The organism is Variovorax frigidus (genome assembly GCF_051216515.1).
Taxonomy (GTDB): Bacteria; Pseudomonadota; Gammaproteobacteria; order Burkholderiales; family Burkholderiaceae_C; genus Variovorax.
Genome location: NZ_JBPJZF010000002.1, coordinates 679,931 through 735,758 on the forward strand (window position 1 = coordinate 679,931; position 55,828 = coordinate 735,758).

General features: G+C 68.9%; 54 protein-coding genes (2 of these 54 cut by a window edge). 17 read left to right on the forward strand and 37 right to left on the reverse strand.

What is annotated here, in order from left to right; all coding sequences use genetic code 11:
- Positions 1-179, forward strand: the 3' end of a protein-coding gene (locus tag ACSFBC_RS08415) for a VWA domain-containing protein (RefSeq protein WP_435509847.1). It extends 862 nt beyond the left edge of the window; only the last 179 of its 1,041 coding nucleotides appear in the window; the start codon falls outside the window, past its left edge; it ends in the stop codon at positions 177-179.
- Between the two features lie 52 nt (positions 180-231).
- On the opposite strand, the gene ACSFBC_RS08420 is transcribed toward ACSFBC_RS08415, so the two are convergent.
- Entirely contained in the window at positions 232-966 is a 735-nt protein-coding gene (locus ACSFBC_RS08420) for a response regulator transcription factor (RefSeq protein WP_435509848.1), read from the reverse strand.
- Positions 967-1,077: 111 nt separating this feature from the next.
- Between ACSFBC_RS08420 and ACSFBC_RS08425 the strand changes: the two genes are divergently transcribed.
- The 5 genes from ACSFBC_RS08425 to mtgA are packed head-to-tail and all read left to right on the forward strand — an operon-like array spanning position 1,078 to position 6,274.
- Entirely contained in the window at positions 1,078-1,674 is a 597-nt protein-coding gene (locus tag ACSFBC_RS08425) for a YqiA/YcfP family alpha/beta fold hydrolase (protein ID WP_435509849.1), read from the forward strand.
- Positions 1,675-1,721: 47 nt separating this feature from the next.
- Positions 1,722-3,779 (forward strand): ribonuclease catalytic domain-containing protein, encoded by a 2,058-nt coding sequence (locus tag ACSFBC_RS08430; protein WP_435509850.1) that lies wholly within the window; start codon positions 1,722-1,724, stop codon positions 3,777-3,779.
- Between the two features lie 23 nt (positions 3,780-3,802).
- Positions 3,803-4,663, forward strand: coding sequence for an energy transducer TonB (locus tag ACSFBC_RS08435; RefSeq protein WP_435509851.1), 861 nt, complete (start codon positions 3,803-3,805; stop codon positions 4,661-4,663).
- Positions 4,664-4,667: 4 nt separating this feature from the next.
- Complete coding sequence (gene aroE / locus ACSFBC_RS08440; protein ID WP_435509852.1) at positions 4,668-5,507, forward strand: shikimate dehydrogenase; 840 nt, start codon at positions 4,668-4,670, stop codon at positions 5,505-5,507.
- A 5-nt stretch (positions 5,508-5,512) separates the two neighbouring features.
- Entirely contained in the window at positions 5,513-6,274 is a 762-nt protein-coding gene (gene mtgA / locus ACSFBC_RS08445; RefSeq protein ID WP_435509853.1) for a monofunctional biosynthetic peptidoglycan transglycosylase, read from the forward strand.
- 7 nt (positions 6,275-6,281) lie between these two features.
- On the opposite strand, the gene ACSFBC_RS08450 is transcribed toward mtgA, so the two are convergent.
- The gene (locus tag ACSFBC_RS08450; RefSeq protein ID WP_435509854.1) at positions 6,282-6,794 is read right to left on the reverse strand and encodes a GNAT family N-acetyltransferase; all 513 of its coding nucleotides are present in this window, start codon (positions 6,792-6,794) and stop codon (positions 6,282-6,284) included.
- On the reverse strand, positions 6,791-7,225 hold the full coding sequence (locus ACSFBC_RS08455) for a ribosomal maturation YjgA family protein (RefSeq protein ID WP_435509855.1): 435 nt from the start codon (positions 7,223-7,225) through the stop codon (positions 6,791-6,793). The genes ACSFBC_RS08450 and ACSFBC_RS08455 overlap by 4 nt, the downstream gene beginning before the upstream one ends.
- Between ACSFBC_RS08455 and ACSFBC_RS08460 the strand changes: the two genes are divergently transcribed.
- The 3 genes from ACSFBC_RS08460 (at position 7,224) to ruvC (ending at position 9,587) form a co-directional block, all read left to right on the forward strand.
- Positions 7,224-7,871, forward strand: a complete 648-nt coding sequence (locus ACSFBC_RS08460; protein ID WP_435509856.1) for a lysophospholipid acyltransferase family protein — start codon at positions 7,224-7,226, stop codon at positions 7,869-7,871. The genes ACSFBC_RS08455 and ACSFBC_RS08460 overlap by 2 nt on opposite strands.
- Positions 7,868-8,920: a phosphatidate cytidylyltransferase gene (locus ACSFBC_RS08465; RefSeq protein ID WP_435509857.1), complete on the forward strand. Its 1,053-nt coding sequence runs from the start codon at positions 7,868-7,870 to the stop codon at positions 8,918-8,920. The genes ACSFBC_RS08460 and ACSFBC_RS08465 overlap by 4 nt, the downstream gene beginning before the upstream one ends.
- A gap of 118 nt (positions 8,921-9,038) precedes the next feature.
- A complete protein-coding gene (gene ruvC, locus ACSFBC_RS08470; protein ID WP_435509858.1) occupies positions 9,039-9,587 on the forward strand; it encodes a crossover junction endodeoxyribonuclease RuvC in 549 nt (182 codons plus the stop codon).
- Between the two features lie 178 nt (positions 9,588-9,765).
- Here the strand turns inward: ruvC and ACSFBC_RS08475 are convergent, their stop codons facing one another.
- The 29 genes from ACSFBC_RS08475 to ACSFBC_RS08615 all read right to left on the reverse strand — a co-directional run bounded on the left by ACSFBC_RS08475 (position 9,766) and on the right by ACSFBC_RS08615 (position 43,025).
- A complete protein-coding gene (locus ACSFBC_RS08475) occupies positions 9,766-9,942 on the reverse strand; it encodes a hypothetical protein (protein ID WP_435509859.1) in 177 nt (58 codons plus the stop codon).
- 20 nt (positions 9,943-9,962) lie between these two features.
- A complete protein-coding gene (gene lpxC / locus ACSFBC_RS08480) occupies positions 9,963-10,886 on the reverse strand; it encodes a UDP-3-O-acyl-N-acetylglucosamine deacetylase (RefSeq protein WP_183024638.1) in 924 nt (307 codons plus the stop codon).
- A 187-nt stretch (positions 10,887-11,073) separates the two neighbouring features.
- Entirely contained in the window at positions 11,074-12,282 is a 1,209-nt protein-coding gene (gene ftsZ, locus ACSFBC_RS08485) for a cell division protein FtsZ (RefSeq protein ID WP_435509860.1), read from the reverse strand.
- A 297-nt stretch (positions 12,283-12,579) separates the two neighbouring features.
- Positions 12,580-13,809, reverse strand: a complete 1,230-nt coding sequence (gene ftsA, locus ACSFBC_RS08490) for a cell division protein FtsA (RefSeq protein ID WP_183024640.1) — start codon at positions 13,807-13,809, stop codon at positions 12,580-12,582.
- 20 nt (positions 13,810-13,829) lie between these two features.
- Positions 13,830-14,612 carry a cell division protein FtsQ/DivIB gene (locus tag ACSFBC_RS08495; protein ID WP_435509861.1) on the reverse strand — a complete coding sequence of 261 codons (783 nt, stop codon included), beginning with the start codon at positions 14,610-14,612 and terminating at the stop codon, positions 13,830-13,832.
- 4 nt (positions 14,613-14,616) lie between these two features.
- A complete protein-coding gene (locus ACSFBC_RS08500; RefSeq protein WP_435509862.1) occupies positions 14,617-15,600 on the reverse strand; it encodes a D-alanine--D-alanine ligase in 984 nt (327 codons plus the stop codon).
- Positions 15,597-17,054, reverse strand: coding sequence for a UDP-N-acetylmuramate--L-alanine ligase (murC, locus tag ACSFBC_RS08505; protein WP_435509863.1), 1,458 nt, complete (start codon positions 17,052-17,054; stop codon positions 15,597-15,599). The genes ACSFBC_RS08500 and murC overlap by 4 nt, the downstream gene beginning before the upstream one ends.
- Complete coding sequence (gene murG, locus ACSFBC_RS08510) at positions 17,051-18,250, reverse strand: undecaprenyldiphospho-muramoylpentapeptide beta-N-acetylglucosaminyltransferase (protein WP_435509864.1); 1,200 nt, start codon at positions 18,248-18,250, stop codon at positions 17,051-17,053. Before murG ends, murC begins: the two co-directional genes overlap by 4 nt.
- On the reverse strand, positions 18,213-19,511 hold the full coding sequence (ftsW, locus tag ACSFBC_RS08515) for a putative lipid II flippase FtsW (protein ID WP_435509865.1): 1,299 nt from the start codon (positions 19,509-19,511) through the stop codon (positions 18,213-18,215). Before ftsW ends, murG begins: the two co-directional genes overlap by 38 nt.
- Positions 19,508-21,571 (reverse strand): UDP-N-acetylmuramoyl-L-alanine--D-glutamate ligase, encoded by a 2,064-nt coding sequence (gene murD, locus ACSFBC_RS08520; protein WP_435509866.1) that lies wholly within the window; start codon positions 21,569-21,571, stop codon positions 19,508-19,510. Before murD ends, ftsW begins: the two co-directional genes overlap by 4 nt.
- A gap of 7 nt (positions 21,572-21,578) precedes the next feature.
- Positions 21,579-22,757 (reverse strand): phospho-N-acetylmuramoyl-pentapeptide-transferase, encoded by a 1,179-nt coding sequence (gene mraY / locus ACSFBC_RS08525; RefSeq protein WP_435509867.1) that lies wholly within the window; start codon positions 22,755-22,757, stop codon positions 21,579-21,581.
- Between the two features lie 15 nt (positions 22,758-22,772).
- Positions 22,773-24,236, reverse strand: a complete 1,464-nt coding sequence (locus ACSFBC_RS08530; RefSeq protein WP_435509868.1) for a UDP-N-acetylmuramoyl-tripeptide--D-alanyl-D-alanine ligase — start codon at positions 24,234-24,236, stop codon at positions 22,773-22,775.
- Positions 24,233-25,735: a UDP-N-acetylmuramoyl-L-alanyl-D-glutamate--2,6-diaminopimelate ligase gene (locus tag ACSFBC_RS08535; protein ID WP_435509869.1), complete on the reverse strand. Its 1,503-nt coding sequence runs from the start codon at positions 25,733-25,735 to the stop codon at positions 24,233-24,235. Before ACSFBC_RS08535 ends, ACSFBC_RS08530 begins: the two co-directional genes overlap by 4 nt.
- Positions 25,735-27,489 (reverse strand): peptidoglycan D,D-transpeptidase FtsI family protein, encoded by a 1,755-nt coding sequence (locus ACSFBC_RS08540; protein WP_435509870.1) that lies wholly within the window; start codon positions 27,487-27,489, stop codon positions 25,735-25,737. The genes ACSFBC_RS08535 and ACSFBC_RS08540 overlap by 1 nt, the downstream gene beginning before the upstream one ends.
- A complete protein-coding gene (gene ftsL, locus ACSFBC_RS08545) occupies positions 27,489-27,824 on the reverse strand; it encodes a cell division protein FtsL (protein ID WP_435509871.1) in 336 nt (111 codons plus the stop codon). Before ftsL ends, ACSFBC_RS08540 begins: the two co-directional genes overlap by 1 nt.
- A 1-nt stretch (position 27,825) precedes the next feature.
- The gene (gene rsmH / locus ACSFBC_RS08550) at positions 27,826-28,749 is read right to left on the reverse strand and encodes a 16S rRNA (cytosine(1402)-N(4))-methyltransferase RsmH (RefSeq protein ID WP_435509872.1); all 924 of its coding nucleotides are present in this window, start codon (positions 28,747-28,749) and stop codon (positions 27,826-27,828) included.
- 14 nt (positions 28,750-28,763) lie between these two features.
- A complete protein-coding gene (mraZ, locus tag ACSFBC_RS08555) occupies positions 28,764-29,195 on the reverse strand; it encodes a division/cell wall cluster transcriptional repressor MraZ (protein WP_183024721.1) in 432 nt (143 codons plus the stop codon).
- A gap of 261 nt (positions 29,196-29,456) precedes the next feature.
- Positions 29,457-30,782 (reverse strand): ATP-dependent protease ATPase subunit HslU, encoded by a 1,326-nt coding sequence (gene hslU / locus ACSFBC_RS08560; RefSeq protein WP_435509873.1) that lies wholly within the window; start codon positions 30,780-30,782, stop codon positions 29,457-29,459.
- Position 30,783: 1 nt separating this feature from the next.
- Positions 30,784-31,329, reverse strand: coding sequence for an ATP-dependent protease subunit HslV (hslV, locus tag ACSFBC_RS08565; protein ID WP_435509874.1), 546 nt, complete (start codon positions 31,327-31,329; stop codon positions 30,784-30,786).
- Positions 31,330-31,376: 47 nt separating this feature from the next.
- The gene (locus tag ACSFBC_RS08570; protein ID WP_435510053.1) at positions 31,377-31,949 is read right to left on the reverse strand and encodes a DUF3841 domain-containing protein; all 573 of its coding nucleotides are present in this window, start codon (positions 31,947-31,949) and stop codon (positions 31,377-31,379) included.
- Positions 31,950-31,961: 12 nt separating this feature from the next.
- A complete protein-coding gene (locus ACSFBC_RS08575; RefSeq protein WP_435509875.1) occupies positions 31,962-33,545 on the reverse strand; it encodes an STAS domain-containing protein in 1,584 nt (527 codons plus the stop codon).
- A gap of 113 nt (positions 33,546-33,658) precedes the next feature.
- Positions 33,659-34,333, reverse strand: a complete 675-nt coding sequence (gene dksA / locus ACSFBC_RS08580) for an RNA polymerase-binding protein DksA (RefSeq protein WP_435509876.1) — start codon at positions 34,331-34,333, stop codon at positions 33,659-33,661.
- Between the two features lie 905 nt (positions 34,334-35,238).
- Positions 35,239-36,291 carry a CobW family GTP-binding protein gene (locus ACSFBC_RS08585; RefSeq protein WP_435509877.1) on the reverse strand — a complete coding sequence of 351 codons (1,053 nt, stop codon included), beginning with the start codon at positions 36,289-36,291 and terminating at the stop codon, positions 35,239-35,241.
- Between the two features lie 91 nt (positions 36,292-36,382).
- Positions 36,383-37,585 carry a class I SAM-dependent rRNA methyltransferase gene (locus ACSFBC_RS08590; RefSeq protein ID WP_435509878.1) on the reverse strand — a complete coding sequence of 401 codons (1,203 nt, stop codon included), beginning with the start codon at positions 37,583-37,585 and terminating at the stop codon, positions 36,383-36,385.
- Positions 37,582-38,589 carry a tyrosine recombinase XerC gene (locus ACSFBC_RS08595; protein WP_435509879.1) on the reverse strand — a complete coding sequence of 336 codons (1,008 nt, stop codon included), beginning with the start codon at positions 38,587-38,589 and terminating at the stop codon, positions 37,582-37,584. The genes ACSFBC_RS08590 and ACSFBC_RS08595 overlap by 4 nt, the downstream gene beginning before the upstream one ends.
- Positions 38,590-38,627: 38 nt before the next feature.
- Complete coding sequence (locus tag ACSFBC_RS08600) at positions 38,628-39,320, reverse strand: DUF484 family protein (RefSeq protein ID WP_435509880.1); 693 nt, start codon at positions 39,318-39,320, stop codon at positions 38,628-38,630.
- A 137-nt stretch (positions 39,321-39,457) separates the two neighbouring features.
- Positions 39,458-40,330 (reverse strand): diaminopimelate epimerase, encoded by an 873-nt coding sequence (gene dapF / locus ACSFBC_RS08605; protein ID WP_435509881.1) that lies wholly within the window; start codon positions 40,328-40,330, stop codon positions 39,458-39,460.
- Between the two features lie 34 nt (positions 40,331-40,364).
- Positions 40,365-41,255, reverse strand: a complete 891-nt coding sequence (locus tag ACSFBC_RS08610) for a LysR substrate-binding domain-containing protein (RefSeq protein ID WP_435509882.1) — start codon at positions 41,253-41,255, stop codon at positions 40,365-40,367.
- A 135-nt stretch (positions 41,256-41,390) separates the two neighbouring features.
- On the reverse strand, positions 41,391-43,025 hold the full coding sequence (locus ACSFBC_RS08615) for an ATP-binding protein (protein WP_435509883.1): 1,635 nt from the start codon (positions 43,023-43,025) through the stop codon (positions 41,391-41,393).
- 266 nt (positions 43,026-43,291) lie between these two features.
- Here ACSFBC_RS08615 and ACSFBC_RS08620 point away from each other — a divergent pair, with 266 nt between their 5' ends.
- The 6 genes from ACSFBC_RS08620 to ACSFBC_RS08645 all read left to right on the forward strand — a co-directional run bounded on the left by ACSFBC_RS08620 (position 43,292) and on the right by ACSFBC_RS08645 (position 49,524).
- Complete coding sequence (locus ACSFBC_RS08620) at positions 43,292-44,536, forward strand: MFS transporter (RefSeq protein ID WP_435509884.1); 1,245 nt, start codon at positions 43,292-43,294, stop codon at positions 44,534-44,536.
- 33 nt (positions 44,537-44,569) lie between these two features.
- Positions 44,570-45,385: a 2,5-didehydrogluconate reductase DkgB gene (gene dkgB, locus ACSFBC_RS08625; protein WP_435509885.1), complete on the forward strand. Its 816-nt coding sequence runs from the start codon at positions 44,570-44,572 to the stop codon at positions 45,383-45,385.
- A 175-nt stretch (positions 45,386-45,560) separates the two neighbouring features.
- Positions 45,561-46,730: an MFS transporter gene (locus ACSFBC_RS08630; RefSeq protein WP_435509886.1), complete on the forward strand. Its 1,170-nt coding sequence runs from the start codon at positions 45,561-45,563 to the stop codon at positions 46,728-46,730.
- A gap of 113 nt (positions 46,731-46,843) precedes the next feature.
- On the forward strand, positions 46,844-47,752 hold the full coding sequence (locus ACSFBC_RS08635; RefSeq protein ID WP_435509887.1) for a helix-turn-helix domain-containing protein: 909 nt from the start codon (positions 46,844-46,846) through the stop codon (positions 47,750-47,752).
- Positions 47,753-47,967: 215 nt separating this feature from the next.
- Positions 47,968-48,933 (forward strand): AraC family transcriptional regulator, encoded by a 966-nt coding sequence (locus tag ACSFBC_RS08640; RefSeq protein ID WP_435509888.1) that lies wholly within the window; start codon positions 47,968-47,970, stop codon positions 48,931-48,933.
- A gap of 162 nt (positions 48,934-49,095) precedes the next feature.
- Positions 49,096-49,524: a cyclophilin-like fold protein gene (locus tag ACSFBC_RS08645; RefSeq protein WP_435509889.1), complete on the forward strand. Its 429-nt coding sequence runs from the start codon at positions 49,096-49,098 to the stop codon at positions 49,522-49,524.
- Here the strand turns inward: ACSFBC_RS08645 and ACSFBC_RS08650 are convergent.
- Positions 49,466-50,368, reverse strand: a complete 903-nt coding sequence (locus ACSFBC_RS08650; protein WP_435509890.1) for a LysR family transcriptional regulator — start codon at positions 50,366-50,368, stop codon at positions 49,466-49,468. The genes ACSFBC_RS08645 and ACSFBC_RS08650 overlap by 59 nt on opposite strands.
- Positions 50,369-50,562: 194 nt before the next feature.
- Between ACSFBC_RS08650 and ACSFBC_RS08655 the strand changes: the two genes are divergently transcribed.
- On the forward strand, positions 50,563-51,282 hold the full coding sequence (locus tag ACSFBC_RS08655) for a pirin family protein (RefSeq protein ID WP_435509891.1): 720 nt from the start codon (positions 50,563-50,565) through the stop codon (positions 51,280-51,282).
- Positions 51,283-51,312: 30 nt separating this feature from the next.
- Entirely contained in the window at positions 51,313-51,633 is a 321-nt protein-coding gene (locus tag ACSFBC_RS08660; RefSeq protein ID WP_435509892.1) for a GNAT family N-acetyltransferase, read from the forward strand.
- 1 nt (position 51,634) lies between these two features.
- On the opposite strand, the gene ACSFBC_RS08665 is transcribed toward ACSFBC_RS08660, so the two are convergent.
- The 4 genes from ACSFBC_RS08665 to ACSFBC_RS08680 form a co-directional block, all read right to left on the reverse strand.
- Entirely contained in the window at positions 51,635-53,257 is a 1,623-nt protein-coding gene (locus ACSFBC_RS08665; RefSeq protein WP_435509893.1) for an MFS transporter, read from the reverse strand.
- On the reverse strand, positions 53,247-53,645 hold the full coding sequence (locus ACSFBC_RS08670) for a DoxX family protein (protein ID WP_435509894.1): 399 nt from the start codon (positions 53,643-53,645) through the stop codon (positions 53,247-53,249). The genes ACSFBC_RS08665 and ACSFBC_RS08670 overlap by 11 nt, the downstream gene beginning before the upstream one ends.
- On the reverse strand, positions 53,645-55,534 hold the full coding sequence (locus tag ACSFBC_RS08675) for an amidohydrolase (protein ID WP_435510054.1): 1,890 nt from the start codon (positions 55,532-55,534) through the stop codon (positions 53,645-53,647). The genes ACSFBC_RS08670 and ACSFBC_RS08675 overlap by 1 nt, the downstream gene beginning before the upstream one ends.
- 116 nt (positions 55,535-55,650) lie before the next feature.
- Positions 55,651-55,828, reverse strand: partial view of a XapX domain-containing protein gene (locus ACSFBC_RS08680; RefSeq protein WP_435509895.1) — the 3' portion only. Its footprint extends 107 nt past the window's final position; 178 of the gene's 285 nt are visible here — the last part of the coding sequence; its start codon lies beyond the right edge, outside the window; it ends in the stop codon at positions 55,651-55,653.

Below are 55,828 nucleotides of genomic sequence, written 5' to 3' on the forward strand. Positions count from 1 at the left end.
GCGAGTACTTTTATGCGGGCACCGCGGCCGACCTGAAGAAGGTCTACAACACGCTGAGCTCGCGCCTCACGGTGGAGAAGAAGGAAACCGAGATCTCCGCGCTGTTCGCGCTGGGTGCGGCGCTGCTGGCCTTCCTGTCGGCCGGGTTGTCGCTGTTCTGGTTCAACCGGATCCTGTAGCGGTCAGGACGCGGGTGCGGAACCCGGAAGCGCCAACCCGTTTCTCAACCGCTCAGCCCGGATGGCGCAGCAGGCCCAGCCGCGTCGCTTCGAACACCGCCTCGTTCTTGGAGTGCACGGCCAGCTTCCCGTAGAGACTCTTGATGTGGGTCTGCACGGTGTGCACGCTCAGGGATTTGAGCCGCGCGATCTCGGCGTAGGAAAAACCCCGCGCGATCAGCGTCAGCACCTCCTGCTCGCGTCCCGACAGCAGCGTGGGCGGCGTGGGCGTGACCGGAGCCGGCGGCGCAGCGCGCACGGCGGCGGCACCGCTGGCTTCGGACTTCAGGCTGCGGTACTTGGCCAGCACGCGGCGCGCAATCATGGGTGAGATCGGCGAGGCGCCGGCCTTCATCTCCAGGACGGTCTGCGCGATGTCTTCGGGCGGGGCATCCTTGTGCAGGTAGCCGAGGGCACCGGCCTCGATGCTGGCCAGCACGCTGTCTTCGTCACCGAACACGGAAATGACCAGCGGCTCGCATCGGGGAAAGCGCGCGACCGCGGCCCGGATCACTTCCAGCCCGCTGCCGTCGGGCAGGCCCAGGTCCGACAGCAGCACATCGGGGGCTTCGGGCGTCGCCGCCAGCCAGGCCAGCGCCTCGCGCACCGTGCCCACCCCGTCCAGCCAGCGCAGCCGCGGACAGGCGCGCACGCTGCGCTCGAAGAAGGCGCGCGTGCTCTCGTCATCCTCTACCACCAGAACACCGAACGGGCGCCCGGCGTCCGGCGCATGGACCTCGGTTTGCATAGTCGTCGAGCATAAGCCGCGAAAGCGACGGAATCCTCGGAGCCTTCTTTCTTGCAGAATCGATGGCCCTACTCCGCGGGCCCGTCGCGACCGTCGACAGCCCCCACTCGCATGCCACAGCGTCCTGTCACCCACCTCCTCTACCTGCACGGTTTCCGCTCCTCGCCGCAGTCCATGAAGGCACGGCTGGTGGCAGAGCGCGTGCAGCAACGCCACCCCGACGTCCAGTGGTGGTGCCCGCAGCTGCCGCCGTCGCCGCGCGAGGCCATGGACGAGGTGATGCGGGGCATAGCCGACTGGCCCCGCGAATCGATGGCGGTCATCGGCTCGTCGCTCGGCGGCTTCTATGCGACCTGCGTGGCGACCACGACGCGCTGCCGTGCGGTGCTGCTGAACCCGGCCGTCGACCCAGCGCGCGACCTGGCCCGGTACATCGGCGAGCAGACGGCCTGGCACGACCCACAGCAGCATTTCTTCTTCCGCGCCGAATTCATCGACGAACTGCGGGCGCTCGAGGTGGGCGCGCTGCCGCACCCGGAACGGGTGTTCGCCATCCTCGCCAAGGGCGATGAGGTGCTCGATTGGCGCGAGATGTCCGCCCGCTACCCGGGCAGCCGGATCCGGCTGCTCGAGGGCTGCGACCATGCGCTGTCGGACTTCGCCACGAAGCACCTCGACGACGTGATGCACTTCGTCCACCCCTGCTGATCCCGGCCCCGGCGCCGGCGCCGGGGCCGCGTGGGACAATCTCGCCCATGTTTGTATTGTTCGAAGAAGCCGGAAAGTACCTCGGCGGCCGCGTTTTGTCGGAGGCCGAAGCGTCGGCGCAGGTCGAGCTCGACACCGGCAAGCGGCTCAAGGTCAAGAGCGCCCACATCGTGCTGCGTTTCGAGAAACCGGCCCCGGCCGAGCTGATCGTCGAGGCACGCGCGCTGGCCGCCACCATGGACCTGGATCTGGCGTGGGAGTTCGCGGCCGAGGGCGAGTTCGGCTTTGCCGACCTTGCGGCCGAGTACTTCCAGTCCAACCCGACCCAGGCCCAGCAGGCCGCTGCGCTGTTCGCGTTGTTCGAGGCGCCCCACTACTTCCGGCGCGCCGGCAAAGGCCGCTTCAAGAAGGCGCCGGCCGAGATCGTCCAGCAGGCGCTGGCCGCGATCGAGAAGAAGAAGCAGGTGCTGGCCCAGATCGCCGAATGGGCGACGCAGCTGGTCGCCGGCGAATGCCCGGCGCCGGTGCGCGAGCAGCTCTACAAGATCCTGTTCAAACCCGACAAGAACGCGCCCGAATACAAGGCAGTGGTCGAGGCCTCGCGCACCGCGCAGCGCGCCCCGCTCGAACTGCTCGAGCGCGCGGGCGCCATCGATTCCGCCTACCAGTTCCACTGGAAGCGCTTCCTGTTCGAGAACTTCCCCAAGGGCACGGCCTTCCCCGCGCTCGCGGCGCCGCCGATCGCCGACGACCTGCCGCTGGCCGAAGGCGTGCAGGCCTTCTCGATCGACGATTCGCAGACCACCGAGATCGACGATGCGCTGTCGGTGCAGGGCCTGGGCACGGGCACCGTCACGGTCGGCGTGCACATCGCGGCGCCCGGCCTGGCCTTTGCGCCGGGCAGTGCGCTCGACCAGGTGGCGCGTGCGCGCATGTCCACGGTCTACATGCCGGGCCACAAGATCACGATGCTGCCCGACGCGGTGGTGCAGACCTACACGCTGCTCGATGGCGGCGACCGCCCGGCCGTGTCGCTCTATGCGCGCTACGACGAGGCCACGCTCGAACTGCAGGGCACCGAGACGAAGATCGAGCGCGTGCCGATCGTCGCCAACCTGCGCCACGACCAGCTCGACAGCGTGATCACCCAGGCCTGGCTCGAAGACGCCTCGGTGCCCGGCACCGACGCGCCCGCCATCGTCACGACGCTGCGCGATCCGCTGATGTTCCTGTTCCGCCTGGCCAAGACGCTGAAAGCGCAGCGCGAGGTGGTGCGCGGCAAGCCGGAGAACTTCAACCGGCCCGACTACAACTTCCGGCTTGTCGGAAACGAGGGTGAGCCCGAGGGCAGCGAGCAGGTGCAGATCAGCACCCGCCAGCGCGGCGCGCCGCTCGACCTGATCGTCTCCGAGGCCATGATCCTGGCCAACAGCAGCTGGGGCGGCTGGCTGGGCGAGCTGGGCGTGCCCGGCCTCTACCGCAGCCAGGCGAGTCTCGCGCCCGGCATCAAGGTGCGCATGGGCACGCGCGCACTGCCCCACGCCGGCCTGGGCGTGAAGAGCTACGCCTGGAGCACCTCGCCGCTGCGCCGCTACACCGATCTGGTGAACCAGTGGCAGATCATCGCCGCGGCGCGTCACGGCAAGACCGCCGCGCTGGCCGCGCCCTTCAAGCCCAAGGATGCCGACCTGTTCTCCATCCTCTCGGGTTTCGATGCTGCCTACAGTACCTACAACGCCTACCAGGGCGGCATGGAACGCTTCTGGACGCTCAAGTACCTGGCGCAGCAGGGCATCACCGAGCTCACCGCCACGGTGATCAAGGACCTGCCCAACGGCGCGCTGGTGCGGGCCGACACGCTGCCGCTGGTGTTCCCGGTGGCCGGGCAGCAGGAACGCGGCGCGCACCTGCGCGTGAAGCTGGGCGAGATCGACGAGATCGCGCTCGACGTGCACGGCACCGTGCTCGAACGCCTCGATGCGCCGGTCGATGACGCCGCGCTGGACGAAGGCGCAGGCGACGACGACGAGGAAGTGGCCGGACCGATCGCCATCGCGGTCGACCTGAGCGACAGCGAGGCCGGCACGGACACCACGCCCGCCTGAGCCGCGCCGCCGACGCAAGCCCGATGAACCTGAAAGACCTGAGCACCCTGCAGATCGCGCTGGGCCTGTCGGTTCTGGCCCACGCCGCGCTGCTCACGGTGCGCTTCATCGATCCCGAGGCCGTGAACCGCGTGTTCCGCGACACGCCGCTCGAGGTGATCCTGGTCAACGCCGCCACGCAGGAGCGGCCCGACAAGGCCATGGCCATCGCCCAGAAATCGATGGCCGGTGGCGGCGACCTCGAACGCGGTCGCGCCACCAGCCCCCTGCCCCCCTCGACCTTCACCGCCGTCGGCGATGCGACGGAAGATGCCGAACGCAAGGTCGAGGCGATGCAGGCGCAGCAGCAACTGCTGCTGGCGCAGATCAAGCAGCAGCTCGCGGCCATGCCCGCGCTCGACCCGCGCCAGACGGGCCAGCCGAACGACGCCGCGGCGCAGGAAGAGAAACGCCGGCAACTGCTCAACCTGCTGGCGGAAATCGAGCGCCGCGTGAACGAGGAGAACGCGCGCCCCAAGAAGCGCTACATCAGCCCCTCGACGCGCGAAGAAGCCTACGCGGTGTACGTCGACGCGCTGCGCCGTCGCATCGAGTCGCGCGGTACCGAGAACTTTCCCGAGGTCGCCGGCCGCAAGCTCTACGGCGAACTCACGATGCTGGTCACCGTCAACTTCGACGGCGGCGTGCTCGGCACCGAGATCGTCCAGACCTCGGGCAACCTCGCGCTCGACCGCCGGGCCCAGGCCATCGTGCGCAGCATCGGCAGCTTCGGCCGCTTCAGCGACGCGATGCGGCGCCAGGCCGACCAGATCGTGCTGCCCTCGCGCTTCCGCTTCACCCGCGACGAGACGCTGGAAACACAGCTGTCCGCGCGCCAACCCTGAGACCATGGACCTCTACTGCGTCATGGGCAACCCGGTCGCGCACAGCCGCTCGCCGTGGATTCACGCCCGCTTTGCCGAACTCACCGGCCAGTCCCTGGCCTACGGCCGCCGCCAGATCGAGATCGACGGCTTCGCCCAAGGCATCGCGGCCTTCCGCGCCGACCCCGAAGGCACGGCCCGCGGCTGCAACGTGACCGTGCCCTTCAAGTTCGATGCCGGCGCGGTGGCACAGCATGTGAGCCCGCGCGCGGCGCTGGCCCAGGCCGTCAACACGCTGAGCTTTCGCGACGACGGCGTGCACGGCGACAACACCGACGGCGTCGGCCTGGTGAACGACATCCAGCGCAACGCGGGTGTCGCGATCGCGGGCCGCGAGGTGCTGCTGATCGGCGCCGGCGGCGCGGCGGCCGGCGTGATCGGGCCGCTGCTGGACGCGGGCGCCCGCCGCGTCGTGCTGGCCAACCGCACGCTGGCCAAGGCCGTGGCGCTGGTGCAGCGGCATGCGGCGCTCGCACTGTCGCACGGCGCGGCGATCGAAGCGCACGAACTGCTCACGGTGCCGGGCGACTTCGACATCGTGGTCAACGCAACCGCGTCGAGCCTCTCGGGCGATGCGGTGCCGGTCGCGGCCGGCGTGCTGCGCCCGGGTGCGCTGGCCGTCGACATGATGTACGGACCGGCGGCCGCGGGCTTCATGGCCTGGGCCCGCGCCCACGGCGCCGTGCCGCGCGACGGGCTGGGCATGCTGGTCGAGCAGGCGGCCGAATCCTTCGCGATCTGGCGCGGTGTGCGGCCGCCATCGGCCCAGGTGCTGACCGAGCTGCGCGCGCAGCTCGAGGGCTGAGCGGCGTGCGCGCAGTCCTGCGCCTGATCGCCTGCCTCGCGGCCGCGGGCCTGGCGCTGCAGCTCTTCTTCATCGGCCGCATCGCGCTGATGGCGGCCATCGACCCGCAATCGACCACCTTTCAGCGCTCCGAGGCCTGGCGCATCGCGAGCGCGGGCCGCGACAACGCCGCCAAGGGCGAATCGCGCGCCTGGCAGCAGGAGTGGGTGCCCTACGAACGCATCGCCGACACGCTCAAGCGCGCGGTGATCGCCAGCGAGGATGCCGATTTCATCTCGCACGACGGCGTCGAATGGGAAGCCATCGAACGCGCGCGCCAGCGCAATGCCAAGGCCGAGGAGATCGCGGCCCGCCGTGCCGCACAGGCCCGCGCGCGCGGCAGGGAGCCCGCGGCGCCGAAGATCCGCGGGGGTTCGACCATCACGCAACAGCTGGCCAAGAACCTGCTGCTGTCCGGCGAGCGCACGCTGCTGCGCAAGGGCCAGGAGCTGATGCTCGCGACCACGCTGGAATTTCTGCTGAGCAAGCGCCGCATCCTCGAGATCTACCTCAACAACGTCGAATGGGGCGAAGGCGTGTTCGGCGCCGAGGCCGCCGCGCAGCACTACTTCAAGAAGCCGGCCGCGCGCCTGAGCGCCAACGAAGCGGCGCGGCTCGCGGTGATGCTGCCCAGCCCCAAGTTCTTCGAGCGCCGGCCGGGCTCGCCTTACGTGAGCGGCCGGGCTGCGACCATCATGGCCCGCATGCCCGCGGCCGAGCTGCCCTGAGCCTGCGTCAGCCGCGTTCGAACACGATGCGCGAGACGGCCGTGCGGCCCGAGCCGTGCGGCCGGCGCGCCGGCTCGGCGAAGGTGTCGATGACGGTGAAGCCGGCCTTGCGCATCATGCCGGCAGAGGCTGCGTTCTCTTCATGGCGATCGATGTAGACCTCGCGCAGGCCCTGCGCCTCGAGGGCACTCAGCGCCGCCTCGAGCAAGGCCGCGCCGATGCCGCGGCCCACGCCCTCGCGGTGCACCGCGGCCTCGCAGACGTAGCCGTGCACCGCGTCGCGCCGGTCCTCGGACTGGTAGCGCGCGAAGTGCGTGCTGCGGCAGAAGGTGACCACACCCAGCACCGCATCGCCCTCGCGCGCCACCACGGCACCGACCTCGCCGGTCGCGATCTGCGCCAGGTGGGCCGCCACTTCGTCGGGCGGCAGCCAATTCCAGACGTTGGGGCCGTGCGTGAGGATCAGGTCGGTCAGCGCGGGAATGTCGGCGGCCTTCGCCGCATCGATCTGCCAGGTCATCGGTTCTTTCCTTTGGAGAGGGCCACGTCGGTCCACCACACCGCCGCACCGCCGATCGCATAGGCCAGCACGTCGAGCCCGTCGGGCGTGCTGCCCAGCAGGATGCGCAGCACCGGGTTCGGAATCTGCCAGTGCCAGAGCTTAGCGAGGTATTGCCCGAGCTCCAGCAGGCAGCCGCTGCCGAAGGCCGCCAGCGCCAGCTGCCAGGGCCGCGCGGCCACCACGGTCTTGAACACGAAGTAGAGCCACGCGACGGCCAGCACGTCGCCGAAGAAGCTGCGCAGCCAGCCGGCGCGCGCGCCCACGGTGGCCAGCAGCGCGAGCAGGATGAACAGGATCACCGCTGCGAGGCCCGCGCGCGAATCGAGGCGCCAGGCGAAGGCGGGCCGGTCGATGGAATGCAATGTCATGCCCCGTATCATCGCCTCCATGTTTGCTGCGAAGTTGCTGGGGTGGGTCTTGCTGGGCGTGGTGCGCCTGCTCACGGGCGCGCAGGCGCGCTGGTGGGGCTGTCCGCCCAAGGCCGAGCAGCGCATCTACTTCGCCAACCACCAGAGCCACCTCGACCTGGTGATGATCTGGGCCGCATTGCCCGAAGAGCTGCGCAGCATCACGCGGCCGATCGCGGCACGCGACTACTGGGCCAACACGCCAATGAAGCGCTGGATCACCACCGAAGTGTTCAACGCGATCTACGTGGAGCGCGGCGGCACACCGCCGCCGGCCGAGGAAGGCGCCCCCGCACCCGACCCGATGGCACCGCTGCTGCCCCTGATCGAGGCGCTCCAGAGCGGCGACTCGATCATCATCTTTCCCGAAGGCACGCGCGGCCACACCGGCGAGCCGCAGAAGTTCAAGTCGGGCCTGTTCACGCTGGCCCAGATGTTCCCCGAGGTGGTGCTGGTGCCGGCCTGGATCGACAACGTGCAGCGCGTGATGCCCAAGGGCGAGATCGTGCCGGTGCCGATCCTGTGTTCGGTGACCTTCGGCGCGCCGATCGCGCTGGGCGCCGATGAAGAGCGCCGGACCTTCCTGGACCGCGCGCGCGAAGCGGTGGTCGCACTGCGCAACGTATGAACGCCTTTCTCCGCAATCTCACGCCCACCCAGCAGGTGGCCGCACTCTTCGTGATCGTGTTCGGCCTGCTGACCGTGATCAGCATCGTGACCCTGCTGGTCGGCTTCCGCGAACGGCGCAACGCCGCGCACGGCGAGGCCTGGCTGCGCGAGTTCAACGACTTCCGCGCGCTGCTGCGCACCACCTGGTTCATGGTGGTCGTGTTCTGGATCGGTTGGGCGCTCGGGCCGAGCGTGGCGACCGTGCTGTTCGCGATCATTTCCTTCTTCGCGCTGCGCGAGTTCATCACGCTCTCGCCCACGCGCCGCGGCGACCACCGCAGCCTGATCCTGGCCTTCTTCGTGGTGCTGCCGATCCAGTTCGTGCTGGTGGGCACCGCGCGCTTCGACCTGTTCACGGTGTTCATCCCGGTCTACGTCTTCATCGCCATCCCGGTCGTGAGCGCACTGGCCAACGACCCGAGCCACTTCCTCGAACGCAACGCCAAGCTGCAGTGGGGCATCACGGTCTGCGTCTACGGCATGAGCCATGTGCCGGCGCTGTTGCTGCTGAGCTTTCCGGGTTACGAAGGCAAGAGCGCCTTCCTGGTCTTCTTCCTGGTGTTCGTGGTGCAGACCTGCATGGTGGTGCAGCACCTGATCGCGCGCCAGTTCGCCCCGCTCCCGGCCGATGCGCCGCACCCCGCCGGACTGCGCGGCCGTCTCCAGCGCCTGCTGGGCCGCGCGCCCTTCGCGCCCAACGTGAGCCGCAGCTTCAATTGGGCCAGCTGGGGCGTGGGCATGGCGATCGCCAGCGTGGTGGGTGCGCTGATGTCCTTCATCACGCCCTTCAAGTTCGGCCAGGCACTGGCCATGGCGCTGATCGCCTGCGTCGCGGGTTCGATGGGCCACCTGGTGATGAAGGCGCTCAAGCGTGACCGCGGCATCCCCAACTGGGGCCCGAAGGGCGTGGGCGTGACCGGTGCCAACGGCCTGCTCGACCGGGTCGATGCGTTGTGCTTCGCGGCGCCGATCTTCTTTCACTCCGTACGCTGGTACTTCGGCGTCTAGATGGCTCACCCCCAGTCTCTGCGCACTGCGTGTCGCTTCGCCACCCCCCTTCCGGGGGCAGCACCAGCGGCCCGGCAGAGCCGGTTCCGCGGTGCTTCTGGAACGGGAGCGCGCTGAGATGCGTATTCTTGGCATCGACCCCGGCCTGCAGACCACCGGCTTCGGCGTGGTGGATGCCGATGGCCATGCCCTGCGCTACGTGGCCAGCGGCACCATCAGCACCAAGCATCTGGGCAGCGGCAACCTGCCCGCGCGCCTCAAGGTGCTGTTCGACGGCATCGCCGAAATCGTGGCGCGCTACCAACCGGATGCGTCGGCGGTCGAGATCATCTTCGTCAACGTGAACCCGCAGTCGACCTTGCTGCTGGGGCAGGCACGCGGCGCCTGCATCACGTCCCTGGTCAACAGCAAGCTCACGGTGGCCGAGTACACCGCGCTGCAGATGAAGAAAGCGGTGGCGGGCCACGGTCAGGCCGCCAAGGCGCAGGTGCAGGAGATGGTGAAGCGACTGCTTGACCTGCCAGGTCTGCCCGGCGCGGATGCGGCCGATGCGCTGGGCATCGCGATCACCCATGCACAAGTGGGGCGTTCGATGGCGCGGCTGGCTGAAGCGACGTCGCTGTCGGCCACCCATGCGGGCACCTATCGGAAGGGCCGATCGCGCTAGGGCCTGTTAACGCTATTTCCGGGGATCGCGATGGTTGAGCCAGGGGCTGGATGCAAGGCGCACGCGCGCAGCAAGGCTTTGGCCTTGCAAGCGTGGGCAACGCCGCAGACGGCCCCTGGCTCAGCCAACCCTTCGGGAAGGCCTGCCTTCGCGACCCCGGAAATAGCGTTAACAAGCCCTAGGCAACGCGCTCTGCGATCAGCACGGCGAAGAAGCCGAAGGCCGCGAGCATCGTCCACTTGAGCACGATCCAGCCGAAGCGGCGGTACCTCATCTGCCCCGTGCCCGCGTAGAACGCGAAGGACACGCCGGCAATCAGCAGCAGCAGGAGGATGGCCCAGCGGAACAGCAGCATCGGGTGTTCGAGCTGGCGCCTTACCAGGCGCGCGCGACTTCGGCGAAGCCGGCCGGCGCGCGCTTCTCGTCGTCGAAGGTGACGATCTCGAAGGCGTCGGGATGCGCGAGCAGTTCGCGCAGCAACTGGTTGTTCATCGCGTGGCCCGAACGGAAGGCGCTGTAGGCGGCCAGCAGCGGACGGCCGACCACGTAGAGGTCGCCCATCGCGTCGAGGATCTTGTGCTTCACGAACTCGTCGTCGTAGCGCAGCCCGCCGACGTTCAGCACCTTGGTGTCGTCCATCACGATCGCGTTGTCGAGCCCGCCGCCCAGCGCCAGGCCCTTGCTGCGCATGTACTCGACTTCCTTGGTGAAGCCGAAAGTCCGCGCGCGCGCAATGTCGCGGCTGTAGGAACCCAGACCCAGGTCGAATTCGACCCGTTGGCCGGTCGAATCGACCACGCGGTGGTCGAAGTCGATCTCGAAGCTCAGCTTGAAGCCGTGGTACGGCTCCAGCCGTGCCCACTTGGCGTTGGCGCCCTCGCCTTCGCGCACTTCCACCGGCTTCAGCAGCTTGATGAAGCGCCGCGGCGCGTTCTGCAGCGCGATGCCCGCGCTTTGCAGCAGGAACACGAAAGAGGAAGCGGAGCCGTCGAGGATCGGCACCTCGTCGGCCGTGATGTCGATGAGCAGGTTGTCGATGCCCAGGCCGGCGCAGGCCGACATCAGGTGCTCGATGGTCTGCACCTTGGCGCCGCCGTTGGAGACGGTCGACGCGAGGCGCGTGTCGGTGACGGCCTCGGCCGTCATCGGAATGGAAACAGGTTCGGGCAGGTCGACGCGGCGGAACACGATGCCCGTGTCTGGCGCCGAAGGCCGCAGCGTGAGCTCGACCCGCTGCCCGCTGTGCAGCCCCACGCCGACGGCGCGGGTGATGGACTTGAGGGTTCGTTGTTGCAGCACGGACGTGATTTTAAGAGCGCGCCGTTCCCCGCGGGCCACGCTCCAGACTATCTTGCCCATAGCCAACGGGATTGATGGGATGGGAAGCGTCGCGAGCGGCCCGAGCTCACGCCGAGCAGCGCAGCCGTACTCAGGTACGGCGAGCAGCACAGGTGCGAGATCGGGTCGCGCAGCAGCTTCACACCCATCAATCAGCCTGCCTGCGCAGGAACGCCGGGATCTCGAAATCGTCCATGCCGCCCGAGGACAGCGCGTCGACCTTGGCCGCGGCCATCGTGCGGTTGGTGCGCCACACGCTGGGCACCGCCATGCCTTCGTAGTTGGGCTGGCCGTGCGCGCCGGCGTGGCCCATGCCACCCATGGTCGGCACGTTGAACGGGATGTTGTCGGTGCCGGTACGGATGACTTCCAGCAACGGCGCCTGGCGGCGTGCATCGACCCGCGACAGACCGGTGGCGACCACCGTCACGCGCATCTCGTCGCCCAGGTTCTCGTCGTAGGCGGCGCCGTAGATCACATGCGCGTCGGGCGAGGCGTAGGCGCGGATGGTGTTCATCGCCAGCTTCGATTCCGACAGCTTCAGCGAGCCCTTCGAGGCCGTCACCAGCACCAGCACGCCCTTGGCGCCCGACAGGTCGATGCCTTCGAGCAGCGGGCAGGCCACGGCCTGTTCGGCGGCGATGCGCGCACGGTCTGGGCCGCTGGCCGCAGCCGTGCCCATCATGGCCTTGCCGGGTTCGCCCATCACGGTGCGCACGTCTTCGAAGTCGACGTTCACGCCGCCGTACTCGTTGATGATTTCCGAGATGCCGCCCACGGCGTTCTTCAGCACGTCGTTGGCGTGCGCGAAGGCTTCGGCCTGCGTCACGTCCTCGCCCAGCACTTCGAGCAGCTTCTCGTTCAGGATCACGATCAGCGAGTCGACGTTGGCTTCGAGCTCGGCCAGGCCGCTGTCGGCATTGGTCATGCGCTTGCCGCCTTCCCAGTCGAAGGGCTTGGTCACCACGCCGACGGTCAGGATGCCCATCTCCTTGGCGATGCGCGCGATCACGGGGGCCGCGCCGGTGCCGGTGCCGCCGCCCATGCCAGCGGTGATGAACAGCATGTGCGCGCCGTCGATGGCCGCGCGGATTTCGTCCACCGCCAACTCGGCCGCTTCACGGCCCTTGTCCGGCTTGCCGCCTGCGCCCAGGCCGTTGTTGCCCAGCTGGATCAGCTTGGGCGCGTTGCTGCGCGACAGCGCCTGGGCATCGGTGTTCGCGCAGGAGAACTGCACGCCCTGCACGCCGCGCTCGATCATGTGCGCGACCGCGTTGCCGCCGCCGCCGCCGACGCCGATCACCTTGATCTGCGTGCCTTGGTTGAACTCTTCCATTTCGATCATTTCGATGGGCATTTGGAACTCCTAATTTCTTGCTGCTGCAGTTGCTGTTGTTTCAATGGATTTTTTTCTTGTCGATCACCGGATGCATGTCATGAGGGCGGCCCGGTGCGTCGCCATCGCTCATTGAAATGACGAGGGGGACTTCCGCGCGCCAGCCAAAGGGGGTAGTGGGTCATTCCACTGCACTCCTCGATGCAAGACGCACCACAGGCGGGGAACACCGCAGAACCGGCTTTGCCGGGCTGCTGGTGTTGCCCCCTGGAAGGGGGGTGGCGAAGCGACACGCCGTGCGCGAAGACTGGGGGTGCATCAGAAATTTCCTACGATGAAGTCCTTGAAGCGGCCGAAGGCCGTCTTCACGGAACCGTTTTTCTGGGCCACCTTGTAGCCGCGCATGCGGGCAAAGCGGGCTTCCTCGAGCAGACCCATCACGGTCGCGGCACGGGGCTGCGCCACCATGTCGGACAGTGCGCTCGCGTATTTCGGAATGCCGCGCCGCACTGGCTTGAGGAAGATGTCCTCACCCAGTTCGACCATGCCCGGCATCACTGCGCTGCCGCCGGTCAGCACGATGCCCGACGACAGCACTTCTTCGTAACCGGATTCGCGGATGACCTGCTGCACCAGCGAGAAGATCTCCTCGATGCGCGGCTCGATCACGCCAGCCAGCGCCTGCTTGCTCAGCATGCGCGGGCCGCGGTCGCCCAGGCCCGGCACTTCGACCTGCGTGTCGGGGTCGGCCAGCAGCTGCTTGGCATAGCCGTTCTCGACCTTGATGTCCTCGGCGTCCTTGGTCGGCGTGCGCAGCGCCATCGCGATGTCGCTGGTGATCAGGTCGCCCGCGATCGGGATCACCGCGGTGTGGCGGATCGCGCCGTTGGTGAAGATCGCCACGTCGGTGGTGCCGGCGCCGATGTCGACCAGGCACACGCCCAGTTCGCGCTCGTCCTCGGTCAGCACCGCCTGGCTCGAGGCCAGCGGATTCAGCATCAGCTGGTCGACCTCCAGGCCGCAGCGGCGCACGCACTTGATGATGTTCTCGGCCGCGCTCTGGGCGCCGGTCACGATGTGCACCTTGGCTTCCAGGCGCATGCCGCTCATCCCGATCGGCTCCTTGACGTCCTGGCCGTCGATCACGAACTCCTGCGGCTCGACCAGCAGCAGGCGCTGGTCGCTCGAGATGTTGATCGCGCGCGCGGTCTCGACCACGCGGGCCACGTCGGCCGGCGTGACTTCCTTGTCCTTGACCGCCACCATGCCGCTGGAGTTGATGCCGCGGATGTGGCTGCCGGTGATGCCGGTGTAGACCCGCCCGATCTTGCAGTCGGCCATCAGTTCGGCCTCCTTCAAGGCCTGCTGGATGCTCTGCACCGTGGCGTCGATGTTCACCACCACGCCGCGCTTCAGGCCGTTGCTCGGTGCCACTCCCAGGCCCGCGAGCTTGAGTTCGCCGTTGGGCAGCACCTCGGCCACCACCACCATCACTTTGGCGGTGCCGATGTCGAGGCCGACGACCAGGTCTTTGTATTCTTTGGGCATGAAATGTCCTCGGTATTCGCTTATTTCTTCTTGGGGTCGGTGACGACCGTGGTGACGCCGCGCATCCGCAGCGCATAGCCTTCGTTGTGACGCAGGTCCGCGCCCTCCACCGAAGCCACGGTGCGCCCGTACTGCGCGGCCACTTGCTTCACGGTGCGCAGGAAACGTTCGGTCCGCACCACCACTTCTTCGCTGCGGCCACGGCCGAGTTCGACCGTGGCGCCGTTGTCCAGCAGCACATGCCAGCTGCCGCGGCTCGACAGGCCCAGCTCCTCGACCCTCAGGTCGTAGGGCTGGAACAGCGGGGCCAGCAGCCGGTACATGCCCAGCACCTGGCTGGCCTGCTCGATCGGGCCTTCGAGGCGTGGCAGGTCGTCGTCGACCTCGGCCGTGTTGGCTTCGAACACTTCGCCGAAGCCGTTGACCATCTTCGAGGCCGTCTCGTCGCCCCAATGCGCCACCGGCACGTGCTCGGTCAGCGTGGCGCGCAGCCGGTTCGGGAACTCGCGCCGCACCACCGCCTTGCGCACCCACGGCACCGACTCGAAGGCGCTGCGCGCGCGCGCCAGGTCGACCGTGAAGAAGTTGCCGGCCAACTGGGGCGCCACGTTGGCGCGCAGCGTGACCGCGTTGTTGTGCGTGACCTCACCGTCGACCTTCAAGCCGGCGATCGGGAAGAAAGGTTGCCGCAGCACCCACCACGCGCCCGCCGCCAGCAACACCAGCGCGAACGACACGAACACCAGCGTGGCCGTGAAGTTCATCAGCTTGACGTCGAAGGGGACGGGGGCGGTGGTGGCCATGGGGCTAGACCTTGCCTTCCGAATCCAAAGCCGCCGAAGCTAGTACGCGGACGCACAGGTCTTCGTAGGCGATGCCGATCGCGCGCGCCGACATCGGCACCAGCGAATGCGTGGTCATGCCGGGCGAGGTGTTCATCTCGAGCAGGAAGGGCTTGCGGTCGCTGGCGCGGATCATCACGTCGGCGCGGCCCCAGCCGCGGCAGCCCAGCGTGCGGTAGGCGGCCAGCGCGATGCGCTGGATCTCGCGCTCTTCCGCTTCCGGCAGGCCGCTCGGGCAGTGGTACTTCACGTCGTCGGTGAAGTACTTGTTCTGGTAGTCGTAGGCGCCTTCGGGTGCGGCGATGCGCACCACCGGCAGCGCCTGCGCGTCGAGGCCGTGGCCCAGCACCGCACAGGTGACTTCCTCGCCCTCGATGAATTCCTCGCACAGCACGTCGGCGTCGTACTTCGCCGACAGCGTAACCGCGTCCTGCATTTCGGAGTAGCCCTGCACCTTGGTCACACCGATGGACGAACCCTCGCGCGGTGGCTTGACGATCAGCGGCAGGCCCAGCACATCGGGCACGACACGAATCTGCTCGCGGCTCTGCTGGTCGGCGGCCAGGCGCACGTACTTGGGCGTCGGCAGGCCGTCGGCCGTCCAGATGCGCTTGGTCATGACCTTGTCCATCGCCACGCTCGAGGCCATGACGCCCGAGCCGGTGTAGGGGATGCCCAGCAGTTCGAGCGCGCCCTGCACCGTGCCGTCTTCGCCGTGGCGGCCGTGCAGCGCGATGAAGCAGCGCGCGAAGCCTTCGCGCTTGAGTTCGACCAGGTCGCGTTCCGCGGGGTCGAAGGCATGCGCGTCGACGCCGCGCGAGCGCAGCGCCTCGAGCACGCCGGTGCCCGAGAGAATGGAAATGTCGCGCTCGGCCGAGGTGCCGCCGAACAGCACGGCGACCTTGCCCAGTGAAGAAGCAGAAGAAGTGGAGATGGCTGGTGTGCTCACAGTGCACGTCCCTCGCGTGTGAAAGAACCCGTCTTCGGCAAGCCGGCGCCAGCGCCCAGCTCGACCACCCGACCCGGTACCGCGCCGATCGAACCGGCGCCCATGCAGACCACGACGTCACCGCCGCGGGCGTTGTCCAGGATGGCCTGCGCCATCTCGCCGATCTCGTCGACGAACACCGGCTCGACCTTGCCGGCCACGCGCAGCGCGCGCGTCAGGGCACGGCCGTCGGCGGCGACGATCGGGGCTTCGCCGGCGGCATAGACCTCGCTCAGCAGCACGGCGTCGGCCGTGCCCAGCACCTTGACGAAATCCTCGAAGCAGTCGCGCGTGCGGGTGAACCGGTGCGGCTGGAAGGCCAGCATCAGCCGACGGCCGGGGAAGGCGCCGCGCGCGGCGGCGATGGTGGCCGCCATCTCGACCGGATGGTGGCCATAGTCCTCGATCAGCGTGAAGGCACCCGTGGCCGATGCGCCCTTCGCAGGCACGTCGCCGTAGCTCTGGAAGCGGCGGCCCACGCCCTTGAAGTCGGCCAGGCCGCGCTGCACGGCTTCGTCGGGCACGCCGAGCTCGACCGCCATCGCGATCACCGACAGCGCGTTGAGCACGTTGTGCTCACCCGCCAGGTTGAGCACGATGTCCAGGTCGGGCAGCGTCACGCCGTTGCGGCGCTGCGCGGTGAAATGCATCTGCGATCCCACGGCCCGCACGTCGACCGCACGCACCTGGGCGTCGGCATTGAAGCCGTAGCTGGTCACCGGGCAGGTCACCTCGGGCACGATGTCGCGCACCGCGGCGTCGTCGGTGCACAGGATCGCCACGCCGTAGAAGGGCATGCGGTGCAGGAAGTCGACGAAGGCCTTCTTGAGGTTGCCGAAGTCGTGCCCGTAGGTCTCCATGTGGTCGGCGTCGATGTTCGTGACCACCGCCATCACCGGCAGCAGGTTCAGGAAGGACGCGTCCGACTCGTCGGCCTCGACCACGATGTAGTCGCCGCTGCCCAGCTGTGCGTTGGCGCCGGCGCTGTTGAGACGCCCGCCGATCACGAAGGTCGGGTCGAGCCCGGCGGCGGCCAGCACGCTGGCCGCCAGGCTGGTGGTGGTGGTCTTGCCGTGCGTGCCGGCGATCGCGATGCCCTGCTTGAGACGCATCAGCTCGGCCAGCATCATGGCGCGCGGCACCACCGGAATGCGCTTCTCGCGCGCGGCCAGCACCTCGGGATTCGCGGACTGCACCGCGGTCGAGGTCACGACCGCATCGGCGCCCGCGATGTTCGCCGCGCCGTGGCCCACATAGGTGGTGATGCCCAGGCCGGCGAGCCGGCGCAGCGTGACGCTGTCGCTCAGGTCGGAGCCGGAGATCTGGTAGCCCAGGTTGAACAGCACCTCGGCGATGCCGCTCATGCCGGCGCCGCCCAGGCCGACGAAGTGGATGTGGCGGATGGCGTGCTTCATGCGCGGCCCCCCTTCTTCTTTTTGTCGGCGAGTTCTTCGCAGGCGCGGACCACGAGGTCGACCGCCTCGGTCTTCCGCATCGTCCTGGCCTTCAAGGCCTTGTCCACCAAGGTGGTTCGTTCTGTTTTCTGTAGCAAGTCGGCCAGCAATTCGGGAGTGAGTTCGGTCTGCTGAACGAGCCAGCCGCCACCCGCGTCGACCAGGAATCGCGCATTGGTGGTCTGGTGGTCGTCCACCGCCGAGGGAAAAGGCACGAACAGCGCTGCTGCGCCGACGGCCGCGATTTCGGTGACGGTGCTGGCACCGGCGCGCGCGACGATCAGGTCGGCCATGGCATAGGCCTCGGCCGTGTCGTCGATGAAGGGCGTGAGCTCGGCGTCGACGCCGGCCGCCGCGTAGTTGGCACGCAGTTCGTCGATCTGCTTGGCGCCGCTCTGGTGCAGCACGATCGGCCGCTCGCCGGGCGCGATGCGTGCCAGCGCCTGGGGCACGATGGTGTTGAGCGCCCGGGCGCCCAGGCTGCCGCCCACGACCAGCAGCTTCAGCGGCCCGCTGCGGCCGACGAAGCGCGCGACCGGGTCGGGCTGCGAAGTGAAGGCCGCGCGCAGTGGATTGCCGACCCATTCGGCGTTCTTCAGCACATTGGGGAAGGCGGTGAAGACCCGGTTCGCAACGCTGGCCAGCACCTTGTTGGCCAGGCCCGCGACCGAGTTCTGCTCGTGCAGCACCAGTGGGCTGCCGAGCAGCACGCTCATCAGGCCACCCGGGAAGGTGATGTAGCCGCCCAGGCCGATGACCACATCGGGCTTCACGCGGCGCAGCACGCCGATGCTCTGCGCGAAGGCGCGCAGCAGGCGCACCGGCAGCATCAGCACCGTGAGCGGGCCCTTGCCGCGCAGGCCGCCGAACTGCACCGGCTCGAAGGCGAAGCCGCGCGGCGGCACGAGTTGCTGCTCCATGCTGCCGGGCGCGCCCAGCCAGTGCACGGTCCAGCCGCGTTCGCGCAGCGCCTCGGCCACGGCCAGGCCGGGGAAGATGTGGCCGCCGGTGCCGCCGGCCATGACCAGTGCGGTGCGGGTCATATGCGGCCTCCGCGCATGAGCGTCGCTTGCGCGCCGCAGCGCTTCGCGCTGACTCGATTCTGGCGAAACCACGTCCTCATACGCGGCCTCCGCGCATGAGGACGCGGTTTTCATAGTCGACCCGCAGCACCACCGCCAGCGCGATCGAGATCATCAGGATCGCCGAGCCGCCGAAGCTCATCAACGGCAGGCCCAGGCCCTTGGTCGGCAGCGCGCCCAGGTTCACGCCCATGTTGATGAAGGACTGGAAGCCGATCCAGATGCCGATGCCCTGGGCCACGAGGCCGGAGAACACGCGGTCGAGCGCGATGGCCTGGCGGCCGATGTGCATGATCCGGCGCGTGAGCCAGAGGAACAGACCGATCACGAGCAGCACGCCGATCAGGCCGAACTCCTCGCCCAGCACGGCCAGCAGGAAGTCGGTGTGGGCCTCGGGCAGCCAGTGCAGCTTCTCGACGCTGCCGCCCAGCCCGACGCCGAAGATCTCGCCGCGGCCGATCGCGATCAGCGAGTGCGAGAGCTGGTAGCCCTTGCCCAGCGCGTGCGCTTCGCTGAAGGGGTCGAGGTAGGCGAAGATCCGTTCGCGCCGCCATTCGCTGGTCATCACGATCAGTGCGAAGGCCGCCACCACCAGCGTGGCGATCACGAAGAACATGCGCGCATTGACGCCGCCCAGGAACAGGATGCCCATGGCGATGACCGCGATCACCATGAAAGCGCCCATGTCGGGCTCGGCCAGAAGCAGCATGCCGACCACCACCACGGCCACGCCCATCGGCAGCACGGCCCGGAAGAAGCGTTCCTTGATCTCCATCTTGCGCACCATGTAGCTGGCGGCATAGAGCACCATCGCGAGCTTGGCCAGCTCGGACGGCTGGAAGTTCATGATGCCCAGCGGCAGCCAGCGGCGTGCGCCGTTGACCACGCGCCCGACGTGCGGGATCAGCACCGCCACCAGCAGCAGCAGCGATGCCACGAACAGCCAGGGGGCGATGCGTTCCCAGGTCTGCATCGGGATCTGGAAGGCCAGCAGCGCCGCCACGAAGGCGATCGAGATGAACAGCACGTGCCGCAGGAAGAAGAACATCGGCCCGTAGCCGGCGCGCGCGAAGCGCGGGTTGTCCGGCAATGCGATCGAGGCCGAATAGACCATCACCGCGCCCCAGGCCAGCAGCGCCAGCGTGACCCACAGCAGCGCCTGGTCGAAGCCCAGCACGCGCATCGGCGCGGCCTTGGTCTGCGACATGGTGCCGCCGCCCAGCCGCACCGGCAGGTGCATCGGCAAGGCATCGATGCCGCTCTTGGCGGCGCGCGTGAACCAGCCCTTGAGGCGGCCCGGCGCTTCGTTGGGGGTGGCGGCGCTGGCGTTGTTCATGCGGCGTGCCCTTCGTCGATGCCGTCGTACGAGGTCTCGGGCAGGGCCTGGACGGCCTCGCAGAAGACCGCGGCGCGGTGACCGTAGTCCCTGAACATGTCGAAGCTCGCGCAGGCCGGCGACAGCAGCACCGCGTCGCCCGGTTGGGCGCGGCGCGCGGCCAATCGCACGGCCTGTTCCATCGACTCGGCATGCACGACGGTGACGCCGGTGTCGGCCAGCGCGGCCTCGATCACCGGCGCGTCGCGGCCGATCAGCACCACCGCACGCGCGAACTGGCGCACCGGGGCGGCCAGTGGCGAAAAATCCTGGCCCTTGCCGTCGCCGCCCAGGATCGCGACCACGCGGCGCTCGGCGCCGAGGCCGCCCAGCGCGGCCACGGTCGCGCCCACGTTGGTGCCCTTGCTGTCGTCGAAGTACTCGACCTGGCCGAGGATCGCGACCGACTCGACGCGGTGCGGCTCGCCCTGGTACTCGCGCAGGCCGTAGAGCATCGGGCCCAGTTGGCAGCCTGCGGCGCTGGCGAGCGCGAGCGCGGCCAGTGCGTTGAGGGCGTTGTGCTGGCCGCGGATGCGCAGCGCATCGGCCGGCATCAGGCGCTGCAGGATGATGTCTTCTTCCTGGGCCGCCGCGCCGCGCTTGCGCTTGATGGTTTCGTCGGCCTCGAGCGCGCGCACCAGCCAGGCCATGCCGTTGATGCGCTCGATGCCGAAATCGGATGGCCGCAGCGGCAGGCCGGCGCCGAAAGTGATGTGGGCACGGATCTGCGGGCGCTGCAGCTTGACGCGCACCGGCGGCGGCAGCATCGCCATCACGCCCGCGTCGTCGCGGTTCAGGATCATCAGGCCGCGCGCGCCGAAGATGCGCTGCTTGGCGGCCGCATACGAGGCCATGTCGCCGTGCCAGTCGAGATGGTCCTGCGTGAGGTTGAGCACCGTGGCCGCCGTGGGCTCGAAGCCCTGCACGCTGTCGAGTTGGAAGCTCGAGAGTTCGAGCACCCAGACCTCGGGCAGCGTGTCGGCATCCATGTGCGCGCTCAAGGTGTCGAGCAAGGTCGGGCCGATGTTGCCGGCCACGGCCACGGTCTTGCCTGCGCGCTCGACCAGTTGGCCGGTGAGCGCGGTGACGGTGGTCTTGCCGTTGGTGCCGGTGATGGCCAGCACCGCGGGTTCGTAGCCCTTGGGCGGTGCGGGTTCGGCGGCCGGCGGCGGTTCGGGCACGGGCGCGGGCGCGGCCTCTTCGACCGCCGCCGAAGCCGGGTTCGAAGCTGCCAGTTCGGCGATGCTTGCCACGAACTCGGCCGCCTCCTTGGCCGCGCTGGGAACGTAGGGCTGGCCAGCGAACGGCTGGCGAGGGACTGCAGCGGGCGCGGCAGGGACTTCGGTTGCAGCTTCGGCATCGGCATCGGCCGGCTCGGCCTCTTCGGGCTGCGCCACCGCCACGCGGGTCGACGGATCGCGTGGCAGGGCCTCGGCCATCGCGCTCGGCGTGGCCGGTTGCTCGGGCTCGACGGTGCCCGCTTCGGTCGTCTCGGTCGTCTCGGTCGTCTCGGTCGTTTCGGTCGACAGGGATGCATCGGCAGACGGCGGCGCTTCCGCCGCCGGCTCTGCAGCGACCACCTCTTCGGGCGTCTCCAGTGTGTCCGGCGTCTGCGGCGCCATCTCGATCTGCAGCTGGACCTCGCGCACGGGCTCGACCTCGACCGGCAGCTCGACCGTGCGCAGATCGCTCAACGCACGCGCGAACAGATCCAGCTCGCCGCCGACCGGCAGGCCGACCGCACGCGCGGCATCGACCACCGGCGCCAGCGTCGCCGGCGTCAAGCCGGGCGAGCAGTACACCGCGCGCACCGGCGTGCCCTCGATCAGCGCGGCGCGGAGCGGCCCACCGACGAAGACCACCTCGGGCCATTCGGCCTGGAGCCGCGCGAGCAGCGCCGGTGCTTCGCGCGTGTCGGCGACCGTGACCTGCGCACCGTGGCGCGCGCACCAGCGCGCCATCGCCAGCCCGGATGCACCGAGGCCGAGGACGAGAACGGGGAGGTCTTTCAGGTGCCGCATGGTTTGCCTACCGCAGCTTCAGCGTGGAAAGACCCACGAGGCACAGCAGCATCGTGATGATCCAGAAGCGCACCACGACCTGCGTCTCGCGCCAGCCGCTCTTCTCGAAGTGATGGTGCAGCGGCGCCATCTTGAGGATGCGCCGGCCTTCGCCGAAGCGCTTCTTGGTGTACTTGAAGTACGCGACCTGGGCCATCACCGAGATCGCCTCGACCACGAAAATGCCGCCCATCACGAAGAACACGATCTCCTGGCGCACGATGACCGCGATGGTGCCGAGCGCGCCACCCAGCGCCAGCGCGCCGACGTCGCCCATGAAGACCTGCGCCGGATGCGTGTTGAACCACAGGAAGGCCAGGCCCGCGCCGGCCATCGCCGAGCAGAACACCAGCAGCTCGCCCGAGCCGGGGATGTGCGGGAACAGCAGGTACTTCGAGTACACCGAACTGCCGGTGACGTAGGCGAACACGCCCAGCGCCGAGCCGACCATCACCACCGGCATGATCGCCAGGCCGTCGAGCCCATCGGTGAGGTTCACCGCGTTGCTCGCGCCGACGATCACCAGGTAGGTCAGGATCACGAAGCCGATGCCGCCCAGCGGGTAGCTGATCTCCTTGAAGAAAGGCACCAGCAGGTTGATCTTGGGCGAGAACTCGAGCGCGAAGCCCGAGCGCACCCAGGCACCAAACAGCTCCAGCACGCGCCAGTTGGAGCTCTCGGAGATGCTGAACAGCAAATAGAAACCGGCAACCAGGCCGACCAGCGACTGCCACAGGTACTTCTCGCGCGAGCGCATGCCTTCGGGGTCCTTGCGCACCACCTTGCGCCAGTCGTCGACCCAGCCGATGGCGCCGAAACCCAGCGTCACCCACAGCACGATCCAGACGAAGCGGTTGCTCAGGTCGAACCACATCACGGTGGAGAACGCGATCGAGAACAGCACCAGCACGCCGCCCATGGTGGGCGTGCCGCTCTTGCTCAGGTGCGTTTCCATGCCGTAGCCGCGCACCGGCTGGCCGATCTTGAGTGCCGTCAGCCGACGGATGGCGTAGGGGCCGACCGCCAGGCCGATCAGCAGCGCGGTGGTCGCGGCCATCAGCGCGCGGAAGGTCAGGTAGCCGAAGACGCGCAGGAACCCGAGCTCCGGCGAAAGGGTCTGCAGCCATTGGGCCAGGCTCATCAGCATGGGGTGTTGCGCGGTTCATGCTGCATGACCGGCCTCCTCGTTGTTGTTGTTCGATACGGGATGCGCGGCGGCAGCGGTCACGGCCTGCACCACCCGTTCCATGCGCATGGAACGCGAGCCCTTGACCAGCACGCTGGCGGTCCGCGGCAACTGCTCGCGCACCGCGGCCTGCAGCGCGTCGATGTCGCCGAAGTGCCGGCCGTCGCGACGCTGGCGCGCATCGTCGAAGGCCTCGACGCTGTGGGCCGTGGCCTCGCCCAGCGCGAACAGCATTTCGATGCCCTGCTCGCGCGCCCAGGTGCCGACTTCGGCGTGGTAGTGCTCGGACTGGTCGCCCACCTCGGCCATGTCGCCCAGCACCAGCAGTCGCGGTCCGGGCAGTGCGGCCAGCACGTCGATGGCGGCGCGCACGGAGTCGGGGTTGGCGTTGTAGCTGTCGTCGATCAGCGTGAGCGTGCGGCCCTCGCCCGTCGACAGTTCGACGGCGCGCGAACGGCCCTTGACCGGCTCGAAGCTCCCCAGGCCTTCGGCGATCTTCTCGATCGACACGCCTGTCGCCAGCGCACACGCCGTGGCGGCCAGCGCGTTGATGACGTTGTGGCGGCCCGCGATGTGCAGCGCCGCGTGGAACGCGCCGAGCGGCGTGCGCACCTCGACCTGCCAGGCGCCACCGCGCCATTCGGCGCTGCCCAGCGAGATGTCGGCATCGGGCGAGTCGCCGAAGGTCATGCAGCGGCGCGTGGCGCCTTCGCGCGCGATCTCGTTCCACAGCGGCGTGAACACATCGCCTTCGGGAAACACGGCCGTGCCGTTGTCGGGCAGCGCCGAAAACACGGCGGCGTTCTCGAGCGCCACCGCTTCGACGCTGAGCATGAATTCCTGGTGCTCGCGCTGCGCGTTGTTCACCAGCGCGATGGTGGGCTTGGCGATCGCGGCCAGCCGGGCGATCTCGCCCGGGTGGTTCATGCCCAGTTCGACCACGGCGAGCTGGTGCTGGGCACGCAGCCGCAGCAGCGTGAGCGGCAGGCCGATCTCGTTGTTGAAGTTGCCGACGGTGGCGAACGCGCGCTCGCCCCAGGCGGCGCGCAGGATCGTCGCGATCATCTGCGTGACGGTGGTCTTGCCGTTGCTGCCGGTCACAGCCACCAGCGGCAGTGCGAACTGCGCGCGCCAACCGGCGGCCAGCGCGCCCAGGGCGCGCAGCGTGTCGGGCACCTCGAGGCCGGCCAGGCCGGCTTCGCGCAGGCCGCCGTGCGCGATGGCCGCGACCGCGCCGCTCGCGCGGGCGTCGGCCAGAAAGGCGTTGGCGTCGAAGCGTTCGCCCTTGAGCGCCACGAACAGGTCGCCCTGCAGCAGCGTACGGCTGTCGGTGTGCACGCGCGAGATCGGCGTGGCGGGGTCGCCCACCAGGCGCGCATCGGGCACCCAGGCCAGCAACTGGCCCAGCGTCGTCATGGGGGTGGTGTGGGCTTGCGTCATGCGGCGCGCCTCGCGGTCAGCGCGTCGATCGCATGCACGCGGTCGGAGAAGGCGATGCGCTCGCCCGCGATCTCCTGCCAGGCCTCGTGGCCCTTGCCGGCGATCAGCACCACGTCTTCGGGCGCGGCCTGCGCCAGCGCAGTGGCGATGGCCACGGCGCGGTCGGGCTCGACCTGCGCCGCGTCGGGCCGGGACAGGCCCAGCAGGATCTGGCTCAGGATGACGGCCGGCTTCTCGCTGCGCGGGTTGTCGCTGGTCAGCACCACGCGGTCGGCCTGGCCTTCGGCCACGGCGGCCATCATCGGCCGCTTGGTCGCATCGCGATCGCCGCCGCAGCCGAACACGCACCACAGCTTGCCGCCGCGCTGCTCGGCCAACGGGCGCAGGCCGGCCAGCGCCTTGTCGAGCGCATCGGGGGTGTGGGCATAGTCGACCACCGCCAGCGGCTGGCCCGGCAGCGCGACGCGCTCCATGCGGCCGGGCACGCTGTGCAGGCCGCGGCAGGCGTCGACCGCCTGCGCCAGCGTCATGCCCAGCGCGCGCAGCGCACCGATCACGCCCAGCAGGTTGGCCACGTTGTACTGGCCGATGAGTTGGGTCGCGAGAGACTGCGGCGCCGCGCCCTGCTCGACCACGTCGAAGCGCAGGCCTTCCGCGCCGTAGTGGATGTCCCGGGCCATCAGCCGCGCGGCGCCGCCGCCGGCCGACACGGTCCAGATGTCCAGCGCGCCGGTGCCGCGGTCGATCAGTTGGGCCACCAGGCTCGCGCCGTGCAGGTCGTCGATGTTGACCACCGCGGCGCCCAGGCCCGGCCAGCGGAACAGCTCGGCCTTGGCTTCCCAGTAGGCGTCCATGTCGCCGTGGTAGTCGAGATGGTCCTGCGTGAAATTGGTGAACACCGCGACGCGGATCTCGCAGCCGTCGAGGCGGCGCTCGACGATGCCGATCGACGAGGCCTCGATGGCGCAGGCGCTGAAGCCGCGCGCCACGAAGCCGCGCAGCTCGCGCTGCAGCATGACGGGGTCGGGCGTGGTCAGGCCGGTGTGGACCATGTCGGGCGGCACGCCGATGCCGAGCGTGCCGACCAGCGCGCACGGCCCCTGGCCGGGGCGCTGCGACAACGCTTCGGCCAGCCACCAGGCGGTCGAGGTCTTGCCGTTGGTGCCGGTGACGGCGATCAGCGGGATCTGGCTCGAAGGCTGGCCGTAGAAAGACGAAGCGATCGGGCCGGTGGCGGCCTTGAGGCCGGCGAAGGACGCGATGCCCTCGTGTTCGAAATCGAAGGCCTCGACGCCCTCGCGCTCGACCAGGCAGGCGACCGCACCCTGCGCCAGCGCCGCGGCCACGTGGGCGCGGCCGTCGGTGGCGGCGCCGGGCCAGGCGATGAAGGCGTCGCCGTCGCCGACACGGCGGCTGTCGGCATGCAGGTCGCCCGGCACGCACGAACGCAGCCAGTGCGCGGCTTCGTTGGGGCTGGAAAGGAGAATGTCGTCGTCCATTAAAAGCTCTCGTCCACGCCCTGGGTGATGACCAGCGGCTTCACCGCCATGTCCGGCGCCACGTTCATCATGCGCAGCGTCTGCTGCACCACTTCGCTGAACACCGGGGCGGCCGCGATGCCGCCGAAATAGCGGCCGTCGCCGGGCTCGTCGATCATCACGCCGACGATGATGCGGGGTGTCTCGATCGGCGCCATGCCGGTGAACCAGGCGCGGTACTTGTTGCTCGCGTAGCCCTTGCCGACCTGCTTGTGCGCGGTGCCGGACTTGCCGCCCACCGAATAGCCCACGGTCTGCGCCAGCTGGCCGGTGCCGCCGGGGCCCGCGGCCATCTGCAGCATCTTGCGCACCGCGTGCGCGTTCTCGGCCGAGAACACCCGCACGCCGACGGCCGGCTCCGGGCTCTTGAGCATCGTCACCGGGATGATGCTGCCGTCGTGCGCGAAAGCGGTGTACGAATGTGCCATCTGAAACAGCGAGGCCGACAGGCCGTAGCCGTAGGCCATCGTGGCTTGCTCGACCGGCTTCCAGTTCTTCCAGGGGCGCAGCCGGCCGGTGACCGCACCGGGGAACTGGATCTGCGGCTTCTGGCCGTAGCCGAGCGCGGTGTAGGTGTCCCACATCTCGTGCGGCGTCATCTTCTGCGCGATCTTGAGCGCGCCGACGTTGCTCGACTTCTGGATCACGCCCTCGACCGTCAGCGCGCCGTAGTTGTGCGTGTCGCTGATGGTGAAGCCGCCGAGCTGGTAGCGGCCGGGCGCGGTATCGATGATCGTCGACGGCTTCACGCGACCGGCCTCGAGCGCCATGGCGACGGTGATCGGCTTCATGGTCGAACCGGGTTCGAAGGTGTCGGTGATGGCGCGGTTGCGCAGCTGTTCGCCGGTCAGGTTCTGGCGCTTGTCGGGCACGTAGCTCGGGTAGTTGGCCAGCGCCAGCACTTCGCCGGTGATGGCGTCGAGCACCACCACGCTGCCGGCCTTGGCCTTGCGCGCGATCACCGCGTCGCGCAGCTTCTGGTAGGCGAAGAACTGCACCTTGCTGTCGACGCTGAGCTGGATGTCCTTGCCGTCGAGCGGCGGCACGGTCTCGCCCACGCCTTCGACCACGCGGCCCAGCCGGTCCTTGATCACGCGGCGCGAGCCGGCCTTGCCGGCCAGGTCCTTGTCGAACGCAAGCTCGATGCCTTCCTGGCCGTGGTCTTCCACGTTGGTGAAGCCGACCACATGCGCGGCGGCCTCGCCTTCGGGGTACTGGCGCTTGTATTCCTTGCGCTGGTAGATGCCCTTGAGGTTGAGGTCGGCGATCTGCTTGGCGATGGGTGCATCGACCTGGCGCTGGATCCAGACGAAGGTCTTGTCCTCGTCCTCGAGCTTCTTGTCGAAATCCTTCTGCGCCATGCCCAGCAGCTTGGCCACCTGCTTGAGCTTGGCGCGCACCTCGGGGTCGTTGCGCTCGACGTCTTCGGGAATGGCCCAGATGCTGGGCGCGACCACGCTCGACGCGAGCAGCAGGCCGTTGCGATCGAGGATGCGGCCGCGGTTGGCCGGCAGTTCGAGCGTGCGAGCGAAGCGCACCTCGCCCTGGCGCTGGAAGAAGTCGTTGCCGATCACCTGCACGTAGGTGGCGCGGGCGGCCAGCACCACGAAGCCGAGCGCGATCGCGGCCACGATGAACTTGCTGCGCCAGACCGGCGTCTTGCTCGCGAGCAAGGGGCTGGTCGTGTACTGGACGCTGCGGCTGTTGCGGGCCATCAGCCGGCCCTCCGGGTGGCGGGCGGCTTGGCTGCCGATGCAGCAGGCGCAGGAATCGGCGGAATCACCGTGCCGTCGGCACGCACGTACTGCGTGATGGCCGGCGTGGTGGTGCGCATCTTGAGCTGCTCCTTGGCCAGCTTCTCGACGCGCAACGGCGTGGCCTGCGCCCGCTTCTCGACCTGCAGCCGCTCGCCGTCGACCTCGAGCCGGCGCGCCTCGGTGTTCGCGCGGTCGAGCTCGGTGAAGAGCAGGCGCGAACGGTACTGCGTGTGCACGAGGAACAGCGCGGTCGCCATCACGGCCATGAGCAGGAGGATGTTGAGGCGGGCCATGTCAGCTCTCGGTGCGCTCCGCGATCCGCAGGATCGCGCTGCGCGAACGCGGGTTGCCCGCCACCTCGGCCGCCGACGGGCGGACCCGGCCCAGCGCGCGCAGCTTCATCACCTTGGGCGCCGCGAACGGCGCACGGCGGTCGTAGACCTCCTTCGAGTGGGCCGCGATGAACTGCTTGACGATGCGGTCTTCCAGCGAGTGGAAGGCGATCACCGCGAGCCGCCCGCCGGGCGCCAGCACCGAGAGGCTGGCCTCTAGCGCTTGTTGCAGCTCTTCAAGCTCGGCGTTGATGAAAATCCGAAGAGCCTGAAATGTGCGCGTTGCAGGGTTCTGGCCCTGCTCGCGGGTTTTGACCGCGCCAGCCACGAGCTCGGCCAGCTCGGTGGTGGTTGAAATTGGGCCCCGTTCTTGTCGGCGAGCATCAATCGCCTTTGCAATCTGAACAGCAAACCGTTCTTCGCCATAGTCACGAATCACCTCTGCAATCTGCTGAGTTTCGGCCGTTGCCAGCCAATCGGCCACGCTCTCTCCGCGCGTGGTGTCCATGCGCATGTCGAGCGGGCCGTCGAAACGAAAAGAAAAACCCCGTGCGGGGTTGTCGATCTGCGGAGAGCTGATGCCCAAGTCCATGAGCAAGCCGGCCACGCTGCGTGGCGGCAACTCCCCCAGATCCTTGAAACCCTGGTGCCGGATGGAAAAACGCGCATCGGTGATGCGCGCTGCTTCGGCCACCGCTTCCGCGTCCTTGTCGAACGCGATGAGCCGGGCCTCCGGCGCCAGTTTTTCCAGCAGCCGCCGGGTATGCCCCCCGCGGCCGAAGGTGGCATCCACGAAGGTGCCACCGAGCGCGTCCGGCCGGTCGGCAGTCAGCGCGTCGACCGCCTCATCCAGCAGGACGGTGGTGTGGGTCCATGAAGTGTCCAAGGCAGCACCCGTCATCAGAAGGCGAGGTCCTGGAAGGACTCCGAAGCGAGACCGGCCTGAATGGCTTCGGCCTCCTTGGCATCGTGCGTGGCCTTGTCCCACAGCTCGAAGTGGCTGCCCATGCCCAGCAGCAGCGCATCGCGCGAGATGTTGGCCGCGGCGCGCAGCTCGGGCGACACCAGCACGCGGCCGGTGCCGTCCATGTCGACGTCCATCGCGTTGCCGAGGAACAGGCGCTTGAGCCACTGGTCCTTGAGCGACATCGCGGCGATGCGTTCGCGGAACTGCTCCCAGGCGGGGCGCGGAAAGACCATCAGGCAACCGTGCGGGTGACGTGTGATCGTGAGTTGACCGCCGGCCGTTGCAGCCAGCACGTCACGATGCCGGGTCGGCACTGAAAGGCGACCCTTGGCATCCAGACTCAGCGATGAAGCGCCTTGAAACACGGCCACGAAACCCTTGTGAAGGGAGAGTTCGGGCACCTCGACGAGGCACAGACCGACACTTTTTCCCACTTAACTGCACTTTTTTCCACTGTAGCAGCAAACCCAAGGTGTGCAATCAGGTGTCGCGGGTATTTTTTGTAATGGAATCAACGACTTAGCGCGGTTTCCGAACCTTCGGAAACCGCGAATTCCGTTGCAAATGAAGCACTTAGCTCACGCAATGAATGTGTTGCGTGAAGCCACGGACCCTTGCGGCCCGCGTCAGAGGATGAAGCGCGAGAGGTCTTCGTCGTGACTTAGTGCCGCGAGCCGCTGATCGACGTAGGCCGCGTCGATGCGCACGGTCTGCCCCGACAGCTTGGTGGCGTCGAAGCTGATCTCGTCGAGCAGGCGCTCCATCACCGTCGACAACCGTCGCGCGCCGATGTTCTCGGTGCGCTCGTTGACCTCGAAGGCGATGCTCGCCAGCCGCGTGATGCCCTCGGGCGCGAAGTCGATGGTCACGCCTTCGGTGGCCAGCAGCGCCTGGTATTGCTTGACCAGCGAGGCGCGGGTCTGCGTGAGGATGGCCTCGAAGTCGGCCACCGACAGCGACTGCAGCTCGACGCGGATCGGGAAGCGGCCCTGCAGCTCGGGGATCAGGTCGCTGGGCTTGCTCACATGGAACGCGCCGCTGGCGATGAACAGGATGTGGTCGGTGCGCACCACGCCGTACTTGGTGCTCACGGCCGTGCCCTCGACCAGCGGCAACAGGTCGCGTTGCACGCCCTGGCGCGAGACGTCGCTGCCCTGCGCCTCGGCGCGCGTGGCGACCTTGTCGATCTCGTCGATGAAGACGATGCCGTTCTGCTCGGCGTTGGCAATCGCCTGCGCGCGGATCTCCTCCTCGTTGACCAGCTTGCCGGCCTCCTCGTCGATCAGCAGACGCATCGCCTCGGCGATCTTGAGCTTGCGCGTCTTGCGCTGGGCGCCGCCCATCTGGCCGAACATGCCGCGCAATTGCTCGGTCATCTCCTCCATGCCGGCAGGACCCATGATCTCGAGCGGCGTGCGGGTCTCGGCCAGGTCGAGCTCGATCTCCTTGTCGTCGAGCTCGTGCTCGCGCAGCTTCTTGCGGAAGGCCTGGCGGGTCGGGTTGGGCGCGTCCGGTACGGCGGCGCCGTCGGTGCCGCGCGCGGGGGGCAGCAGCACGTCGAGGATGCGCTCCTCGGCCGCGTCCTCGGCGCGCATGCGCACCTTGGTGCTTTCCTTCTCGCGGGTCTGCTTGACCGCGATCTCGGCCAGGTCGCGGATGATGGCGTCGACGTCCTTGCCGACGTAGCCGACCTCGGTGAACTTGGTGGCCTCGACCTTGATGAAGGGCGCATCGGCCAGGCGTGCCAGGCGGCGCGCGATCTCGGTCTTGCCGACGCCGGTCGGGCCGATCATCAGGATGTTCTTGGGCGTGATCTCGTGGCGCAGCGCGCCCTCGACCTGCTGGCGGCGCCAGCGGTTGCGCAGCGCAATGGCCACGGCGCGCTTGGCGTCCGGCTGGCCGACGATGTGGTTGTCGAGTTCGGAGACGATCTCCTGCGGGGTCATGGACATGTCAGAGCGTCTCAATCGTGTGGTGCATGTTGGTGTAGATGCAGAGGTCGCCCGCGATCTCGAGCGACTTCTTGACGATCTCGGCGGCCGAGAGTTCGGTGTTCTCGAGCAGCGCCTTGGCAGCGGACTGCGCATAGGCGCCGCCCGAACCGATGGCCACGATGCCGTCTTCGGGCTCGAGCACGTCGCCGTTGCCGGTGATGATCAGCGAGGTGGTGGCGTCGGCCACGGCCAGCATCGCCTCGAGGCGGCGCAGCACGCGGTCGGTGCGCCAGTCCTTGGTCAGCTCGACCGCGGCGCGGGCCAGCTGGCCCTGGTGCTTCTCGAGCTTGGCCTCGAAGCGCTCGAACAGCGTGAAGGCATCGGCGGTGGCGCCGGCAAAGCCCGCGATGACCTTGCCGTGGTGCAGCCGGCGCACCTTGCGCGCCGAGCCCTTGATGACGATGTTGCCGAGCGTGACCTGCCCATCGCCGCCGATGGCGACCTGGTCGCCTCCGGGGCCCTTGCGGCGCACGCTGATGATCGTGGTTCCGTGAAATTGTTCCATCGGAGCCACTTGGGGATACCCGGCGCCAATGCAAGAGCAGGCAGGCCTCAGAAGCCTTGCGGAAGATACGGTGCGTCGAGGATGCGCACCCCGCCCTGCGCGTCCCACGCGAGCTGCCGCGCCTGGACCAGCCAATCGCGGCGGACGCAAGGCAGGGTCGCCTGGATCAGCGCATCGGGCGGCAGCGCCGCATGGTCGATCTCGAAGAGCGCGCGCGCCGCTTGCGTCTCGCCCGGCAGGCGCCGCGCCGCATCGGCGAAGTAGACCCGCTCGCACCAGGCGCCGTAGTCGGAAGCCAGCACCTGATCGGCGGGGCATTCCAGCGCGAGCAGGACCATTCCGTTCTCCTCCAGTTGGTGGTCGCTGAGCAGCATGCGCGCCACCTCGGCATCGGGCGGCTGCTGGTGCGCGCCACAGGAATGCCACCCCCAGACCGGCGGATGGGCGCCGCACGACAGCCCCCGGGCCGCCATCGCCTGGCACATGGAACGGTACGCCACCGCATCGTCCGGCGCCACGTGCGTCCAATGGCCCGTCAGCAGGCCGTCGCGCAGCAGGGCCTGCAGTTGGGCCTCGGCCTGGAAAGTCCAGACCTTGACCGTTGCGAGCCCATGGGTGATGGAGGCCCCGGCCTAGTTCTCGCGCACCCGCACCAGCGCGTGATCGGCGATGCCCACGACCTTGAAGAAGGCCGCGATCAGGCGGTGTGCGTCGACGAACTGCACACGCTGGCCGCTGGCGTCGCGCGCGGTCACCCAGCTCAGCAGCGTGCCCGCGGCCGTGAGGTCGAGCCGCACCAGCGCGGCGCAGGAAATGGTCGCCGCAGCCGCCGGCTGGCCCGTACCCGCCTCGGCGATCTCGGCGTCCAGACGGCGCCAGGTCGAAACCGAATCGCCGCTCAGGTCGCCGGCCAGCGAGGCCCGCATCGAATCCGGTCCGGCGCTCGCGGCGGTCACGGCCTCGACCGAGAGGGCGGCCAGGCCGGCGCGCGGCGTGGTCGACGCTTCCGACGGCAGGCAGCGCCCGCGAGGCTCCTCCCACGGCGGTGGCGACACCTCGTAGGTGATGCAGTAGTTGAGCGCGGCCATCTCGAAGGGGTCGACCGCGTTCAGCAGGCGCAGCGCCGCCATGCGCAGTTGCCACCACCCCTGTTCGATGTTCCGTTCGTTGACCGGCGTGGCTTTCTCGAGCACGGCCAGCAGGCGCCCGACGCCCACGAAGCGCATGTCCACCGGCGAGGCCGCCCAGTGGGCGAACAGGGCGCGCAGCGGCCCGGCCGCATTGGGCTCGATGCCGCTCAGCAGCCGCCAGTCGAGCGTCCAGATGTTGCCAGCCGCCGACAGGGCACGCGTGAGTTCGGCCAGGCTTTCGCGCGTGACCTGGGGCGGGCAGCGCCAGTCGGCTTCCTGCCCGCCGCCCACCGCCGCCTGCGTCTTCACGTTCCGCGCCAGTGCCCGCAGCGACACCCACTCGGGACCGTTGCGCTTGAGCCGCTGGGCATAGCGGGTGCTGGCGGCCGCGAATTTCTCGGCATCGCCGGTCGCGCGGTAGAGGTCGAGCAGCGCCAGCCAGTTTTCGTTGTGGTCGCCCTGGCCGTCGGCCACCAGGCTCTGCAGCAGGATCGATTCGGCGCCGGCATCGTCGCCATGGGCGAAGCGGATCGAGGCCTCGTCCAGCGCACTGTCGTAGACCAGCAGCGGCGACGGCACGCTCGACGGCGCAGCGTCGAAGGCCATCGGAGACGACGCGGGCACCGCATGTTCGGGCGGCAATCCGGGCGTGGTGTCGGCATAGGCGCGCGCCCGCTGCTCGGCCAGGTACTCGGGATTGACCGACGAGACCGCCTCCTCGGCCGGGCCGCCCTTCCACCACTGCTGGGACATCTGCTCTTCGATCTCGTCGATCTTCTTGAGCGTCAGGGCCCGGCCCTCGGTCTTGCCCGAGGTGTTGCCGACGTTGAGCGAGGACGGCTGATCGGGGTCGTGCGCACCCGACGCCTCGCGCTGGCGCAGCTTGCGCAGCACGTCGAACTCACGGCGGCGCACGAAGTCGTTGCGCTGGCGCCGCTCGATCATCTCCTTGAGCATCTCGCGGCTGTAGCCGTTCTCGTCGGTGCCGGTCTCCTGCACATCGAGTTCGGCCCAGTCCTTGAGCGGATTGCGCACGAACTTGGCCACTTTCGAGAGCAGGCGGCCGGACGGTTCTTCCTTGGACATGGCCTTCTCGTCAGGAACCGGAAACAGCGTCGTGGCCCGGGCCACGCACGACCATGCGCCGACGCGCCCGGACCGGAGGCCGGGTCGACCGCAGCACCGCCAGCGCGCGCAGGCTAGTCACCGAACATCTTCTGCTTGAGTTCGCGACGTTGCTGCGCTTCGAGCGACAGCGTGGCGGTCGGGCGGGCCAGCAGGCGACCGACGCCGATCGGCTCGCCGGTCTCGTCGCAGTAGCCGTAGTCGCCGGCGTCGATGCGCTGGATCGATTGCTCGATCTTCTTGAGCAGCTTGCGCTCGCGGTCGCGCGTGCGCAGTTCCAGCGCATGCTCTTCCTCGATGGTGGCGCGGTCGGCCGGGTCCGGCACGACGACGGTGTCTTCGCGCAGGTGCTCGGTGGTTTCGCCGGCGTTCTCGAGGATGCCGCGCTTGAGCTCGACCAGCTTCAGGCGGAAGAACGCCATCTGCTTGTCGTTCATGTACTCGGCGTCGGGCATGGCGATGACTTCGGCATCGACCAGTTCCTCGGCGGTCTTGGTCTTCCAGTTGTTGGCGAGCTTCGGGTCTTTCTTCACGGCCACATGCGGCGGCGGCACCAGGGCGGTCGACACGATCTGGGTGAAGCTGGACTTGGCGGCGGTCGATGCGACCGACTGGGCCATCGAGGGCACGGTCAGTTGCGACAGGCGGGACACCCGTCCGCCGCGGGTGGCGGGCGCTGGTGGCGTGGCGATGGTCGTGGTCGAATTCGTCGCCGGGGCGGAAGTGGAGGCGGCAGCCGTCTTTTTCATGGGGGTCGGGGGAGCTGGAAGAACGGCAGCAGAACTGCCGACTGGTTTGGATGACGATGGGCCCACGCCTGCAGTCTTGGTTGCAGCAGCGACAAGCTTGGCGGTTTTTTTCGCAGCGGTCCCGGCCTTGGCCGGTGGTGCTGCGGACTTTTTGGAAGCGCTCTTCTCCTTCGAGGCAGAAGCCGGCGCGGTGGCGGAAACCTTCTTTGCCGCAGGGGGCGCCTGCTTGGCAGACGCCGCATGTGTTGCTGCGGCGGGCCGGGTGGCGGGCGTGGCCTTGGCGGCGGGTTTCTTCACGGTGACTGGCTCCTTGAACGAACTGGAACGCGCTTTCACTGGGTGTCTCCTCCCATGGGAGCCCTGGGGCTCCACGTTGTCGAGGTGCTCGCCTGTCGGCGAACCCCGGGGTTATACCCCTTAAAGCTCTCCAGAAACACGCGGCACCCCGTGCCGACAGCCACATCCCGTCGTGGGGGACCGGTCTGGCTCTCGGAACAGGCGCGCGATTGTATAGAGAACTGGTGGGCGCGGGCGATGCCCCGGGCGCGCCGCTCGCCCGCGCCGTCACCGCCCCGGCAGCGCAACAGAGGCACCGCCGTCCAGACCGGGGGAGACGGCCGTCTCTCGGACCTTCGCTCCTCGGCCAGTCCGGGAAGACCTTCAACAAAAAGGCAGTATGGGATGCCCGAGCGCGGCGAATCCCCGGCCCCACGACAAAACGGCGCAACCCTCGCGGGCCGCGCCGTCGTTCAGGGCCGAAGCCGCCGTCGCCTCAGAACGTGTGAAGGAACCGTCGCGAGCGCGCCGAGCCTGCCAGGCCCGAGTTCTGGAGCGGAGCCGCACTCACGTGCGGTGAGCACCGCAGATGCGGGATCGGGGTGCGCAGCAGGTTCATTCGCACGTTCTCAGACCAGGCACTGGTCCAGGCCCTGCACCAGGATGTCGCGCGGCAGTTCGATGCCGATGAACACCATGCGGCTGTTGCGTGCCTCGTCCGCACCCCACTCCGGGCCCAGGTCGCTGCCCATCAACTGGTGCACGCCCTGGAAGATCACCTTGCGGTCGGTGCCCTTCATGTTCAGCACGCCCTTGTAGCGCAGCATGCGCGGGCCGTAGATGTTGACGATGGCGCCCAGGAAGTCCTCGAGCTTGGCTGGGTCGAAGGCGCGGTCGGCCTTGTAGACGAAGCTCTTGACGTCGTCGTCATGGTGGTGGTGATGGCCGTGGCCTTCATGTTTGTGCGAGGGGTGGTCGCACTGCTCGCCGTGCTCGTGGTCGTGGCCCGCATGGTCATGGTCGTCTTCCTTGAGGAAGTCCGGGTCGATGTCCAGCTTGGCGTTCAGGTTGAAGCCGCGCAGGTCGAACACGCTGGTCAGCGGCACTTCGCCGAAATGCACCTTCTGCTGGGGCGCGCGCGGGTTCATGTGCTTCAGGCGATGGATCAGCGCGTCGGTTTCCTCGGCCGACACCAGCTCGCTCTTGCTGATGAAGATCTGGTCGGCGAAGCCCACCTGGCGGCGCGCTTCCTGGCGGTCGTTGAGCTGCTGCGGGGCGTGCTTGGCATCGACCAGCGTCAGGATCGAGTCGAGCAGGTAGCTTTCGGCAATCTCGTCGTCCATGAAGAAGGTCTGGGCGACCGGGCCGGGGTCGGCCAGGCCGGTGGTCTCGATCACGACGCGGTCGAAGTCGAGCAGGCCCTGGCGCTTCTTGGCGGCCAGCAGCTGGAGCGCCTCGCGCAGGTCTTCGCGGATCGTGCAGCAGACACAGCCGTTGCTCATCTGGACGATCTGCTCCTTGGACTCGGTCACGAGGATGTCGCTGTCGATGTTCTCCTCGCCGAACTCGTTCTCGATCACGGCGATCTTCTGGCCGTGGGCCTCGGTGAGGATGCGCTTGAGCAGCGTGGTCTTGCCCGAGCCGAGGAAGCCGGTGAGGATGGTGGCGGGGATGAGGGCCATGGGGTGCTCCGGGAGATCGAAAACGGGAAAGGGCGGAAAGTTTAACGAGACGGGCCCAGGCCCGCTCGCGCAAGGCCAATGCCCCCGAAGCCTATTTGCGCACCACCACCAGGCCCTTCAGGTACTCGCCTTCGGGGAACTCGATGGTCATCGGGTGGTCGGGCGCCGCGCCCAGGCGCTCGCTGATGTAGCCGTCCACGCCCGCGTCGATGCCGGCCGAGGCCACGATCTTGTGGAACAGGTCGGCGCCGATGCCGCCCGAGCAGGAGAAGGTCAGCAGCACGCCACCCGGCGCGAGCAGCTTGAGCCCGAGCCGGTTGATGTCCTTGTAGGCGCGCGCGGCGCGCTCGGCATGGGCCACGGTGGGCGCGAACTTGGGCGGATCGAGCACGATCGCGTCGAAGGTCCGGCCTTCCTCGATGAAGCGGCGCAGCGAGGCGTTCACGTCGGCATCGAGGAACTGCGCGTTGGCGCCCTCGAAACCGTTGAGCGCCAGATTGGCCCGCGCGCGATCGAGCGCGGGCAGCGACGAATCGATCGACGTCAGCTCGGCCCCCTCGAGCGCGCCGGCCGCCTGGAGCCCGGCCAGCGCGGCCACGGTGAAGCCGCCCGTGTAGCAGAAGCAGTTGAGCACGCGGCGGAACTTGCGGTGCTGCGCCATCTCGGCGAAGCGCTGGCGGCTGTCGCGCTGGTCGAGGTAGAAGCCGGTCTTGTGGCCGGTCGCAATGTCCAGCGACAGCCGCCAGCCGTGCTCGCGGATCACCTGGGCGGTGTCGCCCTCGCCGCGCAGCCAGCCCGTGACGGGCTTCAGGCCCTCGCGTTCGCGCCCGCTGGCGTCGGAGCGTTCATAGAGCTTCGAAAGCCCGGTGGCCGCCAGCAGCGCATCGGCCAGCACCGGCTTCCAGCGCTCGACGCCGGCCGACAGGAACTGTGCGACCAACGTGTCGCCGTAGCGGTCGACGATCAGGCCCGGCAGGCCGTCGGCCTCGCCGTGCACCAGGCGCACGCCGTCGCTCTGCAGATCGAACAGGCCGCGGGCGTCGACCGCCTTCTTCACGCGCTCGTGGAAGAAGGCCGCATCGATGCGCTGCGTCTCGGTGAAGCTCCAGGCGCGCGCCCGGATCTTCGAGGCCGGACTGGTCGAGGCCCAGGCCAGGAACTGGCCCTCGCTCGACTCGATGCGCACCGTCTCGCCCGCGTCGCCGCTGCCCTTGGCAATGGCCGAATCGAATACCCAGGGATGGCGCCGCAACAGCGAGCGCTCCTTGCCAGGCCGTAGCCGCAATGCCTTCATTTGGTGTCTTTTGCTTTCGTCGCAGGGGAATCGTCGGTGCGCGCCTTGGCGCGCGGATGGGCGGCGTCGTAGGCCTTGGCCAGGTGCTGGAAGTCCAGCCGGGTGTAGACCTGCGTGGTCGTGATGTTGGCGTGGCCGAGCAGCTCCTGCACCGCGCGCAGGTCGCTGCTCGATTGCAGCACATGGCTGGCGAAGGAATGGCGCAGCATGTGCGGATGCACCGGCGCGGCCAGGCCGGCCTTGAGGCTGCGGGTCCGGAGCTGCTTCCAGGCCGCCTGCGGCGTGAGGCGCAGGCCGGTGCGGCCGATGAACAGCGCGGCGGCGCCGGCCGGATCGCGCAGCGTCGCGGCAGCGAGGGCCGGCGCATCGGCGCGCACCGCGAGCCAGGTCCGCAGCGCCGCGGCCGCCTTGGAACCGACCGGCACGCTGCGGCGCTTGCCGCCCTTGCCCAGCACATGCGCCTCGCCCGCGTCGAGGTCGACCCAGCCCGCGGCATCGCGGCTGGCGTGCAGGTCGAGGCCTGTGAGCTCGCTCACGCGCAGGCCGCAGCCGTAGAGCATCTCGACGACGGCGCGATCGCGCGCCTCGGTCCAGGGGTCGGCCTCGGCATCGTGCCATTCGGCCAGCCGCACCGCATCGTCGACCGCCAGCGCCTTGGGCAGCGGCCGGCCGGCCTTGGGCGCGCGCACGTCCTGCACCGGGTTCGACGTCACCAGGCCCTCCTGGCCCAGCCAGCGGTAGAAGCTGCGCCAGCACGACAGCACCAGCGCGATGCCCCGCGGCTCGCGGCCGGCGCCGTGCAGCTGCGCCATCCAGCGGCGGATGTGGGCCGCGCCGACTCGGTCGGCGCTGAGCTGCGCCTCGGCGATCTTCGCGGCCAGCAGCCGCAGGTGCTCGGCATAGATGTCGAGCGTGCGTGCGGCAAGCCGGCGCTCCACGCGCGCGTGTTCGAGATAGCGCTCGATCAGCGCCTCGACGTTGCGGGGTTCTTCAGCAGTGGCCATGCGCGGCTCGGTTCACGATGGCACGGCCCTGCATGCCCTCAGGGCCGCAGGCGCGACAGCGCGGCCGACGCGAGTTCGGCGATGCGTTCGAGGAAATCGGTGCCCATGTCGGGGTTGAAGCGCTGCGAATCGGGCGAAGCCAGCACCAGCATGCCGAAGGCCGGCGACTCGGCGTCGGGGCGCAGCGGGATCAGCGCGATCGACACGGCCGCACGTGCGTCCTCGAGCCAACCCGAAGCCTCGAAACCCGAGTTGAGCCCGCAGTACGGCGCGGTCAGCGAGGTGGCCAGCGCCTTCACGTCGTCGCTCACCCACTGGGCATAGGCCTCGTCCTGGTAGGCGGCGTCGCAGTCCCAGAGCTTGATCGCGGTCTGCGGCACCATGAAGAAGGACTGGAGTTCGTCGGTCAGGCGGTAGGGCAGCCCGCGCGGATCGCGCGTGGTCAAGAGGCCACGCGTCCAGCGTTGCATGCGGTCGGCCGTCATCGCGTTCTCGGTGCCGTGGCGCACCATGTCCATCAGTCGGTGCTCGAGCGCCTTGATTTTCTCGCGCAGCATCTCGGCCTGGCGCTCCTGCAGGCTCACGGCCCGGTTGCCGTGCGGACTGGTGAGCTGCACCTGGGCCAGCAACTGCGCATGGCGCTCGAAGAAGTCGGGCGTGTTCGCCAGGTAGTTGGCGATGTCGTCCTCGGTGATCGGGTTCATCGCGGCGTCGTTGTAGGAGGTGGTCATTCAGATTTCCATCAAAGTTCTGCAAGCGGCGGCATTGGCCGTGGAATACCGCGGAACCGACTTTGCCGGGCCGCTGGTGTTGCCCCCGAAGAGGGGGTTGGCGAAGCGACACGAAGTGCGCGAAGCCTGGGGGCGAGTCACAGTACAGGCACTTCGATCTCGCCGGCGAAGACGGTGACAGCGGGGCCGGTCATGCGCACCGGATGGCCCATGCCCTGCCATTCGATCGTGAGGATGCCGCCGCGCGTCTCGACGTCGACGCGCGCATCGAGCCGGCCCGACCGGATGCCCGCCACCACCGCCGCACAGGCGCCGGTGCCGCAGGCCAGGGTCTCGCCCGCGCCGCGTTCGTAAACGCGCAGCCGCACATGCGTGCGGTCGACGATCTGCAGGAAGCCCGCGTTCACGCGCTGCGGGAAGCGCGGATGGTGCTCGATCAGCGGGCCCTGCGCGGCAACGGGCGCGGTCTCGACGTCGTCGACGATCTGCACCGCGTGCGGGTTGCCCATGGACAGCACCGCCAGCGCGACGATTGCGCCGTCGGCGTGCGTCGACAGCGCCAGGTGCCAGTTCTCCCAGCCGCCGTCGGCCTGCGGCGTGAGGCCGGCCGCGTCGAAGGGCACGCGCGCCGGCTCGAAGACCGGGGCGCCCATGTCGACCGTGACGCGGCCGTCGGCGTTCATGCGCGGCTCGATCACGCCGGACAGCGTCTGCACGCGCACCGCGTCCTGGGTCGTCAGACCCTGCTCCCGCACGAAGCGCATGAAGCAGCGCGCGCCGTTGCCGCACTGCTCCACCTCGCCGCCGTCGGCGTTGTGGATCACGTACTGGAAGTCGATGCCCGGCGCGGGCGAAGGCCGCACCGAGAGGATCTGGTCAGCGCCCACGCCGAAGTGGCGGTCGGCCAGGAACTGGTACTGCGCGGTCGACAGGCCGAGCGGGGCACGGGTCTCGTCGAGCACGACGAAGTCGTTGCCGGCGCCCTGCATCTTGGTAAAGCGGATTCGCATCGGCGGATTATCCGCCGCGCGCGCTTGCCCCTGCTCAGGCCTCGCCCAGCCGCGCACCCAGGAAATCGAGGAAACAGGCGATGCGCGCCGCCAGCTGCGTGTTGCGGTAGTACACGGCGTTGATCGGCTGCCGCGCGTCGACCGTCTCCCGGGCCAGCACCTGCACCAGGTCGCCGCGCTCGCGGTCGGGCCCGGTCATGAAGTCCGACAGGCAGGCGATGCCCACGCCCTGCAGCACGAGATGGCGCAGCGTCTCGCCGTTCGACACCGTGATGTCGGGCGTGATCGGCCACTCGTCGCCGTGCGCGCCGCGCAGCGGCCAGCGGTTGAGCGACTCGGGCTGGGTGAAGCCCAGCAGCGTGTGTTGCGCCAGGCTGGCCACTCCCTTGGGTTTGCCGTGCTCGGCGATGTAGGCCGGGCTCGCCAGTAGCCGCAGCCGGCTGGTGCACAGCGGGCGCGCATGCAGCGTGGAGTCGCGCAGCACGCCGATGCGGATCGCGATGTCGGTGCGGCGCTCGAGCAGGTCGATGTTGAGCTCGTCGGTGTCGAGCTCCAGCGTGATCTCCGGATAGCTGCGCCGGAACTCGGGCACCAGCGGCACGATGGCGTGCAGCATGAAGGGCGTGGCTGCATTGACCCGCAGCCGCCCGGCCGGCTTCTGGCGCCGCGCCGCCATCTGCTCCTCGGCATCGTCGATCGAGGCCAGGATCGCGCGCGTGCGGCCCAGGAACAGCGCGCCCTCCTCCGTGAGCTCGATGCGGCGCGTGGTCCGGCGCAGCAGCGTGGTGTCGAGCTTCTTCTCCAGCCGACCCAGCGCACGGCTCACGCCGGAGACGGTCTGCTCCAGCTGATCGGCCGCGGCGGTCAGGGAGCCGGTGGCGACGACGGCGGCGAAGGCCTGGAGTTCTTCGAGGGTGGTTTTCATGGGGGAGCTTGGTGCATAGGAGACTGATGAGCCAAGGAGAAAACGTTGTCTGACAACGACTTGGGAAGAGACCCCGGCAGCTTTAGCGCATGGCCTTGGCGCGGGCACCCTCGATAGCCCGCGATTTGAACCAAGTCATGGCAGCCGATAGCGCGTACCGCTGCGCACCCCTTGCGGCTCCAAACGCCCGTCCTTGACGAGTTGCTCGACCGCGCGGCGAACACGAGAACGCGGAATCTCCAGGCCAATGCGCTGGTGGACGTCGCCGATCCTCGACTGCGGATAGCGTCCCACGTCTTCCACGATGAGCGCCAGCAACCGGTGCGGCTCGATGCGCTGGAGCGTGGTCTGTCCCGCGAAGTCAAGGCTGCGCATCAGTCCTGGATCGACGAAGTAGCGCGTGGCCTGGGTGCGGCCGACGCTCCGCACCAGCTGCCACGCCAGCGGGCGCCCGATCCAGGGCTGCAGCGCCTCCACGTTCGGCAACTCGACCCGGGCGGCCAATTCGCGGGCCGTCAGTGCGTCATGCTGCGCCAGCAGGCCCAAGGCAATGCGCTCGCGCTGCGTGAGCTGATAGGTCTGGTCCGCCTTGGCGATGAAGTCGATGACCTCCGGCTTGAGGATGCGGCGATACACGGTGACTTGCACGCGGTCATGCGTCTCGATCAGCTCCGGCGCAGGCCGGCCCTGGGACAGCAGCACCTCGTAGATCTTGTCGATACCGCTGCCCTCCCGCTCCATCAACTTCAGATCATGGAACAGCCGGGCGAGATGTTCATTGCGGCGCACGGTCGTATGCAGCACGTTCTGCGGCGTGACACCCAGCGGCAAGAGGCCGGGATTGACGATCTCCAGACGGTCGGGGTGCAAGTTCAGGAAGATGTCGCCGCGCTGGGTGTACGGCCGGTGCACCAGGGCATTGACCAACAATTCGCGCACCACGACTTCATCGAAGGCAGGCACGCTCTGGCGATACAGGCCGTCGGGCAGTTCGTAGCGCTCGCGAAAATCCGGCACTTCCTGCCAGACCGCTTCGATGAGCGACATCGGGCTGAGTGCATGGTCGTCCCAGACCAGCTTGTTGACCTTCTGGCCGTGCTCGTCGTACTTGATGAACTGAACGACCGGGGCCGTCGCCAACAGGGCGCGCTGGGCCGGACTTCCCAGACAAAGCAAGCCCAGATGCGTGAGCTGTCCCTCGGATGCAAGAAGGTAGTGGGCCAGCAGTTCCGCATCGGACTTTTCCTTGACCGAGGACTTGACGCGATCGGACGTGCGTAGCGCATGCAACAGCCCGTCAAGCTGGGCACCATTCGCCTCGGCGCTGGAAACGCGCAGGCTGACCTGGGTCTCCCATGGCAGCGTTGAGCGCTCGCTGGCCAGGCGCATCACATCGTCGCCGGTGACGGGCTTGCTCTGGTCGGCCACCCGCAGGAAGTAACGGCCGTCCGTGGTGGACGCTACGGCCAGCGCGCGCGGAATGCGCAGTTCGACGTACTGCCCACCGCCCGCCGCCGTGACGACATCGGGCAGCACGGTCACGTTGACGGTGCGCTCGCTCAGCTTGCGCCGAAGGATGTCCGGCAAGTCAGGCGGAATTTTCTGACCGCTCGGCGGCACCGTCTGACCATCTTCAATGCCGATCAGCAGACGGCCGCCCGTTGCATTGGCGAAAGCTACGCAATCCTTCGCGACTTCGTTCCAGTCAGCCGTACTGCCCGTCACCGCGCGCAAGGACTTGCAGTCGAGGAGTTGTCCTTCCTTGCTCAAACGATGCCTCCCGCAACGTGTTTCATGGGTTCCTGCTTCGGTGTCGGTCGATCGTCGACCTCTTCAACGTGCACCTCGCCGGCGCGGCCAGTTTAGGGCCTCCCGCGAAGCCCGTCGCGCCCCTGTCGCTGGCCAATGATCGATGGGCCGGCACGTGTGGCCGGCAATGACTATTGATTCTCTCGCAAGTATCTTTGGAGAAGAACCCTCTTTTTCTGCAAAGACCCCGGCCCCAGACTCCATCCCATTCCCAAGGAGTCCTTCCCATGCCCATCGCCCTGCTCGCGCTGACGCTCAGCGCCTATGCCATCGGCACGACAGAGTTCGTGATCGTCGGCCTGCTGCCCACCGTGGCCGCCGACCTCGGCATCGGCCTGCCCCCGGCCGGCCTGCTGGTCAGCCTCTACGCACTGGGCGTCGCCATCGGCGCGCCGGTGCTCACCGCCCTCACGGGCAAGCTGCCGCGCAAGGCGCTGCTGCTCGGCCTGATGGCGCTGTTCACGGTCGGCAACCTGCTGGCCTGGCAGGCGCCCAGCTACGAGACGCTGGTCGCCGCGCGCATCCTGACCGGCCTCGCGCACGGCGTGTTCTTCTCGATCGGCTCGACCATCGCCACCGGCCTGGTGCCCAAGGAAAGGGCGGCCAGCGCGATCGCGATCATGTTCACCGGCCTGACGGTGGCACTGGTCACGGGCGTGCCGCTGGGCACCTTCATCGGGCAGCACTTCGGCTGGCGCGAGACCTTCCTGGCCGTGTCCGCACTCGGCGTGATCGCCCTTGTCGGCAGCTGGATCTTCGTACCCAACAACATCCGCCACACCGCCCCCGCCTCGCTGGTGGAGCAGGCCAAGGTGCTGGCCGAGCCGCGCCTGCTGCTGGTCTACGCCAAGACGGCCATCGGCTACGGCGGCACCTTCATCCCCTTCACCTTCCTGGCCTCGATCCTGACCGAGGTCTCGGGCTTCAGCGCCGGCGCGGTCGGCTGGGTGATGCTGGTCTACGGCATCTCGGTGGCCGCGGGCAACATCTGGGGCGGCAAGCTGGCCGACCGCATGGGCCCGATCCCCGCGCTGAAGATCATCTTCGCGCTGCTGGCGGCCGTGCTGCTGGTGCTGCAGTTCACCGCGCCGCACAAGTGGCTGGCGCTGGCCACGGTGCTGGCCTGGGGCGCGGTCGCCTTCGGCAACGTGCCGGGCCTGCAGGTCTATGTGGTGATGCAGGCCGAACGCTTCGCGCCGCAGGCGGTGGACGTGGCCTCGGGCCTGAACATCGCAGCCTTCAACCTCGGCATCGCCGGCGCGGCCTGGGCCGGCGGCCTGATCGTCACGCACCTGGGGCTGATGCACACGCCGTGGATCGGCGCCCTGGTGGTGCTGGTCTCGCTGGCCCTGACGCTGTGGAGCGGGAGGCTTGACGCACACCCCCAGGCTTCGCTTCGCTCCGCCCACCCCCTTGCAGGGGGCAATGCCAGCGGCCCGGCAAAGCCGGTTCCGCGGCATTCCACGAACTGATTCATCCACCTTAGAGAAAGAAAGAACATCACCATGACCGCCCACACCCCTATCCCCGCCTTCGGCCTCGGCACCTTCCGCCTCAAGGACCAGGTCGTGATCGACTCGGTCAAGAACGGCCTCGAACTCGGCTACCGCGCGATCGACACCGCGCAGATCTACGCCAACGAAGCCGAGGTCGGCCAGGCCATCGCCGAAAGCGGCGTGGCCCGCCAGGACCTGTTCGTCACGACCAAGATCTGGACCGACAACTACGCCCGCGACAAGCTGGTGCCGAGCCTGAAGGACAGCCTGGCCAAGCTGCGCACCGATCACGTGGACCTGACGCTGATCCACTGGCCCTCGCCCGGCAACGCCGTGTCGGTGGCCGAGTTCATGGGCGCGCTGGCCGAGGCCAAGGCGCAGGGCCTGACGAAGCACATCGGCGTGTCGAACTTCAACATCGCGCTGATGAAGGAAGCCATCGGCGCCGTGGGCGCCGATGCCATCGCGACGAACCAGATCGAACTCTCGCCCTTCCTGCAGAACCGCAAGGCGGTCGACTTCGCGAAGAGCCAGGGCATCCACATCACCTCCTACATGACGCTGGCCTACGGCAAGGCGCTGCGGGACCCGGTGATCGGCGCCATCGCCAAGGCGCACGATGCGACGCCCGCGCAGGTGATCCTGGCCTGGGCGCTGCAGTTGGGCTACGCGGTCATCCCGTCGTCGACGAAGCGCGAGAACCTGGCGAGCAACCTGCTGGCGCAGCAGCTCCAGCTGAGCAATGCCGACATGGCGCAGATCGCCGCGCTCGAGCGCAACGACCGGCTCGTCAACCCCGACGGCCTGGCACCGGCCTGGGATTGAGCGGCACCGCCGCGCCCGCCGCGCCCGACTCCATCCGCAGGCCCACGGGCTGCCTGACGGTGCTGCGCCAGGGCGCCGAGGTGTTCGGCCTCTGACACACGGCGCTGGCAGGATGCCGCCGACGGCACCGATCCTGCTTGCGCACCCTTCACTCCTGTTCAAGAACGGCCTCCCCATGAAGTCCACCTGGTCCCTGCTGGCGCTCGCCGTCGGCGCCTTCGGCATCGGCACCACCGAGTTCGCGCCCATGGGCCTGCTGCCCGTGATCGCCGACGGCGTGCAGGTGTCGATCCCCTCCGCCGGCCTGCTGATCAGCGCCTACGCCATCGGCGTGATGGTCGGCGCACCGCTGATGACGCTCGCGCTCGGGCGCATCCGCGTGAAGACGGCGCTGATCGCGCTGATGAGCATCTTCGTGCTCGGCAACCTGCTGTCGGCGCTGGCGCCCGGCTACTGGACGCTGCTGGCCGCGCGGCTGGTGACCAGCCTCAACCATGGCGCCTTCTTCGGACTCGGCTCGGTGGTGGCCGCGAGCCTGGTGCCCAAGGACAAACAGGCCAGCGCGGTGGCGACCATGTTCATGGGCCTGACCCTCGCCAACATCGGCGGCGTGCCCGCGGCGACCTGGATCGGCCAGCAGATCGGCTGGCGCATGGCCTTCGCCGCCACGGCCGGCCTGGGGCTGCTGGCCATCGCCGCCCTGGCCTGGGCGCTGCCGCGCGGCGAGGCCGGCAAGATGCCCGAGGTGCGCAAGGAGCTGCGCGTGCTCGGCCAGCCCGAGGTGCTGATGGCCATGGCCACCACCGTGATGGGCGCGGGTGCGATGTTCACGCTCTACACCTACATCGCGCCCGTGCTGCAGAGCCTGACGGGTGCCTCCACCGGCTTCGTCACGCTGGCGCTGGCGCTGATCGGCATCGGCTTCACGATCGGCAATGCACTCGGCGGCCGGCTCGCGGACTGGTCGCTCGACGGCGCGACCCGGCTGTTCCTGGCCGCGCTGGCGGTGATCATGCTGGCCCTGCCCTGGCTGCTGCCCAGCCGGGCCGGCGCGCTGGTCGGCCTGCTGGTGTGGGGCATCGCCACCTTCGCCATCGTGCCGCCGGTGCAGATGCGCGTGATGCAGGCCGCGGCCGGCGCGCCGGGGCTGGCGTCGTCGGTCAACGTGGGCGCCTTCAACCTGGGCAATGCGCTGGGCGCGGCCGTGGGCGGCGGCGTGATCTCGGCCGGCCTGGGCTATGCCGCGGTGCCGATCGCGGGGGCGGTGCTGGCTGGCGGCGGCCTGCTGCTGGTGCTGGGCGGCGCGGCCCTGCGCCGGCGCCAGGCTGCAGCGGCGGCGGCTTGAGTGCCCGACCGCCGAGTCGAGCGCGACGACGGCACGCCGCCACAGGCTTGACCCGCACGCTCCCAGGGTTGCGCCTGCCCGCCTAAGATGCCGCTCCGCCAACGACTCCGCCCATGACCGCCGTCGCCGCATCGCCCAGCCGATTTGCCCGCCAGCTCGCGCACCAATACGGGCTGGACGCGGTCGCCGCCTCGAGCGTCGGCACGCGGCCGCTGGACATGGTGCGCATGCACTACGAGCAGCCGCACCTCTTCGTGCTCGCGCCGCTGCCGGCCGACGACGCCTTCGTCGTCAGCGTGGAGCTGTCGCGCGCGGGCAGCCGGCGCTTCTTCCAGGGCGATGCGCAGACGCGACTGGGCCTGATGGAGGTCGGGGCAGTGCACATCGCCGACCTGGCCGCACGGCCCGCAGCCTACGTCTGCAGCCCCTTTCATTCGGTGCTGTTTCGCATCACACGCGCGGCGATGGACGACTTCGCGCGCGACGCCGGCCAGGCGCCGGCCACCGCGCTGCGCTGCACGCCCGGCATCACCGACCCGGTGCTGGCCCACCTCGCGGCCGCCCTGCTGCCTTCGCTGCAGCGGCCCGCGGAAGCCTGCACCCTGTTCCTCGACCAGATGGCGCTGGCGCTCTATGCGCACGTGGCCCACACCTACGGCGACACGGCGCAGCGCCCGGCGACCGCGCCCTGCCGGCTGGCGCCCTGGCAGGAGCGGCGCGCGAAGGAAATGCTGGGCACGGACCTCGCCCGCGAACGCTCGCTGGCCGAGGTCGCGGCCGAATGCGCGCTCTCGCGCAGCCATTTCGGCAAGGCCTTCAAGGCCAGCACCGGCCTGGCGCCGCACGCCTGGCGCATCGGCCGGCGCATCGAGGCCGCGAAGGCCATGCTGCAGCGTGACGACGCCTCGCTGTCGGACATCGCCCTGGCCTGCGGCTTCGCCGATCAGAGCCACCTGACGCGCGCCTTCAGTGCGCGCGTGGGCAGCTCCCCGGCGCAATGGCGTCGTCAGCGCCGTGGTTAGCGCAGGGTGGCTTCGCGCACCATCGCACGCGGCCTGATCGCCATCTGCAACGACGGCCATCGCGAGATCCTGACCGACAAGCCCGACGCGTCTGGCCTGCCCTGTCGCACGACCCGGCGTGCGGCCTTGCAGAATTGTTGGAGATCCTTGCACGATCCTCCGGCGAAGCATCGGGGGCCGAGACAAGCGGCCGCGAGATGCCTAAGCTTCGCCCCATGCTGACCTCGACCCCCCACACCCTGCGCAACGACCCACCCGTCGACCGGCTGCGGGCGACCGTGATGCGGGCCGAGCTGGCCGCATTGATCGATCGCATCACCGTCACCGACGGCGCCCATGAAACGGCGATCCCGCGACTGGGCCTGGCGCGTGCGACGCAATCGCAGCACCCCGTGCACGGGATGTACGAGCCGGCCTTCTGCGTGATCGCCCAGGGCAGCAAGCGTGTGCTGCTCAGCGACGAGGTCTATCTCTACGACAGCAGCCAGTACCTGGTGGTGGCGCAGAACCTGCCGGTGTCGGGACAGGTGATCGACGCCTCGCCGGAAGCGCCCTACCTCGGTTTGCGGCTCAGCTTCGACGTCAAGGAGATCACCGCGCTCGCGCTCGACCTGCAGCTGAGCAAGGCGACGCCCGCGCGGGCCTCGCAGCGCGGCATCTTCACCGGCGAGCTGTCGCCGACCTTGCTCGACCCGGTGCTGCGCCTCGTCAAGCTGCTGGACACGCCGGAAGACCTGGCAGCGCTTGCGCCGCTGATCACCCGCGAGATCCTCTACCGCCTGCTGCGCTCGCCCGATGGCTGGCGGCTCGCGCAGATGGCCATGGTCGACAGCCACAGCCAGCGCATCGCCCAGGCCATCAGCGTGCTGTCGCAACGCTTCCAGGAACCGCTTCGGATCGAGGACCTGGCCGACCGGGTCCACATGAGCGTGTCGTCGCTGCACCAGCACTTCAAGGCCGTGACCGCGATGAGCCCGCTGCAGTTCCAGAAGCAGCTGCGGCTGCAGGAGGCGCGACGCATCATGATCGGCGAACACCTCGACGCCGCGACCGCGGGACACCGCGTGGGCTATGAAAGCCAGTCGCAGTTCAACCGCGAATACAGCCGCTTCTTCGGCTCGCCGCCCGCACGCGACATCAAACGCCTGCGCGAGATGCAGCTGGGCCGCCCCGGCAGCTGACGGGGCCATCGGCCCCACCGAATCCACCGCACATCCGCCGCATATCCGCCGCACTCCGCGAGGAGCGCAGCCGCATTCCCGACCCCACGCACGCACGGTGCCGCACAGCGGCGCGCCGTGCGGGCATTCGCTCCTTCGATCGGCTCACGCCAGAGGTCCCCCATGAAGATCCAACTGACACTGAACCATGGCACGGTGATTTCCGCCACGCTGGCGGACAACAGGACGGCCGAAGACTTCCTGGCCATGCTGCCGCTGACGGTCACGCTGCACGACCTGTTCCAGCGCGAGAAATTCGGCCCGCTGCCAAGTCCCGTCTCGGCCTGCGGCGCGCGCGAGCAGGCCTACGCGGTCGGCGACATCGTGTGCTGGACGGCCGGCCCGGACCTGGCGATCCTGCACCGCCAGGACGGCCAGCCCCTGCGTGGCGGCTTCGAGCTGCTGGGCCGGCTCGACTTCGGCGCCGAGCGCTTCGCCGCGCCCGGGCCGATCGAGGTGACCATCGCCCTCGCCGCGCCGGCGCACGCCGATGTCACGACGGCAGGATGTCCGGCACCAGCGGCCGCTGAAGGCGCGCGCGCCACCACTTGAGCGCCTCGCCCATGGCCGTGGGCTTCCAGGCCAGCCAGAAGGTTTCGTCGGGCCGCGATTCCTCGCAGGCCAGCTCGACCAGCGTGCCGCGCGCCAGCGCGCCCTTCACGCAGTCGCGCGGGAGGAAGCCGTGGCCCAGCCCGTCGATCTGGCAGGTGATCTTGGCCGCCATCGACGGCACCGTGATGCGCCGCTGACCGGCCAGCAGGCCGATGGTGCGGTCGGACATCGTGCGTGCGCCGTCGCCCACCACCACCGCCGTGTGCTGCAGCAGGTCGGCCCGCGTGAGCGGGCGCCGCAGCATGGCCAGCGGGTGCGTGGGCGCCACGCAGAACACGAAGGCCAGGCTGCCCACGGCCACGGCCTTGTAGCCGCCGCCGGCCGGCCCGTCGCCGGCCGCCACCACGATGTCGGCGCGGCCGTCGCGCAGCGCCTCCCAGGTGCCGGTCATGGTCTCGCAGCCGATGCGCAGCCGGGTGCCGCAGTTCAGGTCCTCGAAGGCGCAGATGTCGGGGTTGAAGGCGCTGGTGGGAATCAGCGAGTCGTGCACCAGCCGCAGTTCGGACTCGAAGCCGGTGGCGATCTGGCGCATGCGCGATTCGAGGTCGCCCGCAGCCACCAGCAGCCAGCGCCCTTCCTTGAGCATTTCCTGCCCGGCCGGCGTGAGCGTGACGCGCGGCCCCTGGCGCGTGAACAGCGCGAGGCCCAGTTGCTCTTCCAGCTTGCCGATCGCATAGGAGATGGTGGACGGCACCTTGTGCAGCCGCTCCGACGCGGCCGCGAAGGAGCCGTGGCGCGCGATCGCCTCGACCAGCTCGATCGCCTCGAGGGTGATCTTCAGCATGAATGGGCCCCTTTCTCGATCATCGAAATATTCGATTGTTCTTTCATAAAACCTTCAACATGAGCAGGCCTCCAGCGTTCGATACTTCTTTCACGCCCAGAGATCCTCCTGGATGAATCGCCCGAACAAGGCGAAACGCCGCCGGGATCTCCTCGTGAATTTTATCGACAGACACAACGCAAAAGGACCGCATCATGCTTGAACTTCGCAAGGCCGATCACCGCGGCGTCGCCAACCACGGCTGGCTCCGCTCGCGCCACACCTTCTCCTTCGGCCACTACCACGACGCCAAGCAGCAAGGCTTCTCCGACCTGCTGGTGATCAACGACGACCGCGTCGATCCGGCCCAGGGCTTCGGCACCCATCCGCACCGCGACATGGAGATCTTTTCCTATGTGCTCGACGGCGCGCTGGCGCACCAGGACTCGATGGGCACCGGCTCGGTCATCCGCCCGGGTGACGTGCAGATGATGAGCGCCGGCACCGGCGTGCGCCACAGCGAGTTCAATCACTCGAAGACCGACGGCGTGCATTTCCTGCAGATCTGGATCGTGCCCTCGGTCAAAGGTGCGGCACCGCGCTACCAGCAGGTGCATTTCAGCGACGCCGAGAAGCGCGGCCGGCTGCGCCTGATCGCCTCGCCCGAAGGCGACGGCGGCTCGCTCGGCGTGCACCAGGACATGCGCATGTACGCCGGCCTGTTCGACGGCGCCGAAAGCACCACGCTGGACCTCGGCGCCGACCGCTACGCTTACGTGCACGTGGCGCGCGGCAGCGTGGAGCTCAACGGCGAACGCCTCGGCGAAGGCGACGGCGTGCGCATCCGCAGCGAGCGGCAATTGCGCTTCGCCAAGGGCGACCAGGCCGAGGTGCTGGTGTTCGACCTGCGCCCGCACGAACTGCCTTCGATGTAAGCCCCCTTCGATCCCGAAAAGGAAACGCACATGCAAGACCCGCAAGCCCAGCCCGCGATCGTGAAGGATCGCCTCGAGAAGAGCCGCTTCGAGATCGCGATCGACGGCCACCGTGCGGTCGCCATCTACGAGATGGCGCCGGGCGTCATCACCTTCGTTCACACGCTGGTGGCCGACGAACTGCAGGGCCGCGGGCTGGCCCGGCAACTGGTGCTGGCCGGCCTGGCCTCCGCGCGCGAACGCGGGCTCGCGGTGATCCCGCGGTGCCCGGTGTTCGCGGCCTACATGCGCGCACACCCCGAGACGCACGACCTGCTCGCGCCCGAGGGGCGTGCCTTGCTGGGGTTGTAGTTCAGTCCTGCGCTGCCGCGGCGCGCGCGTGCTTCATGTCCAGCGCGAGGAAGTGGTGCACCACCGGCTTGCCCGGCCCGATGTGGAAGCGGATCGCCTCGTTCTGCAGGTCCGCATCGGCATGCGACACGCGGTGGTGCTGGCGCAGATGCTCGGCCCAGGACTCGACCAGAAACCACTCCATCAGCCGCTCGGGCTCGCTGGTGTGCTCGGTGATGCCCCAGGCGTAGGCGCCGTCGCGGCGGCGCTCGAGCGACACCCGCTCCATCGCCTGCACGAAGGCCGGCTGGTCTTCCTTGCGGACGCGGTACTCGACCTGCACCATGACCGGCCCGCGGTCGTGCGCCACGGGCGCCGTCAACAACGGCTCGGGCCAGTGGTTCGAGGCCTGCAGGTCCGCTTCGCCGGTGGGCAGCTTGACGCGGTGGAACACGAAGGCCACCACGGCCAGGCCCGCGGCGCCGATCACCAGCGTGGTCGGCACGCCGATCTGCTGCGCGATCAGGCCCCAGCCCAGGCTGCCGCCGGCCATCGCGCCGTTGAAGACCGTGAGGTAGATCGCCAACCCACGGCCGCGCACCCAGTTGGGCAGCACCGCCTGCGCCACGCCGTTGAGCGTGGTGAGCGCGATGATCCAGCCCACGCCCAGCAGCAGCATCAGCAGCACGGCCACCCATTGCGGCGGCGCAAGGGCCAGCGCCACCATCACCACGGCCGAGATCAGCGAGGCCGCGAGCACCAGCCCGTCGGCATCGAGCTTCTCGCGCATCCGGGGCAGCAGCACCGCGCCGAGGATCGCGCCCGCGCCGACCGCCCCCAGCATCACGCCGTAGAAGCCGGCCGTGCCGCCGAGCATCTTGCGCGCCACCAGCGGCAGCAGCGCCCAGACCGCGCTGGCGAACAGGAAGAACACCGCCGCGCGCAACAGCACCACGTGCAGTTCGCGGCTGGCCCGCGCATAGCGCAGGCCGGCGCGGAAGGCACCGAAGAACTGTTCCGACAGGCCCGTGTCGACGGCCGCCGGCCGCTTCCACCATAGCAGGGCTGCGATCACGAACACATAGCTCAGCACGTCGGCGCCATAGGCCGTGGCCGCGCCGAAGCTGGCGAGCAGCAAACCGCCCACGGCCGGGCCGATGGCGCGCGCGATGTTGATGCCCAGCGAGTTGAGCGCCACCGCGTTCTTCAGGTCGGCACGCGGCACCAGCTCGGGCACGATCGATTGCCAGGTCGGCCCCATCAGCGCGGCGCCGATGCCGCCCACGAAGGTCAGCGCGACCAGGTACTCGACGGTGAGCGCGTTGCTGCGCGACAGCACCAGCAGCGTGGCGCTCACGCAGGCCAACATCACCTGGATGAAGATCAGGAAGCGCCGGCGGTCGAGGATGTCCGACAGCACGCCCGCCGGGATGGCCAGCAGGAAGATCGGCAGCGTGGCCGCGGTCTGGATCAGCGCCACGGCCGCGGGGCTGGCCGAGAGCTCGGTGACCATCCACGAACTGGCGACGTCGCGCATGAAGCTGCCGACGTTGCCCAGCACCGTCGCGGCCCAGAGCACCGCGAACACCGGCTGGCGCAGCGGCGCGAAGCTGCCCTGGCCGGCTGTCTTTTGCTCAGCGCTCATCGCGCGCCCTCAGGTCGTGCCAGGCCACGAGCAGGAATCCGCCCACCAGGCCCCAGTGTTCGAAGAAGGCATTGGCCACCATGAAGCGCTCGGGCGCCTGCATTTCCCAGAAGCGGTTGGCCACGAAGGTCGCCATCAGCGTGAAGCCGGCCAGGCCCAGCGCGCCGAGCCAGCGGTAGAAGCCGGTGAGGACCATCAGGGCCGCTCCGAGCTCGAACACGATCACCGCCACGGCCATCGGCCCGGCGGGCGACAGGCCGAAGTGATTCATCTCGGCAATGGCCGAGGGGACGTCGGTCGCCTTGTTGAAGCCGCCCTGCAGGTACGCGGCGCAGAGGAAGAGCAGTGCGAGCCAGTGCACCGCGCGCGTGGTGAAGAGGCGGCGCATCAGACGGCCCAGCAGGCGCAGCCCAAGGCGCCCCAGAAACTCTTCAGGTCCGCAATCGGCAACTGGCTGCTCCACGCGGTCGCGTGCTGGTGCCCATGCACGTTGCAGTCGTTGGCGCAGGCGCAGTCGGCCGCCATGCGGCGCAGCGCGGCCTGCATCGGCCGGCCTTCCTTCTCGCCCCAGCCGCCGTAGCCGCCGAAGGTGCGCACCGGCGACCAGTCGGGCATGGCGGGCGGCGGTGCGCCATCGTCGTGCGACTGGAACGGGCCCGCGCCGTAGACCACCCGGCCGCCCACCATCGTCAGCAACGCGGTGGTGTCGGCGATCTCGGATTCGGGGCAGGCGAAGAAGTCGCGGTCGGGCACCACCAGGTCGGCCAGCAGGCCGGGCTCGATGCGGCCCTTCTTGCCGACTTCGTTGGAGAACCAGGTCACGTTCTCCGTCCACATGCGCAGCGCGGCCTCGCGGTCGATGCAGTTGCGCTGCGGATAGAGCTGCAGGCCGCCGACCGTCTTGCCCGTGACCAGCCACGACAGCGAGACCCACGGGTTGTACGACGCCACGCGCGTCGCGTCGGTGCCGGCCGAGACCTTCACGCCCTTCTCCAGCATGCGCTTGACCGGCGGCGTGGCCGCGGCCGCGCCCGCGCCGTAGCGCTCGACGAAGTACTCGCCCTGGTAGGCCATGCGGTGCTGCACCGCGATGCCGCCGCCCAGCGCGGCGATGCGATCGATGGACTTCTCGGAGATGGTTTCGCAGTGGTCGAAGAACCAGTTCAGGCCGGCCAGCGGCGTGTCGCGGTTCACCTTCTCGAACACGTCGAGCGCGCGCTCGATGGTCTCGTCGTAGGTCGCATGCAGGCGCCAGGGCCATCGGTTCTGCACCAGCACGCGCACCACCTCTTCCAGCTCGCCTTCCATCTCGGGCGCCATGTCGGGACGCGGCTGGCGGAAGTCCTCGAAGTCGGCGGCCGAGAAGACCAGCATCTCGCCCGCGCCGTTGTGCCGGAAGTAGTCGTCGCCCTGCTTGTATTTCGAGCTCGCGGTCCAGTTCAGGAAGTCCTGCTTCTCCTGCTTGGGCTTCTGCGTGAACAGGTTGTAGGCCAGGCGGATGGTGAGCTGGCCCGCATCGGCCAGCTGCTGGATCACCTGGTAGTCCTCGGGGAAGTTCTGGAAGCCACCGCCGGCATCGATGGCGCCGGTCACGCCCAGCCGGTTGAGCTCGCGCATGAAGTGGCGCGTGGAATTGAGCTGGTACTCGAAGGGCAGCTTGGGCCCCTTGGCCAGCGTCGCGTAGAGGATGCTCGCGTTGGGCTTGGCCAGCAGCAGCCCGGTCGGGTTGCCGGCCGCATCGCGCACGATCTCGCCGCCGGGCGGCGCGGGCGTGTCCTTGGTGTAGCCCACCGCGCGCAGCGCGGCGCCGTTGAGCAGTGCGCGGTCGTACAGGTGCAGCAGGAACACCGGCGTGTCGGGCGCCACCGCGTTGAGCTCGGCGATGGTCGGCAGCCGCTTCTCGGCGAACTGGTGCTCGGTGAAGCCGCCGACCACGCGCACCCATTGCGGCGCGGGCGTGATCGCGACCTGGCGCCGGAGCATGCCCATCGCATCGGCCAGGCTGCGCACGCCGTCCCAGCGCAGCTCGAGGTTGTGGTTCAGCCCGCCGCGGATGATGTGCAGGTGGTTGTCGATCAGGCCCGGCAGCACCGCGCGGCCCTGCAGGTCGATCAGGCGCGTGCCGTCGCGCGCCAGCGGCAGGATGTCGGCGTCGCTGCCCACGTGCGTGAAGCGTCCGGCGCGGATCGCGACCGCGGTGGCCGTGGGGTTGGCGCGGTCCAGCGTGGTGAAACGGCCGTGGTGGAGGATGAGTTCGGGGGCTGAGGCATCGATCATGTCGGGTGTCCTTGAAGAAGCGGGAGTTTGCGCCAGGCCAGGCGCGGCCCATGCGGCGCCGAGTGCGCCCAGCGCACCGACGAAGTGGCGGCGTCCCCGGGCGTCGGAATCGGCGCTCATGCCTTGCGCTCGACGGGCGCCTGGGCACCGTCGGCCGTGGGCTTCGCGCATTGCGGCAGCTCGCCGAACATGTGCGGCTTGACCTGGTGCTGCAGCCACGAGCTGGCCGTGGGGCTGCGGTCGAACAGGCGCTTCACCAGCGGCGGCAGCTGTTCGCCCGCGAGGATGCCCAGC

Coding starts and splice junctions, on each gene's coding strand:
- ACSFBC_RS08420 (WP_435509848.1), bottom strand. CDS start 966: ATGCAAACCGAGGTCCATGCGCCGGACGCCGGGCGCCCGTTCGGTGTT.
- ACSFBC_RS08425 (WP_435509849.1), top strand. CDS start 1,078: ATGCCACAGCGTCCTGTCACCCACCTCCTCTACCTGCACGGTTTCCGC.
- ACSFBC_RS08430 (WP_435509850.1), top strand. CDS start 1,722: ATGTTTGTATTGTTCGAAGAAGCCGGAAAGTACCTCGGCGGCCGCGTT.
- ACSFBC_RS08435 (WP_435509851.1), top strand. CDS start 3,803: ATGAACCTGAAAGACCTGAGCACCCTGCAGATCGCGCTGGGCCTGTCG.
- aroE (WP_435509852.1), top strand. CDS start 4,668: ATGGACCTCTACTGCGTCATGGGCAACCCGGTCGCGCACAGCCGCTCG.
- ACSFBC_RS08450 (WP_435509854.1), bottom strand. CDS start 6,794: ATGACCTGGCAGATCGATGCGGCGAAGGCCGCCGACATTCCCGCGCTG.
- ACSFBC_RS08460 (WP_435509856.1), top strand. CDS start 7,224: ATGTTTGCTGCGAAGTTGCTGGGGTGGGTCTTGCTGGGCGTGGTGCGC.
- ACSFBC_RS08455 (WP_435509855.1), bottom strand. CDS start 7,225: ATGGAGGCGATGATACGGGGCATGACATTGCATTCCATCGACCGGCCC.
- ACSFBC_RS08465 (WP_435509857.1), top strand. CDS start 7,868: ATGAACGCCTTTCTCCGCAATCTCACGCCCACCCAGCAGGTGGCCGCA.
- ruvC (WP_435509858.1), top strand. CDS start 9,039: ATGCGTATTCTTGGCATCGACCCCGGCCTGCAGACCACCGGCTTCGGC.
- ACSFBC_RS08475 (WP_435509859.1), bottom strand. CDS start 9,942: ATGCTGCTGTTCCGCTGGGCCATCCTCCTGCTGCTGCTGATTGCCGGC.
- ftsZ (WP_435509860.1), bottom strand. CDS start 12,282: ATGCCCATCGAAATGATCGAAATGGAAGAGTTCAACCAAGGCACGCAG.
- ftsA (WP_183024640.1), bottom strand. CDS start 13,809: ATGCCCAAAGAATACAAAGACCTGGTCGTCGGCCTCGACATCGGCACC.
- ACSFBC_RS08495 (WP_435509861.1), bottom strand. CDS start 14,612: ATGGCCACCACCGCCCCCGTCCCCTTCGACGTCAAGCTGATGAACTTC.
- murC (WP_435509863.1), bottom strand. CDS start 17,054: ATGAAGCACGCCATCCGCCACATCCACTTCGTCGGCCTGGGCGGCGCC.
- murG (WP_435509864.1), bottom strand. CDS start 18,250: ATGAAAACCGCGTCCTCATGCGCGGAGGCCGCGTATGAGGACGTGGTT.
- ftsW (WP_435509865.1), bottom strand. CDS start 19,511: ATGAACAACGCCAGCGCCGCCACCCCCAACGAAGCGCCGGGCCGCCTC.
- murD (WP_435509866.1), bottom strand. CDS start 21,571: ATGCGGCACCTGAAAGACCTCCCCGTTCTCGTCCTCGGCCTCGGTGCA.
- mraY (WP_435509867.1), bottom strand. CDS start 22,757: ATGCTGATGAGCCTGGCCCAATGGCTGCAGACCCTTTCGCCGGAGCTC.
- ACSFBC_RS08530 (WP_435509868.1), bottom strand. CDS start 24,236: ATGACGCAAGCCCACACCACCCCCATGACGACGCTGGGCCAGTTGCTG.
- ACSFBC_RS08535 (WP_435509869.1), bottom strand. CDS start 25,735: ATGGACGACGACATTCTCCTTTCCAGCCCCAACGAAGCCGCGCACTGG.
- ACSFBC_RS08540 (WP_435509870.1), bottom strand. CDS start 27,489: ATGGCCCGCAACAGCCGCAGCGTCCAGTACACGACCAGCCCCTTGCTC.
- ftsL (WP_435509871.1), bottom strand. CDS start 27,824: ATGGCCCGCCTCAACATCCTCCTGCTCATGGCCGTGATGGCGACCGCG.
- hslU (WP_435509873.1), bottom strand. CDS start 30,782: ATGTCCATGACCCCGCAGGAGATCGTCTCCGAACTCGACAACCACATC.
- hslV (WP_435509874.1), bottom strand. CDS start 31,329: ATGGAACAATTTCACGGAACCACGATCATCAGCGTGCGCCGCAAGGGC.
- ACSFBC_RS08575 (WP_435509875.1), bottom strand. CDS start 33,545: ATGTCCAAGGAAGAACCGTCCGGCCGCCTGCTCTCGAAAGTGGCCAAG.
- dksA (WP_435509876.1), bottom strand. CDS start 34,333: ATGAAAAAGACGGCTGCCGCCTCCACTTCCGCCCCGGCGACGAATTCG.
- ACSFBC_RS08585 (WP_435509877.1), bottom strand. CDS start 36,291: ATGGCCCTCATCCCCGCCACCATCCTCACCGGCTTCCTCGGCTCGGGC.
- ACSFBC_RS08590 (WP_435509878.1), bottom strand. CDS start 37,585: ATGAAGGCATTGCGGCTACGGCCTGGCAAGGAGCGCTCGCTGTTGCGG.
- ACSFBC_RS08595 (WP_435509879.1), bottom strand. CDS start 38,589: ATGGCCACTGCTGAAGAACCCCGCAACGTCGAGGCGCTGATCGAGCGC.
- ACSFBC_RS08600 (WP_435509880.1), bottom strand. CDS start 39,320: ATGACCACCTCCTACAACGACGCCGCGATGAACCCGATCACCGAGGAC.
- dapF (WP_435509881.1), bottom strand. CDS start 40,330: ATGCGAATCCGCTTTACCAAGATGCAGGGCGCCGGCAACGACTTCGTC.
- ACSFBC_RS08610 (WP_435509882.1), bottom strand. CDS start 41,255: ATGAAAACCACCCTCGAAGAACTCCAGGCCTTCGCCGCCGTCGTCGCC.
- ACSFBC_RS08620 (WP_435509884.1), top strand. CDS start 43,292: ATGCCCATCGCCCTGCTCGCGCTGACGCTCAGCGCCTATGCCATCGGC.
- dkgB (WP_435509885.1), top strand. CDS start 44,570: ATGACCGCCCACACCCCTATCCCCGCCTTCGGCCTCGGCACCTTCCGC.
- ACSFBC_RS08630 (WP_435509886.1), top strand. CDS start 45,561: ATGAAGTCCACCTGGTCCCTGCTGGCGCTCGCCGTCGGCGCCTTCGGC.
- ACSFBC_RS08635 (WP_435509887.1), top strand. CDS start 46,844: ATGACCGCCGTCGCCGCATCGCCCAGCCGATTTGCCCGCCAGCTCGCG.
- ACSFBC_RS08640 (WP_435509888.1), top strand. CDS start 47,968: ATGCTGACCTCGACCCCCCACACCCTGCGCAACGACCCACCCGTCGAC.
- ACSFBC_RS08645 (WP_435509889.1), top strand. CDS start 49,096: ATGAAGATCCAACTGACACTGAACCATGGCACGGTGATTTCCGCCACG.
- ACSFBC_RS08650 (WP_435509890.1), bottom strand. CDS start 50,368: ATGCTGAAGATCACCCTCGAGGCGATCGAGCTGGTCGAGGCGATCGCG.
- ACSFBC_RS08655 (WP_435509891.1), top strand. CDS start 50,563: ATGCTTGAACTTCGCAAGGCCGATCACCGCGGCGTCGCCAACCACGGC.
- ACSFBC_RS08660 (WP_435509892.1), top strand. CDS start 51,313: ATGCAAGACCCGCAAGCCCAGCCCGCGATCGTGAAGGATCGCCTCGAG.
- ACSFBC_RS08665 (WP_435509893.1), bottom strand. CDS start 53,257: ATGAGCGCTGAGCAAAAGACAGCCGGCCAGGGCAGCTTCGCGCCGCTG.
- ACSFBC_RS08670 (WP_435509894.1), bottom strand. CDS start 53,645: ATGCGCCGCCTCTTCACCACGCGCGCGGTGCACTGGCTCGCACTGCTC.
- ACSFBC_RS08675 (WP_435510054.1), bottom strand. CDS start 55,534: ATGATCGATGCCTCAGCCCCCGAACTCATCCTCCACCACGGCCGTTTC.